The organism is Nodosilinea sp. LEGE 07088, assembly GCF_015207395.1.
In the GTDB taxonomy this organism is placed as follows: Bacteria; Cyanobacteriota; Cyanobacteriia; order Phormidesmidales; family Phormidesmidaceae; genus Nodosilinea.
In genome coordinates, this window is record NZ_JADEWX010000020.1 from 1 (window position 1) to 55,599 (window position 55,599).

40 protein-coding genes, 1 tRNA gene and 2 pseudogenes are annotated in these 55,599 nt (G+C 50.9%); 20 read left to right on the forward strand and 23 right to left on the reverse strand.

Going from position 1 to position 55,599, the window contains the following annotated elements; genetic code table 11:
• Nucleotides 1-256: 256 nt before the first annotated feature.
• Complete coding sequence (locus tag IQ254_RS07340) at nucleotides 257-766, reverse strand: SpvB/TcaC N-terminal domain-containing protein (protein WP_193965521.1); 510 nt, start codon at nucleotides 764-766, stop codon at nucleotides 257-259.
• A 306-nt stretch (nucleotides 767-1,072) separates the two neighbouring features.
• Nucleotides 1,073-1,966, reverse strand: a complete 894-nt coding sequence (locus IQ254_RS07345) for an AraC family transcriptional regulator (RefSeq protein ID WP_193965522.1) — start codon at nucleotides 1,964-1,966, stop codon at nucleotides 1,073-1,075.
• A 565-nt stretch (nucleotides 1,967-2,531) separates the two neighbouring features.
• Here IQ254_RS07345 and IQ254_RS07350 point away from each other — a divergent pair.
• Entirely contained in the window at nucleotides 2,532-3,131 is a 600-nt protein-coding gene (locus tag IQ254_RS07350; protein ID WP_193965523.1) for a hypothetical protein, read from the forward strand.
• On the forward strand, nucleotides 3,132-4,010 hold the full coding sequence (locus tag IQ254_RS07355; RefSeq protein WP_193965524.1) for a hypothetical protein: 879 nt from the start codon (nucleotides 3,132-3,134) through the stop codon (nucleotides 4,008-4,010). It abuts the gene before it with no gap.
• Here IQ254_RS07355 and IQ254_RS33495 read toward each other — a convergent pair.
• The 3 genes and pseudogenes from IQ254_RS33495 to IQ254_RS07365 all read right to left on the reverse strand — a co-directional run bounded on the left by IQ254_RS33495 (nucleotide 4,003) and on the right by IQ254_RS07365 (nucleotide 6,004).
• Nucleotides 4,003-4,608 (reverse strand): GNAT family N-acetyltransferase, encoded by a 606-nt coding sequence (locus IQ254_RS33495; RefSeq protein WP_278000307.1) that lies wholly within the window; start codon nucleotides 4,606-4,608, stop codon nucleotides 4,003-4,005. The two genes, IQ254_RS07355 and IQ254_RS33495, sit on opposite strands and share 8 nt — an antisense overlap.
• Before the next feature lie 117 nt (nucleotides 4,609-4,725).
• Nucleotides 4,726-5,265 (reverse strand): annotated as a pseudogene (locus tag IQ254_RS33500) (GNAT family N-acetyltransferase); the annotation flags it as partial.
• The gene (locus IQ254_RS07365) at nucleotides 5,174-6,004 is read right to left on the reverse strand and encodes a GNAT family N-acetyltransferase (protein ID WP_193965526.1); all 831 of its coding nucleotides are present in this window, start codon (nucleotides 6,002-6,004) and stop codon (nucleotides 5,174-5,176) included. The gene IQ254_RS07365 and the pseudogene IQ254_RS33500, both read right to left, overlap by 92 nt.
• Before the next feature lie 29 nt (nucleotides 6,005-6,033).
• Here IQ254_RS07365 and IQ254_RS07370 point away from each other — a divergent pair, with 29 nt between their 5' ends.
• Both IQ254_RS07370 and IQ254_RS07375 read left to right on the forward strand, forming a co-directional pair.
• Nucleotides 6,034-6,633, forward strand: coding sequence for a GNAT family N-acetyltransferase (locus tag IQ254_RS07370; RefSeq protein ID WP_193965527.1), 600 nt, complete (start codon nucleotides 6,034-6,036; stop codon nucleotides 6,631-6,633).
• Nucleotides 6,623-7,072, forward strand: a complete 450-nt coding sequence (locus IQ254_RS07375; protein WP_193965528.1) for a GNAT family N-acetyltransferase — start codon at nucleotides 6,623-6,625, stop codon at nucleotides 7,070-7,072. The genes IQ254_RS07370 and IQ254_RS07375 overlap by 11 nt, the downstream gene beginning before the upstream one ends.
• A gap of 112 nt (nucleotides 7,073-7,184) precedes the next feature.
• Here the strand turns inward: IQ254_RS07375 and IQ254_RS07380 are convergent, their stop codons facing one another.
• Complete coding sequence (locus IQ254_RS07380; RefSeq protein WP_193965529.1) at nucleotides 7,185-8,204, reverse strand: hypothetical protein; 1,020 nt, start codon at nucleotides 8,202-8,204, stop codon at nucleotides 7,185-7,187.
• A 432-nt stretch (nucleotides 8,205-8,636) separates the two neighbouring features.
• Between IQ254_RS07380 and IQ254_RS07385 the strand changes: the two genes are divergently transcribed.
• From IQ254_RS07385 to IQ254_RS07420, 8 genes are all read left to right on the forward strand, one after another.
• Nucleotides 8,637-9,026, forward strand: coding sequence for a hypothetical protein (locus IQ254_RS07385; RefSeq protein WP_193965530.1), 390 nt, complete (start codon nucleotides 8,637-8,639; stop codon nucleotides 9,024-9,026).
• Nucleotides 9,027-9,579: 553 nt separating this feature from the next.
• The gene (locus tag IQ254_RS07390; RefSeq protein ID WP_313887394.1) at nucleotides 9,580-10,656 is read left to right on the forward strand and encodes a CHAT domain-containing protein; all 1,077 of its coding nucleotides are present in this window, start codon (nucleotides 9,580-9,582) and stop codon (nucleotides 10,654-10,656) included.
• A gap of 10 nt (nucleotides 10,657-10,666) precedes the next feature.
• Nucleotides 10,667-11,893, forward strand: coding sequence for a hypothetical protein (locus IQ254_RS07395; RefSeq protein WP_193965531.1), 1,227 nt, complete (start codon nucleotides 10,667-10,669; stop codon nucleotides 11,891-11,893).
• 47 nt (nucleotides 11,894-11,940) lie between these two features.
• Complete coding sequence (locus IQ254_RS07400; protein ID WP_193965532.1) at nucleotides 11,941-12,738, forward strand: NACHT domain-containing NTPase; 798 nt, start codon at nucleotides 11,941-11,943, stop codon at nucleotides 12,736-12,738.
• 20 nt (nucleotides 12,739-12,758) lie between these two features.
• On the forward strand, nucleotides 12,759-15,269 hold the full coding sequence (locus tag IQ254_RS07405; protein WP_193965533.1) for an NACHT domain-containing NTPase: 2,511 nt from the start codon (nucleotides 12,759-12,761) through the stop codon (nucleotides 15,267-15,269).
• Between the two features lie 10 nt (nucleotides 15,270-15,279).
• Nucleotides 15,280-17,190, forward strand: a complete 1,911-nt coding sequence (locus IQ254_RS07410) for an NACHT domain-containing protein (RefSeq protein ID WP_193965534.1) — start codon at nucleotides 15,280-15,282, stop codon at nucleotides 17,188-17,190.
• Between the two features lie 270 nt (nucleotides 17,191-17,460).
• Nucleotides 17,461-17,817: a hypothetical protein gene (locus tag IQ254_RS07415; RefSeq protein WP_193965535.1), complete on the forward strand. Its 357-nt coding sequence runs from the start codon at nucleotides 17,461-17,463 to the stop codon at nucleotides 17,815-17,817.
• A 94-nt stretch (nucleotides 17,818-17,911) separates the two neighbouring features.
• A complete protein-coding gene (locus IQ254_RS07420; protein WP_193965536.1) occupies nucleotides 17,912-18,286 on the forward strand; it encodes a CU044_2847 family protein in 375 nt (124 codons plus the stop codon).
• A gap of 165 nt (nucleotides 18,287-18,451) precedes the next feature.
• On the opposite strand, the gene IQ254_RS07425 is transcribed toward IQ254_RS07420, so the two are convergent.
• The 3 genes from IQ254_RS07425 to IQ254_RS07435 are packed head-to-tail and all read right to left on the reverse strand — an operon-like array spanning nucleotide 18,452 to nucleotide 19,310.
• Nucleotides 18,452-18,652, reverse strand: a complete 201-nt coding sequence (locus tag IQ254_RS07425) for a hypothetical protein (protein ID WP_193965537.1) — start codon at nucleotides 18,650-18,652, stop codon at nucleotides 18,452-18,454.
• Between the two features lie 12 nt (nucleotides 18,653-18,664).
• The gene (locus IQ254_RS07430) at nucleotides 18,665-19,090 is read right to left on the reverse strand and encodes a hypothetical protein (protein ID WP_193965538.1); all 426 of its coding nucleotides are present in this window, start codon (nucleotides 19,088-19,090) and stop codon (nucleotides 18,665-18,667) included.
• Nucleotides 19,083-19,310: a hypothetical protein gene (locus IQ254_RS07435; protein ID WP_193965539.1), complete on the reverse strand. Its 228-nt coding sequence runs from the start codon at nucleotides 19,308-19,310 to the stop codon at nucleotides 19,083-19,085. The genes IQ254_RS07430 and IQ254_RS07435 overlap by 8 nt, the downstream gene beginning before the upstream one ends.
• A gap of 176 nt (nucleotides 19,311-19,486) precedes the next feature.
• On the opposite strand from IQ254_RS07435, the gene IQ254_RS07440 reads away from it, so the two are divergent.
• Entirely contained in the window at nucleotides 19,487-19,813 is a 327-nt protein-coding gene (locus IQ254_RS07440; protein WP_193965540.1) for a DUF433 domain-containing protein, read from the forward strand.
• A pseudogene (locus tag IQ254_RS33505) lies at nucleotides 19,810-20,169 on the forward strand (DUF5615 family PIN-like protein). The gene IQ254_RS07440 and the pseudogene IQ254_RS33505 overlap by 4 nt, the downstream one beginning before the upstream one ends.
• Nucleotides 20,170-20,182: 13 nt before the next feature.
• On the opposite strand, the gene IQ254_RS07450 reads toward IQ254_RS33505, so the two are convergent.
• The gene (locus tag IQ254_RS07450) at nucleotides 20,183-23,920 is read right to left on the reverse strand and encodes an NB-ARC domain-containing protein (protein ID WP_193965541.1); all 3,738 of its coding nucleotides are present in this window, start codon (nucleotides 23,918-23,920) and stop codon (nucleotides 20,183-20,185) included.
• Between the two features lie 120 nt (nucleotides 23,921-24,040).
• Nucleotides 24,041-27,469 (reverse strand): MobF family relaxase, encoded by a 3,429-nt coding sequence (gene mobF / locus IQ254_RS07455; protein WP_193965542.1) that lies wholly within the window; start codon nucleotides 27,467-27,469, stop codon nucleotides 24,041-24,043.
• A gap of 326 nt (nucleotides 27,470-27,795) precedes the next feature.
• Here mobF and IQ254_RS07460 point away from each other — a divergent pair, with 326 nt between their 5' ends.
• The 3 genes from IQ254_RS07460 to IQ254_RS07470 all read left to right on the forward strand — a co-directional run bounded on the left by IQ254_RS07460 (nucleotide 27,796) and on the right by IQ254_RS07470 (nucleotide 31,492).
• Complete coding sequence (locus tag IQ254_RS07460; RefSeq protein WP_193965543.1) at nucleotides 27,796-28,920, forward strand: hypothetical protein; 1,125 nt, start codon at nucleotides 27,796-27,798, stop codon at nucleotides 28,918-28,920.
• A complete protein-coding gene (locus tag IQ254_RS07465) occupies nucleotides 28,917-29,405 on the forward strand; it encodes a hypothetical protein (protein ID WP_193965544.1) in 489 nt (162 codons plus the stop codon). The genes IQ254_RS07460 and IQ254_RS07465 overlap by 4 nt, the downstream gene beginning before the upstream one ends.
• Before the next feature lie 491 nt (nucleotides 29,406-29,896).
• Entirely contained in the window at nucleotides 29,897-31,492 is a 1,596-nt protein-coding gene (locus IQ254_RS07470) for a ShlB/FhaC/HecB family hemolysin secretion/activation protein (RefSeq protein ID WP_193965545.1), read from the forward strand.
• Nucleotides 31,493-31,531: 39 nt separating this feature from the next.
• On the opposite strand, the gene IQ254_RS07475 is transcribed toward IQ254_RS07470, so the two are convergent.
• From IQ254_RS07475 to IQ254_RS07490, 4 genes are all read right to left on the reverse strand, one after another.
• A complete protein-coding gene (locus IQ254_RS07475; RefSeq protein ID WP_193965546.1) occupies nucleotides 31,532-37,807 on the reverse strand; it encodes a CHAT domain-containing protein in 6,276 nt (2,091 codons plus the stop codon).
• Between the two features lie 108 nt (nucleotides 37,808-37,915).
• Entirely contained in the window at nucleotides 37,916-38,734 is an 819-nt protein-coding gene (locus tag IQ254_RS07480; protein WP_193965547.1) for a DUF928 domain-containing protein, read from the reverse strand.
• Nucleotides 38,731-40,920 carry a CHASE2 domain-containing protein gene (locus IQ254_RS07485; RefSeq protein ID WP_193965548.1) on the reverse strand — a complete coding sequence of 730 codons (2,190 nt, stop codon included), beginning with the start codon at nucleotides 40,918-40,920 and terminating at the stop codon, nucleotides 38,731-38,733. Before IQ254_RS07485 ends, IQ254_RS07480 begins: the two co-directional genes overlap by 4 nt.
• A gap of 17 nt (nucleotides 40,921-40,937) precedes the next feature.
• Nucleotides 40,938-42,338 (reverse strand): AAA family ATPase, encoded by a 1,401-nt coding sequence (locus tag IQ254_RS07490; protein WP_193965549.1) that lies wholly within the window; start codon nucleotides 42,336-42,338, stop codon nucleotides 40,938-40,940.
• Between the two features lie 125 nt (nucleotides 42,339-42,463).
• On the opposite strand from IQ254_RS07490, the gene IQ254_RS07495 reads away from it, so the two are divergent.
• The 3 genes from IQ254_RS07495 (at nucleotide 42,464) to IQ254_RS07505 (ending at nucleotide 47,027) form a co-directional block, all read left to right on the forward strand.
• Nucleotides 42,464-43,072, forward strand: coding sequence for a C2 domain-containing protein (locus IQ254_RS07495; protein WP_193965550.1), 609 nt, complete (start codon nucleotides 42,464-42,466; stop codon nucleotides 43,070-43,072).
• A gap of 136 nt (nucleotides 43,073-43,208) precedes the next feature.
• Entirely contained in the window at nucleotides 43,209-43,784 is a 576-nt protein-coding gene (locus IQ254_RS07500) for a DUF1036 domain-containing protein (protein ID WP_228040324.1), read from the forward strand.
• Nucleotides 43,785-43,952: 168 nt separating this feature from the next.
• Nucleotides 43,953-47,027 carry a M10 family metallopeptidase gene (locus IQ254_RS07505; protein ID WP_193965552.1) on the forward strand — a complete coding sequence of 1,025 codons (3,075 nt, stop codon included), beginning with the start codon at nucleotides 43,953-43,955 and terminating at the stop codon, nucleotides 47,025-47,027.
• A 552-nt stretch (nucleotides 47,028-47,579) separates the two neighbouring features.
• On the opposite strand, the gene IQ254_RS07510 is transcribed toward IQ254_RS07505, so the two are convergent.
• From IQ254_RS07510 to IQ254_RS07545, 8 genes are all read right to left on the reverse strand, one after another.
• Nucleotides 47,580-47,652: transfer RNA gene (locus IQ254_RS07510), tRNA-Val, on the reverse strand.
• A 127-nt stretch (nucleotides 47,653-47,779) separates the two neighbouring features.
• Nucleotides 47,780-48,046 (reverse strand): hypothetical protein, encoded by a 267-nt coding sequence (locus tag IQ254_RS07515; RefSeq protein ID WP_228040325.1) that lies wholly within the window; start codon nucleotides 48,044-48,046, stop codon nucleotides 47,780-47,782.
• A gap of 2 nt (nucleotides 48,047-48,048) precedes the next feature.
• A complete protein-coding gene (locus IQ254_RS07520; protein ID WP_193965553.1) occupies nucleotides 48,049-49,359 on the reverse strand; it encodes an aminopeptidase P N-terminal domain-containing protein in 1,311 nt (436 codons plus the stop codon).
• Nucleotides 49,360-49,468: 109 nt separating this feature from the next.
• Nucleotides 49,469-50,233 carry an MBL fold metallo-hydrolase gene (locus IQ254_RS07525; RefSeq protein WP_193965554.1) on the reverse strand — a complete coding sequence of 255 codons (765 nt, stop codon included), beginning with the start codon at nucleotides 50,231-50,233 and terminating at the stop codon, nucleotides 49,469-49,471.
• A gap of 680 nt (nucleotides 50,234-50,913) precedes the next feature.
• Nucleotides 50,914-51,234: a DUF433 domain-containing protein gene (locus tag IQ254_RS07530; protein ID WP_193965555.1), complete on the reverse strand. Its 321-nt coding sequence runs from the start codon at nucleotides 51,232-51,234 to the stop codon at nucleotides 50,914-50,916.
• A gap of 161 nt (nucleotides 51,235-51,395) precedes the next feature.
• Nucleotides 51,396-51,854 carry a hypothetical protein gene (locus IQ254_RS07535; protein WP_193965556.1) on the reverse strand — a complete coding sequence of 153 codons (459 nt, stop codon included), beginning with the start codon at nucleotides 51,852-51,854 and terminating at the stop codon, nucleotides 51,396-51,398.
• A 172-nt stretch (nucleotides 51,855-52,026) separates the two neighbouring features.
• A complete protein-coding gene (locus IQ254_RS07540) occupies nucleotides 52,027-52,251 on the reverse strand; it encodes a type II toxin-antitoxin system HicB family antitoxin (RefSeq protein WP_193965557.1) in 225 nt (74 codons plus the stop codon).
• A gap of 644 nt (nucleotides 52,252-52,895) precedes the next feature.
• Nucleotides 52,896-55,250, reverse strand: a complete 2,355-nt coding sequence (locus IQ254_RS07545) for a toll/interleukin-1 receptor domain-containing protein (protein ID WP_193965558.1) — start codon at nucleotides 55,248-55,250, stop codon at nucleotides 52,896-52,898.
• Nucleotides 55,251-55,599 lie beyond the last annotated feature (349 nt).

Genomic DNA, 55,599 nt, shown 5'->3' on the forward strand with positions numbered 1-55,599 from the left:
TAGCGATGACCGAATACCACCGTTACCGGATGTGATTCGCGCTCAAGCTTCAGCGCCGCAGGTGGCGGCAGCTACCTGCGGCTAAGCTTATAGATCCTGTCTCTACCAGCACTTTTGGAGTAGTTACCCTTCCACACCCCGGAAAGAGTCTGGGTAGAATGATGAACGCTCAGAATCCACCTCTATTTCACCTGCAAACCCTACCGTCATGTTGGGAAAAGGTGACTCAAAGGATTCAGACATCCATTGGGTTTGGTTATGCTCTTCCGTATGCGATCGCATGAAAACCTCCTGAGGCCAGTGACAATAGGTTAGGCTTTACCCGAAAAAGCAGCCAAACCCCATGACTTAATTTCTGGAATGGCCGCTGCATTTTCCAGGTTTCTGAAACTCGGTAACAGGGGGATGTTTGCGATCGCTCAACTGATACCAGATCTTCCACCCTGGACAACACAAACGTGTCCCAATCTTCTGGGTTCGCAGAGCGATCGCGATATTGCGGCAGTCCTTTCGCAGTCTTGCGCATCACCCCCGGAATGCTCAATCCCCAGCCCAACCCGAAAGGCCCATTGCCATTGCCAGTGCTGTAAACCAGGCTCAGCTGAGGCTGCAAACCGTTGCGACCTGGAGGAAGCGCGATCGGCACTGAGAAATTGCCGGTACCGGATTGCAGGTCAGGGGAAAAGGTCTCACCAATGCCGTGGAGCGCTCCGCCGCCTTGGGGGAGAGAGATGATCTGATTTGAGGTGCCTGATTTATTACTCACCGCAACACCTTAAACAAGAAAAATAAAGTATGAACCAGAAAGACAATAGGGTATTGAGGTCAGCAGATCTGTCAAATTTTGCTGACTGAAATTATTCTCCCTCACAGATCACCTTTTTAGGCAGCCTATTTAAATCGCGCAATCTTTCCTAAAACAAAGTATTTTCCAATCAGAAATTTCGGCTTTAGCCAGCACACTCAAGTCTCTAGAATGAAAATACAATGGTAGTCTCTATTTTTTTAGATAACTTGCGAGATCTTGCGAATTTGCGAGATCTTGCCATAATTGACACACTTCTTGAGATCTCTAAATCTTCAGAAATTGCTTCGGAGTGCAATGGACGATTCGCTTAAAGTGATAATCAAAGTGACTGTGATGGGAAAAACCGCTCTCTATGGCAACTTCACTGATGCTTAGTTTCCCGTGTCGCAGCAAGCTTTTTGCATACTCAACCCTTTGCTGAAGAATATACTGATAGGGACTAATTCCCATTGATTGCTTGAACAATCGGCAAAAATAATATCGACTCATTCCTAATTGGCTTGAGATACTTTCTAATGAGATTGCTTGAGTTAAATGAGTGTTAATATAGTCAGTCGCTGTCTTTATTTTTGAATCAGGCAAGCCATTGGCATAGGCTTTAATAATCTTCTTTTGGGTGGAATAATAGCGTAGCAAATGAACACTTAAAAGGGTTGCGACCGACTCGGCATATAGAGAATCACCATCGGGATTATTTGCTAGCTCGCGGGTCAATGCTAGTCCCATCTGATAAACAAGAGGATCGGATTGACCAAACTGTGCTGTGAGCTCAACTTTTTCAGGATCAATCGTTTCGTGAATAGCTTGATGCACATACTCCGGCTCAAGCGTAATATGAATCGTTTCCATCTCTTGATGCCAACGATACTGGCGAGGCATCCCTTGAGGCTCAAAAGAAATACTGCCGGGATGAAATTCAGCCACTTGTACCTTCTTGCCAGATATTTCCTCTATGCACAGCGCTCCACCCTGAGGAATCGTGATCATATGCTGGAGCACTGTGCATTTTGGAGTTTCAAAGGGGGGGTGCCGATAAACTTCTAGTCCTATTCCCTGCCAACAGGTCTGATAACTTGAAAGTAGACAGGGGCGACCCAGAACCCGAGAAAACTCTTTTTCACGGGAAAAGTCGAATCTTACCAGGTTTTCTTTAGCCATGAGTAAGAGAGCATGATAATGCCTAAAGCAAGTGTAAATTAGTGTTGACAGCGCATAAAGTGAAGGAGTTATCGGATACTTGCATATCACTCTCACAGCGAAGAATATTCAGACCTTCCAGGCGATCGCTTCGATGAAACCTTAGCCGAAACCGAACAGATGCTGTTAATTTCTATATTTTGCCAGATATAATTTTCTTTGCTTAGAGTCATTCAAGAAAGATAAAGCAATGTTACGATCTGGCTAACTGACAGAACATACCTTATGGAAGCCTGGAACTCTTCTCTGACAAGGATTTTAGGCAACACAATGGCAATCTCTTGCCAAAATCACCTAAAATTCTAGCCCGGCAAAATTCTCATACTTATGCGACGTTGTCGGCTGACGTGGGGCTTGCAAGAACCACCGCCGAAACTAGAAATCTAGCCCCCTCGGCGGTGATGCTCAGCAGCCTTCAGGCCGATGAATTCAGCGGGTAAGAATCCAGATGCCAGAACGACTGGCGCAGCCTTGCATATCATCTCCACCACCCTTATGGGGCGAACTTCCCGCTGGCCCCTACCCAGTGGGGTTTCAGTCGTTTATTACCTATGACTACAGCAGGCGCTACGACTTGCCAAGCACCCACCCTGGGGCGGCTACCACCAGGTTCAAAGGTCGTCCCATTGTCGTGCAGGTTTGGTATCCGGCGCAGCCTCCGGTGGATACCGCTGCCATGCCCTACGAGACTTATCTCACCGTGTCATCTACGGACAATTCCCTGCAAGCCTTTGTGGAACAGCTCAATCGCTTTACCTGCGAGGCCGAGCAGTGCTGGTCTGGGCTAGATGCAGCGGATACCGATGCCTTTCAACGCTTTCTGCAAACCCCCACCGCGTGCTACCTGAACGCGCCGCCCCTGGATGGCTCCTACCCGGCAGTAATTTACCATCAGGGATTGGGTGGCAGTATTGTGGACAATCACATGTTGTTGGAGTTTCTTGCCAGCCACGGGTATGTGGTGGCGACCAGCGCCTTTCAACCGGAGCATGGCCTGTGGTTTGGGGTTGATGCTGACTTGAATCGCTCGATTAAGGATATGGCTTGTGTGGTCAATACCCTGGGCGATCGCTACGGGATAGATATGGCCCGCATTGGGTTGATCGGCCACAGCTATGGAGCCTAGGTGGTGTTGGCCTATGCCGCCGAGGCCCAGGCAAACGTGGGGGCAGTGGTCAGCCTCGACTCGACCCGCGAGTGGAACCCAGCCTATGACCACCTCTACAGCGCCATCGCGGAGCGGTTGAACGGGGCAGAACGGTTCTCGGTGCCGCTGATGATTTTCAGCAAGGTGACGCCAACGGTGACCTTTGAGCACTATGAAACGCTGAGCCACGCCGATCGCTACTACGTCACCGTCCAGCACCTGGAGCACAACGATTTTGTCACCCCAGGGCCAACCGCTGCGACCCTGGCAGGAGATGGAAGCGATGAACAGGAGCCGCTGATCCGTTCGACCTCCCAGGTTGTTTGTCAGAGCGTTCTGGCGTTCCTGAATGCCTATCTGAAAGAAGAACCCAATTCTGAGACTTTAATGGCAACCCTGCACGCCCTGGACCGGGATAGTCGAGCCTTAGCTGTTCAAGAGCGTCGTGCTGAGCCAGTGGCGATCGCAGCCACCTCCCTGCTTGAGCTGTTTCTGCACCAGGACGCTGAAGCCGGATGCAAGCGAATCGCTCAGGATGTCTCCCAGGTCACGACAGCGATGCTGATGCAGGTTGGACGTGCCTTGCAGGAACGGGGATTGCACGGGGAGGCGTTGGCCCTTCGGGGCCGGTCTTCGACCATCGCCTTGTACCAGGCCATCAACCACCATTTTCCTGACTTTACCAAAGCCTACGAAGCCCTGGGCGACCTCTACCACTACACCTTGAGCGATAAGCCAAAGGCCAGAGTTGCTTATCAAGCGGCCCTGGAAGCACTACCTCGGGACTCAACCCTTTCAGCTCCAGAGCAAGACTACCTGCGCTATTCCCTGAGCAACGACATCGAAGCACTCAGATGAGGATGAGATCGTAGCGACTGCACTCGTGCACTCGCCGAAAACGTTTCTGAATCTGAGCCGCATTATCCCCTTGATAATGGGCGAACAGGTGACGGGGGCTGAGGCCAGGGATGGCGCTGCTAATGGCGGCGTCCACTTCGCCACCCTCTAGATACACATGCCAGTAGCTCTCGACCTTTTCAAAGCCCTGGGCTTCATACCAGCGCAGGGTGGCGGCATCGTCGCGAGTCCAGGCTTCGAGACGGCGGAGGTGAAGGGGTTGGGCCAGGGCGATCGCGGCTTCCAGCAGGGCTTTCCCTACTCCCTGATGGCGGTAGTCAGGGTGAACAGCCAGGTTCCAGATCATGCCTGCTTTCCCGTCCATCTTAGGAGTGGCTGGGGGCGAGCAAACGCTACCGGGTTCCGCCTCACATTCGATGTCGATCAGGCCGATGATCTGTCCGCCTAACTCGGCCACCAGCTCTATGGAAGGATTGGCGTAATGCTCCTTTTCGCGATAGACGTTATCGAAGTAGGCGGTGTCGAGAAAGGCCAGCACCCGACAGCGCAGCCACTGGGCTTCATCGGCTGGCCGGTAAGGGCGAATTTTCCAGGTCATTGCATGATCGTCGTTCCAAGCCACAGGGGTGACCGTCTCAGTCTCCCAATCCTCCCGCAAAATGGCGTATTGCAAAGCGTCGTAGCGCTTCCCCTCATCCTTGCGAAAGTGGCCTTCTTTGACGTAGCCGCAGGCACGAAACACCCGCTGCATGGCAACGTTGTCTTCCCGCGTGGTTCCGGCAATGCGATCTAGCTGAGACCAGGTGTCGAACAGGTAGCGGGTCAGCCACTGCACGGCCTGCTTGCCAATGCCCTGTCCCCGATAGGCGGTTCGGATGCGCAGGTCGAAAAGGGGGTAGCCATCATCGACATCCTCCAGGTCATACAGGCGAATGAGCCCGACTTGCTCCTGGGTGGCTGACATGATCCAGAAGGTTTGGTGGTTGGTGCCGGTGAAGATGCCCGCCTGAATCCAGCCCAGGACTTGCTCTCGGCTGGGGTGGGGGTTGACGTGATAAGGCCAGCGATCGCTCGTCAACCATTCGACCAACAGGTCTTGCTCGGCAGGCAGTTTAAGGGGGATAAACGACAGCTGCATGGCATTTTTCAGAGATTTGCCTTGATCACCGATCGCTAAAGTAGCCAGTGTAGTGGGAGCCAATGGGCTGAAAACCCAGAGATTTGTAGAGGGCGATCGCGCCCCAATTATCATCATCGACCCAGAGCTTCACCGCTGAAAACTCCTGAAACAGCTCTCGCAGCACAAAGGCGAGTAGCTGCCTGCCGAAGCCTTGGCGGCGGAAGGGGGCAAAAGTAAAGGCTCCAACGATCATGCCGTGGTGGAGCGTTGCCCCCCGTTTCACGACGGAAACCACTTGCCCCTGGTGCTCCAGGACCGCCACGCGCTGTTGCTGAATCAGTGCATCCCAATTGTGGGGCACAATGCGGATGCCTCGCTCGGCCTGGTTGGCTGCAAGATAGGCTTGCAGAGCGGGCTTGTCGTCAGGGATGGCCCAACGTCCGTTGCCTTCTGCCGGTACCTGGGTGCAGACCATGATTAGCGAGGTGTACTCTCGCTGAAGCTGATAATCGTGAAGTAAGCGGGGACGAACCCAATCGCGGCTGGGGAGCGAGGTGGCAATGCGCTGGGGGCAGCCTCGGGACTGCACTAGGGAGAGGAGAGTCTCGGTGGTAGTGCGATCGCACCCGGCCAGCGAGACAGCTTTGTTGTCTGGGCCTGCCATCAAGGCCCCACAGATATGACTGCGATCGAGGGTCTCTGGGGTAGCGGAGATATGGGCAATGGCCAGCAATTCTCCCTGATTCTGCGGCAATCGACCCATCAGGATGAGGCTGAGAACGTATTCCAAGTCCGGGTTGGGGTGAGGCCCGGTGGATAACCATTCAACCGCAGCCTGGATCTGATGCTGGGTAGGAGCCTTGATGATGTCCATCTCAGGTATGGGAAAATGCGATTACTCTATTGCAACACCCTGAAATGGAGCCTTTCCGCACTGTTGACCTCACTCCTCGGGATGCTGAGCTGATTCAGCAGACGGCTAAGGTGGCCTATGAAGCTTCCAAAAGCATTTCGAAGATTTGGCTGCCCACAGTTGAGGCAGCGATCGAGGAAGTCCACGAAAGCCTGGAACGGGAGGGCATCAGTCAGGTACTGCTGGATGGCCATCGGGTTGCGGCCTGGATCGGTGCTTCGCCCCAGTTCAGTGGTCGGGTGGTGGAGATTCATCCTTTAATTGTTGCCAGAGGCTATCACGGGAAGGGGCTGGGGCGATGGATGGTGAATCAGGTTGAAGCCTGGGCCAGGCAGCAGGGAGCGTTAACCCTATGGATTGGCACCAGCGATGAGACCCATGCCACGTCCCTTTCCGGCGTGAATTTGTATGAGAATACTGGGCCTGTCATTGCCAGTTTTCATCAGGTCGCACCCCATCCCTGTGGATTTTGGTTGCGGCTGGGGTTTCACATTGTGGGGGTACTACCGGATGCAGAGGGGATTGGAAAGCCCAGCATCATGATGGCCAAACCCCTGCAGCAAAAGGGAGGAGAGGCGCATGAAGATTGAGATTCTGCCTGCCCAGGTTGAGGATAAGCCCGTGTTGCGGCATCTCCTGCAGCTGTGCCTACACGACTACAGCGAGTTCAACGGCAAAGAGGTCAATGCCCATGGGCTGTTTGACTACCCCTATCTGGACTACTACTGGACGGAGGCTGGGCGGTATCCGTTTCTGGTGCGGGTAGAGGGGACGTTGGCCGGATTCGTGTTGGTCAGACAGTTGGAGCTAGATGCAGATGAACCGCTTTGGCAGATGGCGGAGTTCTTTGTTCTGAGCAAGTACCGACGACAGGGGATTGGGCGAGAGGTGGCACACCGGGTATTTGACCAATTTGAGGGCAGGTGGCAGGTACCCCCCCAGGAGGGCAATCTGCCTGTCCTGGGGTTCTGGCAACGGGTGATAGAGGACTATCAGCACAAAAAGCCTGGAGCTGTCTTTCTCCAATAATTCATAGGGAAGCCCCTCATCTGAGTCGATCAGGGGCTTCTATCTATTCGGAAGTGTCGATGCTACGGGCTGGCGCTGTCACCTGTTAAGGCAACAAGACCCGCTCTATTCCTCAGGCAGGAATTGAGGAAATGCGCAGGTTGCCACTGCCACCGATGCGTCGGGTGCTGTTGACCTGGTTAGCATAGGGAGACCCCATGGCTTCCATAACGGGCTTGGCGAGACCATCCTGAATCCGGAAGGGGTCCGCACCGTTAGCGGCATTGACTGCCTCCTTAAAGCTGCCTCCCATCACCCAGGTGCCGAGGAAAGCGGGGAAGCTCACCACCGAATCGGCATAGACCTGCTCAGAACCTGAGGCAACTTTGAAGCCACACGCCAGCCATTCATCAATGTGTGAGGCCCCAAAGCAGGCGGTGGAGAACACCATGCGGAACTTGCGCCGATAGGCCACCGGGATTGCCTTGATTTTGTCTGCCACTAGGGCCATGGATACGGCGTCATTGGGGTAGAAGTAGAGTTCATCGTCCAATCCATGGGGGGAAATGATCAAATCAACGGCTTTGACCGAGGGCTTCGCGGCCACCTGCTCCAACTTCTGGCAGAGCGCCGATAGGGTCGCCTGCTGTTCCTGCAGATAGTGGGTGTTCCCATAGTGAGGACCGAGCAGGGAGTTGGACGTCAGGGCCGCCCCGGCTTCGACGGCCTCATAGAACTGTTTACTGGCTCCATCCATTTCTTCGCTCAGGGTAATCAGGTGAATGACTTCCCGCTGAGCTTTCAAAACGGGAGGAGTAACGGGCATCACAATGGGCACAGAGGCATTGTTGCCGGTATGGAAATAGGGGCCTTTGTGGACCCGGCCATCGGCATCGACCCGAAACTCCAGAGCCAGAATATCGGGCACCTCCTGGGTGAAGGTGCCAAAGGGGGTACTGAAACGAATGGTATTGCGGTCAACCCATTCCTGGGATAATCCTGAAAATTCGCCGTTGCTGTTGGTTCTTCCTTCGTAGATTTTGTCGTTGCCGTTACCGCCCTGGTCGAGGTCATAAATCTGGACTCGGGCATTGACGACGGGGGTTTGCATGTCGTTGTAGAGGACCTTTCCACCTAACGCTAATCGAGACATTGTTTTCTCCTTAATTGAGGATGCAAATCAGGTTGCGAAGTTGCATTTGAAGAATTTCTCGGGTTATTGGAAGTCGGTTGAAGACTTCTCTAAGGTCTCGAAGAAACTCTCTAATGCTTTAATAGGTCCACTATCGAAGCAGTAGGTTCCCCCAAGCACCCATGCATCAATTCCCTAGAATTCCTCACGATTAAAGGGTTGTCGGACTTAGGGGTAGGAGATTGTCTTGGGGGATGCCCTGAAGTTTATCGGCCAGTTCCCTGCGAAAGGAACTTGGGGGAATCCCCGAAGTAAATGCGATTCCCAGAAGTATTCAAGCCCTTACTATATGAGCTTCTAAGAATTAGTAATGTAGGCAAGCTTGGGGGTAGATCTCCTGGGGATAGTGAATTTGTTCGAATTCATTCCCTTGTCTTAAAGGAGACAAACGATATGGCAATTACCGCAGATTACATAGTTGTTTCTGACGGCGCGATTACCCTTGTCCCCCCAGGGGGAGACAGCGATCGCAAGTACACCTTCACCATCCCGATTGGGGCAAAGATTGCCCCCGGTCAAAACCCCGTCCTGACTTTCATGACCTGGGCCGATGGTGGAATCGTTGATCTGGTGGTTGAGCTGAATGGGCAAAACATTGTTAACCCCACTCGATTCAACAGCGATCGTCGTTCTTACCATGAGGTAGTAAACCTGAACATCCCCAGAATTGGACTGCCCAATGATCTGGTATTTCGAGCTGCCGCTGGCCCAAGTAATGCCCGCATTTGGGTGTCTGATGTGGTCTTCTGGTTCCAGCGTGAGGCGCTGCTGCCTGGTGACTAAATAGCAGCAAACTTGACGGAGGAGAGGGAGCCTGCCCACCTCCGTCGAGCTTCTGGAACTAGCTTGCCTGAAAACTTTTGTCTCAAAATGCAAAGAGCCATTGACAAGATGGCTATGGAAGCAATTTTTGGATAATGCTGGATATTATCCCTGTATTTCAGCTTTTTTCCGTAACTTGCAGAAAACATATCGTAGCTACCGATATCTGGCCTAAAGTCCCCTGTAGGTAGATATAGCCATGAAAATTCTTGAGCAGCTCATGAAGTGGGATTATGGGTAGCTGCCCCAGGTAGAGACGCCTGGATTGCTCGGGATGTGTGGCAATAGAAGGGCCAGCATAACTTTGAGACAAACTTGCCCTTACTAGCTTCAAAAGACGAGCATCTGAAGTTAGCCCAACAAACCTGAATTTCAAACATAGACACTAGTATTAGAAGCTTGCAAGCCAAATTCTTAAAAACTCACTGCTGAGATTTCGGCCTCACCAGCTGCGAAACTTCGTTCCCTGAATCGTCACCCTAGTTTCCTATAGCCCCCCATAGGTAATAGAGTTGTGGAAAAAATCAAAATCCTCATCCTGTCAGCCAATCCGAAGGATACGGATAGGCTTCGACTGGGCCAGGAAAAGCGAGAAATTGAGGAAGCCCTGGAACTGGCCCAAAAGCGCGATCGCTTTGAAATCGTCAGTAAAGATGCGGTGCGGGTAGACGACCTGCGCCGAGCCCTCCTGAAGTACAGTCCTCAGATAGTCCACTTTTCAGGACATGGAGCAGGTACCAACGGTATCGTTCTAGAAAATGATGCTGGCAACATGGATTTTGTCAGTACAGATGCTCTTTCAGGTTTATTCAGACTGTTTCGTGATACTTTGCAGTGCGTTTTCCTAAATGCCTGTTACTCAGAGATACAGGCAGAGGCAATTCACCAACACATCAATTACGTGGTGGGGATGAACAAGACAATTGGAGATCGCGCTGCTATTCAGTTTGCCAAAGGATTTTACGATGCCCTAGGTGCTGGACGCCCCATCGAGTTTGCTTTTGATATGGGATGTGCAGCCATTAACTTGGCGAGTATCCCGGAATCCTTAACCCCAGTCATGAAGAAGAGACCAGATATAAGCGATTCTTTTCTCTTAGACCCCTTGTATGACGAAGATTTAGGTGATGACGGTACAAACACTTCTTCTAAGGAGAGTAATTCAATGGAAACCGAAAGAGCTTCACAGTCCATCATTTTCAGTGGTGGGACTAATACTGGTCAGATAGCTCAAGCTGGAGGTGATGTAAACCAGACTCAATATCAAACACAAACTGAGCCAGAAAAACAATTAACATCTGCCCAAGTTTTGGCACTGCTTACAGAGCTTGAAAATCTAGTCGGTACATCTCCCCTTTCTGTCGATGAAAAAGAAGAAGCGATGACCCATTTAAAGGTTGCTAAGTCAACGGCTTCAAAGGAAAAACCGGACAAGAATTATGTTGCTACAAGTTTGAAGCATGCAACCGAGGTACTAAAGCAAGCAGACGAAGTGGTTGGCACTAGCCAAGGACTTTGGAGCAAAGCAAAGCCAATAATTTCGTCTCTTTTGCCTTGGTTAGGTGCTGTTTCCCACATCGTTGGTTTATAAGGGAAAAGCCATGAATCAAAATTCAAAGCTTCCGAATCAAAAAATCAATGTAACTGACTCCTCAGTTGAGGGGCAAGTTGGACAAGCTGGAAGAGATTTATACCAAACTCAAAATAGAGCAACGATTAAGGGGAATGTTATTCAGTTCATTAATCCCGATGCCTCTTTTCTTCAAAATTTTCAGGAGATTTCCTCAATCTCGACAGAAATTAAGCTAAGTTCTTCTAGGGAAACCTCTCAATTATCCCAAGAATCGCTTGAAAGTATGAGGCAAAGACTGGATGAGATCCTGGATTTGGTCAAGGATTCAAACAGACATGGAGATGACATTCAACATGTCAAAGTAGGCAATGTTGAAATTTCTCGTGTTGAAGCTTTACTAAAGAAAGCTATTCTGTTGAAAGCAGAAGCAGACCAAATGTACTTTGACTCAATAGAACGAAATAAAGCAAGATTAGAAGAAGCAAAGAATAAGTCATTTGGTAACACTTTTCAAGTAGACCTGGCTGACCTTCTTGTTGGATTTGATGAATCAGCTCATAGTGCCAAACTCCAAGAGGCTCTTAATGTCTTGGGAGAAGCCAATAAGATTGAGCCTACCAACACAGAAGTGCTAATACATTCCGCACAACTTCTAAATGAGCTAATGCCAGACAATCACTATGAAGTCCAGAAAATCCTGAACAAGGTACTCAGCCTTTTAGACCATCCACAAAATGATGCTGAACGTTTCCAAAAGGGAGAAGCGATGTTCTTGCTTGCAACATCGAATGATGAAAACGTTCATACGAGGCTTTTGCAAGAAGCAAGGGCTATTTTTCAGAATTTAGGGGAAATTGGATGGGTTGAAAGTTGTGATAACTTCTTGCAACCGCAGAGCAATGTGGGTTTTCAGGAATCCATAGCCTACGAGAACCCGTCTTTCCAGCAACCCAACCAACAACTTGGATTTGATTTCACTGGTCAGTGGCAAGTGCAGATAACAAGTGGAAGCAGTATCTTTGCACAGTTGTATCCAAATGGTGCCTGTCAAGGAGTTCAAACACTTAGTTTTGGTATACAGGCCCAATTTTCTGGGCAGTGGATGTTCATACCCCAAACGCAAACCCTGCAAGTGCAAGGTTTCGTAAATGGGTTTCAACCATTTATGTTATCCCTAGCTATCCAGAACTTTGCAAGGGATGGATTTTATGCAGTAGGGACAGATGGATTTGGTTATACATTCTTAAGAGCGTGAACCTGTCAGAATTATTTTGACATTTTTGTCGTTTATTAGTAGGTGCAGTGATTTCAGATTCTTTTGGTAAAAATCAAAAAATTGATATCGAAGGTTCCAGTATTGAAGGGCAAGTTGGCCAAGCGGGTCGGGATCTTCGCCAATTTCAGTTTGTCTTCGCAAAGCGGAAGCAAAAGGATCTTGATCAACGAGATCGACAGGCCTTGTTGAATAAGGTCAAAAATTTTTGGATCAAGGGCGTTTTAGCTCAAATCTCTGATAGGCCATTGGTTGAAAACAGATTGGAAGAACGCCTAGATGTATTAGAGCAGGCTTGGGGCATGGTCTATGAGACGCCCCAACAATTGAGGCAGGTTTTGCCAGCAGGCATACAGATTACTGAATTGTTTTGCCAACTAGGTCAAGGAGGAACGCTCTTAATTCTAGGTGAACCAGGCTGTGGCAAAACACGGCTTTTACTTGAGTTAGCTCGTGATTTAATCAATTTTGCTGAGTCAGATAGTGAAGCTCCGATCCCAGTAGTTTTATGCCTGGATTCCTGGAAGGGTGGAAGGCAATCAGTCGCTAATTGGCTCATCCAGGAGTTACAAAAGCGATATCGAATTTCTAAGAAACTGAGTAAGAAGCTGGTTGAAGAGGAATATCTGCTTCTATTACTAGATGGCTTTAGTGAGGTTCACCCTAATCAGCAAGAAACCTGCGTACAAGCTCTCAACCAGTTTATTAAGCGGTATGGAAAAACCGAGACCATTGTTTGCAGTCGTATTCAGGAATACCTGAACCTTTCGAATCGATTACAGTTTCAACGCGCAGTTTGTATTTTAGCTAGATCTGCACAAATCTGATTAACGCTGAGGAAAGTTGTATGAGCCAACCTCCTTCCCCCCGTCGTCGTCAAAGACTAAGTGTTTCTGCCTCCTCTGTTAGTGGGCAGATTGGTCAGGCAATGCGTGACCTGTGGCAATTTCAATTTATTTTTGGCAGTGAAGAGGAGCAGGCTAGGGAAGCACAGCAAAATCGTCAGGCGCTTATCGATAAAGTCAGAAATTACTGGATTAAAGGCGTTCTAGAGAAATCGCTGCATCATCAGGTCATGATTGACTTGAATCTGGAAAATCGGCTTGATGCGGTGGAACAGCCATTTAATATGGATTGGGTATCACCAGAGCGTAAACGCCAAAGTTTACCACCAGGAACAAAAGCTATTGATGTCTTTGATCAGCTAGGCGAAGGCGCAACGCTGCTTATTCTAGGGGAACCTGGTGCTGGAAAGACCATTACTCTTTTGGAACTTGCACGAGATTTTCTCAAGCGAGCTGAAGAAAACGAGAGCCAACCAATTCCTGTGGTTTTCAACCTTTCGTCATGGAAGAATCAACCAATTGAAGATTGGTTGGCTCATGAGCTTTGGGAGAAATACCAAGTGAGTAAAGAACTTGGAAAAAACTGGGTAGTAACTGAGAATTTATTATTACTATTGGACGGTCTTGACGAAGTTGTCAGTAATCTAAGAAGTAGTTGTGTTAATGAAATTAATGAGTTCGTCAGGAAATTTTATAGGACGAAAGTTATAATTTGTAGCCGAATCAAGGACTATGAATCAATTAATCAAAACTTCCATTTTCAAGGCTCTGTACTACTAAAGCTTTTGACAGAAAGACAAATCTTTTCCTACCTAGGTCGTAGCAAAGTAAATCTGCCACAATTACAACAAGTAATCGAAAATAATTCTTGCTTGCGGAAGCTTGTGAAAACACCTCTGCTACTTAACTTAGCAGTCTTAACTTTTCAAGATACGCCATCTCACAATATAAGCGATATCTTCTCTTCGCAAGGAAGTACTAAGCTTTTCTTTGATGCTTATACTAAGCGAATGCTGTTTAGAAGGCAGAAAGAATTTAACTATAAAGCAAGTGTTACGAAAGAATGGCTAACAATTTTAGCCAAATATATGCAAAAAAATGATCACTCTATATTTTTGATAGACAACCTACAGTACAATTTTTTGCCAAAGAAAGAAAAGTTGTATTGCCAGTTTTTAGGGTCTTTTTTAACTTTTCTGACTGTATCCTGTATTACCTTAGTAGTGCTTTTTTCTTTATTTTTTATTTATTTGCTTGAGTACAAGAGGATAGCCTCCTTAGAGTTAGAAATGGTGGGTAGAATGACTTTCGAAAACTATTTTGTTTCTTTTTTCCGTTTAGCTATATTTCTTTGGTTGGTGGTATCCATAGTAGGTAGTATCTCTGTTGGCTTTTGGGGTTATATGATCAAACCTATAGGTATATTAGGTTGGTCATGGTCGAAAGCAAAAATGGGTTTTAGTAAAGGGTCGCTTATAGGAATATTAGTCGGATTATTGGTAGCTTTAGGACTGATAGCAGGTGGCCAACCTTCTTCAATTAGGAATATCAGAGCCCAATTATTTTCCAACTCAAACTATATTACGTATCAATCAAATAACTTTATTGAAAGCGAGTATGTTTTTTCTCGGATCAGCAGTGAAATTCATAAGATAGATAGAAATGATTTAGGATTGGAAGCTGCCAGTTTTTTGCTTTCTTTTGGAGATAATTTTTTACGCGAACTGGAGTGGAAACTATTACTACTATGGGATAATATTCATTTTTTTTATTTGAGCTTTGAAGGAATTATTACTGTTTTTTTTGCTTGCATTTTCCTGGGAATATTCCTCCTTGGAACTTACACAGGTCTTATTAGTGGTTTGACGGGTGTAAACATTCGAAGAAGGACTCAAAAGCCAAATGAAAACATTTTGAATTCGGCACGAAATTCCTTAACTATAAGTCTTACACTAGGAACTTTAACAGGCTTCCTTGTCAGTGGCTTCGTCCACTTTGGAGGATGGAACTTGGTGTTTTATAATTTCCCTACAGCATCTCATTATATTATGAATACTTTTAACCCTCATGCAATGATTAGTGTATCGGTTTCTCAGGAAGACTGTTTAAGAATGTACCAAGAGGAAAAAAATAGACATGAAAAAATATGGGATGAATATGGATGGGCTCCAAATGAAGAAGAGATAGAAGATGCAGTCAGAAGTTTTCTTCCGATTCAATGCTTTCCTGACTTAGTTTATCAACCACGTTTAATGATAAGCACAATAATCTGGACAAGCCTAGGGATTGCTTCATTTGGCATGCTTGCTGGGCTTTTTTCTGGGGGAAAGGCATGTATCAGGCATTTTTCTCTAAGGCTTTTATTGTGGAAAAATAAAGTGGCTCCGTGGAATTATGCTCGTTTTCTTGACTATGCTTGTGAGCGAATTTTTCTGCAAAAGGTTGGAGGTAGCTATATCTTTATTCACCGCTTGCTACTTGAACATTTTGCCCAAATGGAATTAAAGGAATAGTTAGACAGCTATGTCCCAATCATCTTCCCCTCCTCCTCACCAAACAGCGAATGTAACGGATTCTTCTGTCAAAGGCCAGATAGGGCAAGCTGGGCGTGATCTCTGGCAACTTCAGGTGTTATTTGGTGGAGAACAAGAACGACTTCAGCAAGCCCAGCAAAATCGTCAGGCTTTAATTGATAAAGTCAGAAATTTTTGGGTTAAGGGTGTTTTAGAAAAATCTCTGCATCAGCAGGTCCTAATTCAACTGGATCTGGAAAACCGTACAAATTTTGTAGATCAACCATTCAATATTGAGTTGGTAAAATCAGCCCAAGCTCAAAAGAAACTGCCGGCTGGTACGAAAATAGTCGATCTCTTTAATGATCTGGGGCAGGGATGTACACTTCTTATTTTGGGAGAGCCAGGAGCAGGCAAAACAATCAGTCTTTTAGAGCTTGCCAGGGATTTACTCAATCAAGCTGAGCAGGATGTTAACCGGCCTATCTCTGTTGTCTTTAATCTTGCCTCCTGGAGAGGCCAACCTCTTAGTGATTGGTTAGTGCAAGAACTCCAGGAAAAATATCAAGTTAGTAAAAACCTCGGAAAAGATTGGGTTAAGCAAGAAAAACTAACTCTATTGTTAGATGGTTTAGACGAGGTTCGCAACGACTTGCGAAATAACTGCACCTTAGCAATCAATGAGTTTATACAAAAAAATGGAAGTACTAATGCCGTTGTTTGTAGCCGAGTTGGCGACTACGAGGTGCTTGCTCAAAAGCTTAAGTTTCAAGATTCGATTCTTATAGCATCTTTAACGCAGGAACAAATAAGATTCTATCTATCTCATTTAGATTTAAATCAAACAGAACTCGAACAAGCTATTCAGCATAACCCAATTTTGCAGAATTTAGCCAGGGTTCCTTTAACTCTAAATTTTTTGGTTCTTGCTTTTCAGGGAGAGGCAAATTTAAATTATTTACAGCGAAATTCTGAGGAAGAATATCTTAATTATCTTTTTGATGCTTATATCAAGCGGATGCTGTTTCGCCGACAAACACGTTCAAAAATCTATAGTGATCAAAAAACTAAGCTTTGGTTAAGCTTTTTAGCCCAAAAAATGATGAAGGAATCTCAATCTATATTCCTGATTGAGAAGATTCAGCCTAATTGGCTAGTCAGCAAAAAGCTTAGAATTACTTATCGACTCATTAATATTTTAATTGGAATTATCTTTGGCTGGAAAATTATTGGCCCTAAAATCGGAACCTTTGCAGGGGGAGCTGTCGGGGCATTTAGTTCTCCAATAACACCTAAGGCGACATTGAAGTGGTCTTGGTTAAGATTTATAAGAGGATTTTTAATTGGCTTTTTGGCTATTTTAGCTATTTCACTGATTTTGGGATTTGTCCAAGGAATTCTTATTGGGGTTAGAGAAGAAAGGTTGTTTCTCGGTTTGGCCGCCGGTTTAATAGGAGCGCCTCTTAGAAATTTTGATCTTGGAGTTATTGTTGGTTTTGTAGTAGCTTTTTTTCTTGGTTTTAGAGGGCAAGAAGTAGAAAAGACATCTTATCCCAATCAAGGTATAAGGAAATCTCTTCTTAACAGCATTATTTTTGGCTTTGCTTTTGGCATTATGGGTGGCATTTTAGTTGGCTTTGCTGTTCCATTCGCTACTAATTCTGCCCTTTTATTACGGTCTGTCATTATAAGTGCTTTCGCTATTGGAGCAATTGGTAGCTTAGTGATTGGCGGAGGCAAGGCTTGCATTCAGCACTTAATTTTGCGTTGCCTTTTATCACTGGGTGGTAATACTCCATGGAATTATGCACAATTTCTAGACTACGCAACTGAACGTATTTTTCTCCAAAAAGTTGGGGGAGGCTATATTTTTGTCCATCGCTTACTCCTTGAGCACTTTGCCACCATGCAAACCAAATAGCCCTACTTTGATCAGTTGGTTGCACTCTACAAGCAACTTCAGGGATCCCCGAAGCTGGAGTGGTACAGAGGGCCTCAAAGCTAAGTTTGTAGCGAGTTTGCAGCATTCCCTTTAAACGTGCTTCGGGGCAGGAACCAAAAGGATAGTGAGGTTATCAACAATCAGCGTTGTCTCTACCTTGCAGAAAACATTGGGTTGTCGCTGAAGCATTCTTACACCACAGCACACCCAAACCTCAAAATCACTTACCCCCTACCCAAGGACAAACCCATGAAAAAGACACTGATTACCCTTGCCCTCTCCCTCACTTCCCTCGTTGGCCCCCTCGCCTGGAATGCTAATGCCCAGGTCGTCGTCAACGGCTACCTGATGCAGGGAGAAGACCTGATGCTGTTGCAGTATCTGGTAGGTTCCCCCATCCCAGCCGGTTACTACTGGCTCGATGAAAACGGCAACTGGGGTTACGAAGGTAGCTCTGTTGTTCAGGGCAATATCCTCTACGGTACCCAGTCAACGAATAGCGGCGGTTCAGGAAACATCTACGACGGTGAAGCCTCTTATATTGAGAGCGATAACGGCTGCGCCTACTTCAGCAGCGATGCTGGTTCAATTTCTTCCTGTAACTGAGACTGCACTTCCACTGCTGCTCCCAAGTCAGGCTTTGACTGGGAGCAGCACATCCACTGACCAAGCCAAATAAGCAACCATCAGAGCAAACCCCATGAGCAAACTCACCCCCATTCAGCTTGACGACGGCAGCCTAATTTACATCGAAGCTTCCACCGATGCCGAGATAGAAGCCGCCGCACCCAAAGAACCTGAAGAACCCACACGGGGCATTCCCGGCATGCCGCCCCCGGCTCCTCCGGCAGCAAAACTACCCCAGAGCGTTCAATCCATTCAAAACACCATTCGCGCCCATACCCTCTACACCCTCAACGCCTTCAAAAATTTGGGTCTGGCCGAAGTCAGCGAAATTACCCTGAGCTTTGGCCTCAGCATCGACGTGCAGACCGGCATGCCCTACATCGCTAACGGCAGAGCCAGTTGCAGTACCGAAATTACCGTGCGGTGCGAGTTTCCTAAAAAAGAATAGCCCCCAAGCCTTCCCCTCCTGGGAGGGGCGCAGGGGTGGGTAATCTTAATTCGCTACCACCTTTCTGATTCAGTCAACCTTTACAGTGTCTGGGTTTGGCCCACCCCGCCCTTCGGGTACCCCTCCCTGGGAGGGGATTGTTGAAGTGTTTTTCGGATCAGACGGCTACTCTTCTTCCGGCACAATTAATTTCCTGACGGGTTCAGAGGTTTCTGCATCGAGGTTCTCTCCCTGCGGCACCATTACATCCCGTTCCGTCTTCGTTGGTGTGCGAGGATCATCCGGGTCGGGCTCTTCACTGGAAGGAGTAGGAACCACCAACTTCCTGACCGCTTCATCCTCTGATGGACCTTGAGGTTGATTCATCACGCTCACCTGTTAAACTTCAGCGGGTTGCTTTTGGTCGCGCCAGTGCTCATAAGCTACATTGTTGCCTCCAAAGGAATCGACAGACACCTGCCTTTCCGGCATCGGCTTAAGTGGGGCATTAATAGGGTTATACGTGCAGTAGCACACCACCACTGACTCAAACTCACCCATCGGTATTTCTGGGGTGTAGGTTTCTACTCGGGTTACCTCCCAATCTCCCTGACGGTAATGGGTCTTTTCCTTAGAAAAGTCGGGATCAGCCAATTTCTCCACCCTTACAAATTCAGGGGGACGATAACCAACCTCAGGGATGGGACCATCCGTAGCGTCAAAATGTTCCGCCAGAATCTTAGTGAGGGCTTGGGTATGTTCGAGCTTCCGCTGCTCCCAGCCCGGTTGCCGCTTCTCGGCTTTGAAGATAATCCACCTAGTCATCCTCATCCTCCTTGCCTTCACGTTCTTTATACCAGTCGGGAAACTCGGTTTTTCCATCAAATACACAATCGACTGGCAAAATCTCTGAGCCGTTCAACTCAACACTGACCAGCCGCCAATGGTATTTTTCAGCCATTTCTTCACAACAATCGGCATCTGCCGCAGCATGGCGAGACTTATCGTCATTGGGGTCATACCGTAACCAGCGGCGATTCGGCATGAATCCTATGCTCCTTGTTAGGTTATACAACAGGCAACGAAGCTTCCAGCTAAGTCCTCAACCAAACTATGCTAAGAAACTTCCATAGGACAAATATACTGCTAATAGCGATCGTGGTTATAGGATTTAGCTTCAGGATTTTGACTTACTCTATAGGTTAGGTGCTGGAGGTCATCATGCAGTTGGAAGACTACTTCGATTTTCAATCCGAAGATGACATTCGCATCAAGGGGCATCGGCTTGGTATCGATACCGTCCTGGAACCCTTTCTGAATGGCTTTGCCCCCGAAACCATCGCTCAAGACTATCCCGAACTCGGACTTGAAAAAATTTACGCAACCATCACCTACTACTTTCATAACCAGTCAGAGGTAGAAGCCTATCTGCAACGGCTGCGTCAGTGGCAGCAGCAGCACTATGAACAATCCTTGCAACACCCCTCACCCATGGCTGAGCGCATGAGAAAACTCAAAGCTCAGCAGGGTCTACCATCGGCTTCATGAAAGTTCGGTTCCTGCTAGACGAAAACCTGTCTCCTCGCCTGAAGATGGCCGTTCTACGGCTACAGTCCGACATTGACATTCTGCGTATTGGAGAACCCAATACCCTTCCCTTTGGCAGTCTAGATCCCGAAGTTCTGGTTTACCTGGAGCGCTCTCAGCGGTTGATGATCACGGATAATCGAGCCAGTATGCCAGGACATCTACAAGCTCATTGGGATGCGGGTCATCATACATGGGGGCTTTTGTGGGTACGGCCAAGGACACCTATGTGAGTTTTGGCTCAAGAACTGGTTTTGATTTGGGAAACTACCGAAGCTGCCGAGTGGAAAGATTCTCTCGACTGGATCCCTTTCTGAAGCTTTTGGCAGTTTAATCTAGCTCGACTGCCCCCAGTGCCTTTAGCGTTGTCCGTTGCGCTGCCGTTAGTCCAGTCGCGCCTCGAATGTTCATGCCCTCATAGGGTCGAGCCGCCCGCAGAGTCTGAAGACAGGTTCCTGTCTCAACATGCCAGAGCTTAATGGTCTCATCCTCACTACCACTGATAACCACTGGTTCCGTAGGGCTAAAGGCCACGGACCAGATGGTTTTGGCATGTCCATGCAGAACGGAAATCTCCCTGCCCGTCTTCCCATGCCAAACCCTGATGGTCTGGTCATCACTGCCACTAACCAGATATTGACCGTCTGGGCTAAAGGTCAGCGATCGCACCCGATGCCCATGCCCTTTTAACGTCTGCAAACACTCCCCCGTCCGTACCTCCCAGAACTTAACGGTATAGTCTCCACTGCCGCTGGCAACCCACCGACCATCTGGACTAAAGGCCACTGCTGTAACAAAACCCTCATGCCCCTCAAATACCTGAATTTGCTGCCCCGTTTCAACATCCCACAACACAATTGTCTGATCATCTCCCGCACTGGCCAGAGTACGACCATCCGGACTGAACGCCACCGTTTTGACCCTATGAGCATGGCCTTCTAACGTCTGCAAACATTCCCCCGTTCGGCTATCCCAGAGCTTCACCGTCTGGTCATGGCTGCCGCTGGCCAGCAGTGCTCCATCGGGGCTAAATGCCACCGCCGTCACCCAGCTGCGATGCCCCTGCAGCGTCAGCAGGCAGTCTCCTGACTGGCAGTCCCACAGTTTGAGGGTCTGGTCATCACTGGCGCTGGCGAGCTTGGGAAGATCAGGGGCAAATGCGATCGCAGATACCAGATTCTGATGCCCCGCCAGCTCTCGCAGAGCGTTCCCCATTGCCCGATCCCACAACCGAACCAGCCCATCCTCTCCACTGCTGGCTAGCATTTGCCCGTCCGGACTCGCCGCCACCGCCAGCACCGAATTGCTGTAGCCCGTCAGGGTCCGCAGGCATTTCCCCGTCCCGGTGTCCCAAAACTTGAGAGTCTGGTCATCGCTGATGCTCACCAGGGTGTGGCTGTTGGGGCTGAAGGTTGCCAGCCATACCCGCTGGTCATGGCCCTGCAAAGTTTTAAGGCAATCTCCGGTTTCTGCATCCCAGAGACGAATGGTTTTGTCTTCGCTGGCGGTTGCGACTCTATCGCCGTTAGGACTATAGGCTACCGTCCAGACTTCGCTGGTGTAGTTAAGGGCAGGTTGAATGGGTTCTCCCGTCGCCAGGTTCCAGAATTTGACAGAGTTGCGATCGCTGCCAGTAGCGAGGGTCTGGCCATTGGGATGGAGTGCGATCGCCAGTGCCCAATTCACCGGAATCTCGAACACCTCCCGGCACTTTCCTGCTGAAACATCCCATAGGCGTACAGTGCCATCGTCGCTGCTAGTGACCAACGCTTCTCCATTTGGGGTGAAATCTACAGAAAACACTCGTCCCTGATGTCCCTCCAGGATGTGCAGACACTCCCAGCTTTCTGTATCCCACACCCGAACCGTCTGGTCATGGCTACCGCTGGCTAAGCAGCTTCCGTCTGGGCTGAAGGCCAGCGCCTGTATTGGGCCACTATACCCCCGCAAGGTTTTCACGCATTGCCCCGTTGAACTATTCCACAGCCGAATCGTCTGATCATGGCTACCACTGGCCAGCCACTGCCCATCGGGACTAAACGCCAGAGACTGCACCCACCCCTTATGGCCCTTGCAGGTCAGCAAAGGACGAATATCATCCGCATCCCACAGACAAACCTCATCCTCAAGCCCTGTCGCCAGCAGCCTTCCATCCAGGCTAAACACGGCTGAGAAGAGGCTTCCCAGGGTTTGAGTAAAGACCGATTGCGACAAATCCGCCCCTGTGAAATTCACCCCCCGCAACTTCAACCCACCCAGATAAGCCTGACGCACCGCCACATCCGAAAAGTCAAAAGGCTGAATCTCAAGGTTGAGCTGCCCCAGCAGGTTGATCAAATTACCGGCCCCATAGCCCGATTGACCGACCAGGCTTTGTCTCAATTCCGACAGGGTTTGTTGCAAACAAGCCCGAACAGCTTCCCCACTACCCAGTTGCGCCCACAACTTCTCCGCCAGCGGTTGCAGAATGAGCCGCACCTGGGACTGCCTCAAATAATCTTTGGTCTGCGCCTTAATTAGCGCATGGGTGTCGAAGAGATCCGGCTTCCCCTGGCTCAGTTCCGCAAAGACCTGCTCAATCAAGTTTTCCGTCACATACCCCATCACCACCGACTGTTGGGTAAAGCTGAGGGGGTAGGGTTTCCCCGGCGATCGCCTTTCAATTAACGAGCGGAACTGCAGTGATTCGAGAGCTTCTAGCAGGGACCGGGATGCGATTAAATTCCCAAAATCCGTCTGCAACTCCGCCAGCGTCATCCACTCCCGCTGAATCGCTAACCAGTACATCACCTGCTTTTCCAGTGCAGAAAGACGGCTGAACTGCTGCTCAAGCAAGTCAGCGATATCCCCAAAAATCACCGTTCCCTGCTGCAAAAACAGATCCGCGTCACCGCCAAACAGTTCCTGGATAGTGGTCGCCACAATCTTCAACGCCAAGGGATTGCCCCCATAGTGAGCTACCAGAGCCTGACTGGCTTCAGCAGAAACGGCGAAGCCCTTCTCCCCCAGCACCGCCTGCCCTGCCGCTTGGGGCAACCCCGCCAGTCGCAGCGATCGAATCGGCAAATCCGGGCCTTCCTGCGTGCTTAGGCTCTTGAACTTCTCTCGACTGGTCACCACCAGACAACTCTGATGCCGGGTTTCCCCGATGCTTCTCAAGAGCTGACCATACCCCTCATACCCAGGGCGAAACTGTCCCGTCCGCTGCTCCCCACTCAGCAAGGATTCTGCATTGTCCAGAATCAGTAAACAGCGAGCCTCGCGCAGATAATCAATCAGACAGGAGATTTGGGCATCCAGCGATTCGGGCATCTCTCCCGCCTGCTGGTCAGACAAAACCCCAATCACATCCCGTAATAACTCCTCTAACGGCGGGGCATTGCGCAGCGATCGCCAGACCAAAACCTCGAACTCGTTCTGAACCTGCTCCCCCAGCTTCACAGACAACGCCGTTTTCCCAATTCCTCCCATACCCACCAGGGTAATCAGTCGGCACCGGTCCTGGACCACCCACTCCCTCAGCAGGGCTAGCTCATCTTCCCGACCGTGGAAAGTGGACACATCCAGAGCCTCGCCCCAATCCTGTCGAGACTTCTGAAGCGGCTCTCCCTGGAAAAGCGTTCCTGCATTACCCTCATCTGCCTGCGGCTCATCCTTGGTCGCCAGCTTCGATTTCAGAGGACGGCGTTCTTCCCACTCCACCTCAAACTGTCGCAGGTTCGCCTCCATTTCCTGCCTGCGATACCAGAGGTTGAGAGAAAAATGCCAGTCCTCAGCTCCTTGGGTGGCGGCACGGTTATCCTCCAGCACCTCCATAAAGTCCTCTAAGCGTTTCAGGGCTTCCTTAATTTGCTCTCCCGTCAGCGCCCCTTCGTAACGGTCTTTGGACGTTAGCTCTTGCAAAAACCGCACCTTCGTCTGCACAACTAGGCGCTTGTCAGTTTGCCAGTTCACTCGAATAGGGATAGTGTCAGCATCGTCCAAATCAAAGTTGGCAAAGGCGATCAATGCCTCAAACAACCGCTTCGCCCGCTTCTTCGCCTGTGGTCCGTAGTTCGGTCGCGCCATCGATGCCCCTCAATTTCAGAGGAACTTCGGGGAATCCCCTAAGCCGAGCATTAACCCCCGAGGTCTTGTGTCTTTGATTTTAGAGGACTTTCGGTAAGCGGGAGGAAAGCGGATTATCTACTAATCTCCAATCTCCAGTTGGTGCTGGCGAAACACCTTTGGCTGTATGTGTTGTTGCCTACCCTGGCAGCTCAGTTGAGCTACCCGATTCACATACTTCATAGCCTGCAACTTTCTCTGCTCCTGCATCATATGCTTTACAGTTGGACTCCCCGCCACCAGCATTAGAGCAATCTCTTTTTGGCTCACTCCAGCTTCAAACGCTTGATGCCCGACTTTGAAATCCAACTCAGCCGCGTTAGAGTAGCTAACTTTTTGAGAATATTGTTGCCACATTTGGTAATACTGCTCCCTGTTTGAATTTTCTTGGGGTGGAGGTGGACTGTGAATTTCTCCCTCACTGCCAGTATTGACTTCTATAAATCTGGATGATCCTTCGACATCAAGGACTCCAGAATATTTTGTCTCTCGCTGCCGTCGATTCTGTCTTTCAGCCGCTCTAGCGAGTCGATCAACTGCTGCTGCAACCTCAGCTCGGTCTTGAGCTGCCCGTTCCAACTGCTCAAGGCCGCGATTAACTGCCGCAACTGCTCCTGCAAGGTCGCCTGCGCATCGGAAGAGGTCTCGTCGCTGACGATACGCTGCAATTGCGCGACCAAGCACCCCAAGCTCTGATTCCAGTGCTGGGGTAGCGTTGCCAAATCCTCTCCCAAGGTCTGGACGTGATCTTCGAGGTGCAACACCCGCTGCGTGTTGACGCAAATCTCGGCTCGCAGCGGCTCTAAACTGCTCTGCAACACGCTGGCCAATACGCTCTCCCACTGCTCTGGGGTCAAAGCCGGGGATGGGTTCTGGTTGCCGTTGTTCCTGTTGTTCATGCTGTCCATAGGTCATCACCTGTTGAGTTAATGGCATGTAGTCACTCACGTTCTCCTTCGCCCGCGACACCTGGGCCAGTTGCACCAAGTCGGCCTGGCTGGTGGTATATAAGGTCACCGCTCGCTTGGCTCTGGAAATCGCGACATAAAAGGCTTCTCGATTCGTCGTTTCGCCCAGCAGTGCCAGTACCCGCTCCGCCGTTTTGCCCTGGCTGCTGTAGGTGGTGCTTACCCAGGCGTAATCGATGTACTGATTCCCGCTAAGGTTGATGGTTGCGATCTGTCCTGAACCATCTCGAATAGTCGCTGTCCCATCCGATTCCAGCCCCGTCACCACAAACCCTTGGCCATTGCGGATTCCGGCTTTGGGGTTATTGCGTGTCCATCTGAGGCGATCGCCCACTGCGATCGGAATCGATTGCGTCGCATACACCGTCTTCCGAGGGCAAGCCGCCGGACTGATCGATAACACCGATCCATTCGGCGTCTCCAACACTACCTGCTGAGCTTCAGAGTTCACCGCAATCACTCGGTACTGCTCCCCCCTCAGCAACCCCTGCTTCCGATAATCCTGAATCGGCACCAGGACATCCCCCGGTGCGTAAGCCTTGAGGTAACTGGCCTGAGCCGTGGTCAAATCCTTACGACGCAAGCTCTGCATTACAAAGCCATCCGCACCCAAAGCCCTCTCATCCTGTAACCCGGATCGCATCACCTGAGTCAGGGCCAACCGCTCCGCATTCGTCCCCGCCAGCACCAGCGTGGACTCCCGATCCTCTGCCGCCAGCGCCAAATAATCTGCCGCCACCTGCTGAATTCGATCCTGAGCTTGAGCCCCTTCCTTCACAAATCCGGCTTGGGCCAGGATCTCAATGCCTTCACTGATCTGCCCCTGGGACACAAACTCCACGACTGATCGCAGCACCCCGGTTTGCTGCCGCCGATGGGTCCTCAGATAAGCGGTCGTCATTCCCCCCGCCTGCAAGCTCTTGAAGGGATTGCCCGCTTCCACGGCTGAAAGCTGTCGGGTATCGCCGACCAGCAGTACCCTGGCCTGCTCTAGTGCTGCCCGCCGCAACAGGGCATGAGCATCCTTCATACTCAATAGCCCCGCCTCATCGACAATCCAGAGTGTTGGTTGAGGTGCTTGATCAGGGGTATCAGAAACCAATCGGCCCGCTACGGTCGTGGTCTCGATCCCCAGCGACTCTCCCAAAACGTGGGCAGCTTCAGCACTGGGGGCCAACCCCCGAATGTCGTATCCCTGGCCCTGGGCAAGCTCTTTCAATACACTCAGAGCATAGGTCTTGCCCGCTCCCGCCACTCCCTGCCACGCCATCACCGCATCGGGTGTGGTCGCCGCCATCTCCACCGCATTTTTCTGCTCCGGGTTCAGGGAATGGTTCACCAGACTGTCCAACTGGGTGCCATTGGGGACAATCGCCGCCACCTGCCCCCGGCCCTGCTGCATCAGGCGGATGGTATTGAGTTCCAGGTTGAGCGCCGTTTGGGTAGTGAACTTGCCGTCGGCGACTTTGATCAGTTCGGGGCTGTCGGCGATCGCTCCCTCAATCGCCTCAAACTCTTGCGCCCCCAGCTCATGCTCAAAGACAAACCGCTCCAGCGTCGTCCTACGAAATACCGACTCCCGCTCCCCACAGTGCTGGATTGCCGCGTCAATTGTTGAGTAGACCGATGGCTGATCGCCAACTGTCTGGGTAGCACCCTCCGGTAACTCCGGTAGTTCCAGCCCCTTCAACTGAATCAGGGCATTCCACCCTCGTTGCAACAGCCCCTCGTCCACCTCCTTGGGTTTCCGCTTACGCGATACTAAAGTCGCCGTTTCCCGCATTGTCCGGTTGTTCTCAGATCCCGTCGCCTCCCATTCCTCGATCAGCTTCAGAATCTGCTGCCTGCGGGTCGAGAATGCCTTGAGCAGATCTGGAGAATACCCAGCCAGTTCAAACTGCCCATGGGGCTTAGGTTCAATTCCATAACCCTGCTGCTTCAGCGCGACGGCCAACTCGTTCTGGTAGATCTGGCCCAGGAGTTTTTGATTGGCGATCGCCCCCTCATTGCTCAAGCTAAACCACCGCCCATCGTCCAACTGGGTCGCGTTCATCACCACACAATGGCTGTGCAGTTGTGGTTCCGCCTCCCGACTGGTGGAATGGGTAAACACCGCTGCGGCAATGTTCCCTGTCGTCACTTTCGTCCGTCCCGCTTCCGTTGAAATCCGGGTCTGGGCATAGCGTTCTTCCAGTACCGATAAGGCTTTGGCCACCGCTTGATGATGAGCCTCTAACACCCGTGCGTCTTGCTGCACCAACGCCGCGATGCTGACACTCTTCGGCGCACTAAAGGTAAAGTCTGTTGCCGCCCGCCGCTTTTCAGGGGCAACCACTTTTCCCTTCAGCGATCGCCCATCGGGAGCCTGCCCCGAGAGCATTTGGCTGAATTCCTGCTGATTGACGATTCCTGCTAACCCCAACGACGCAGCCCCTTTGCCCACCCACTTCGTCGGGTGAGCCGTTTCTTCAGCCGAGTAATAATCCTCGCGGGTGTAGTAGGTCTCCGCTTGAGCGGCAGAGAGGTTGCTCGTGGAAAGCATGGAGAACACAGGTTAAAAATACGACGCCACCCTGGAGCGAAAGCGATAGCGTCTTCAAAAGCGGTAGAAATCTTGGGGGGAGGGCCGTTGCCCGGTTTTTGCCAAAACCTTGGCGTACTGTGTGGCCTCTCCGCGAAGTCCCCGATAGGGGCGCAGCATCCTGATACCCACAATTCTATCTCATGAAATCAGCATTAAAAGCGATTGGCTCAAATAGTCACGTTCAAGACTGCGCTTATTCAGCGTATTGAGTTAAGTTTCACGAAAAAGAACGTTTTATGCTGTCTACGTGCTGATAATGAGTGGAGTTATTTGGAGATACCACTATGTTTTCTCAACCTCCAACCCTTTTACTCGCCTGTGACCTGGGTAAATCCGGCGGCAAGTTCTTCTATAAGCTGCTCAATGGTCAGACTCACGCCCTCTGGATGGATGCTGAGGTGGCGCAGCGATCTACAGCGGGTGTCGCTCAGGTCAGCCAGAGTGGTCGGCCTCAAGATAATGCCTGGTTTCGTCTGGAGGATGACTTGGTGTTTGTCGGCAAAGCGGCTCAAGCGTTTCTCGACTACAACAGCTTTAAGGAGGATAAGTCTCTGAAGGCAGCGGAGCGGATTGCGGGTGTATTGGGTGCGATCGCAAAAATCGAGAATTTGCCCCCTAAATTCGAAGCCATCGTCTGGGTCCTCCTCCCCATCAACGAACTCGCTACCCGGCAGAAAATTTCCTCTCGCTTGTCAGACATCTGCCAAGGCTTCTGCTTTCAGGACGAAACCGAATACCGGATTGACCTCAAACTCAGCTTTCGTCCCGAAGGCTACGGCATCTACGTTCAGCGCAAATGCCAACTTCAGCAAACGGGGGTCGCGATTACTCAGCGCACCACCTGGATCGAAATGCTGGGCCACCGTAACGGCACCCAGCTAGCCTTCGAGACCGGCACCCTGAACGCAGCCAAATCCACGTCTAAGTTTCCTGGATTCTGGGAGCCCTTTGAGAAAGCCGCTAATGCTGCCGGGGTTTCAGTGACGGAGTATGACGTGCTGCTTAAAGCTCTGGAAACGGGTCAGTCGCAGCAGTATTCTGTGGCCAAGGGGGAGACCATTGATTTCTCAGACGCCATGGCCCAGGTCGAAGCGGGTTATCTGGATGCTCTTGATTCTCACTTCAATGACCATCTGATTCCCAGTCTGGCTAAGGGCAAGGGAGATGTCATTCTGGCGGGCGGTGCCGCTTACCTGATGCGCCAGGCTCTACAGCTCTATTTTGAGGACCGAGGATTTTTCCCTCGCCTGTCCCTGGCTTGGGAACATCAAGACGCCTTAACGCGGTTGGTCGAAGCTCAGCTGCCGGAATCCTACGAAATGCCGTCGATGGCAATGCGCATGACGGATTGCTTTGGCCTGTTCCAGGCGCTGCTGGGTGACATGAATCGGATGAAGGTGGCGTCATGACCCAGAATCCTGAAAGCCGCCCTGAGCGGATCAAGCTGGTCTACAATGCTCAATTTCCGGCATCAACGGCTGTGGTGCTGGAATATCTCCTGCGGAATTCCGACTTCAGCAGTCGCACCGGGCGTCAAGAAGCGATGGATGCCATCATGGCGTTCTTCCATCCCCTGGCGGAAACGGCCCGAGGAGAACGGTCGGTTTCTGAGGTGCAGGACATCGCGCGTCACTGTGTGGATCGGTTGCTGAAGCAGGTTGATATGTTGTGTACGACCTATCAAATCTCCAACCCCATGGTGAACGTGTCATCAGCACTGTCCAAAGATTTCCGGCAGCTGGAAGCTGTTCTCGACCAGGGATTTCTGAGGCTTGCTGGGGTGCTGCAGTCCGGAGCAGCTCTGCCTCAGGCGACGGTTGTGCCCAGCATTGAGCAGGGAGTGGAAATGGATGGCAGTGAGTTGGGTGATCTGGGACAGATTCTCGAAGGTTAGATTGCTGAACAGGTAATTGGGGTGTCATCTACCAATCTTTTTCAAGATAATGCAAATGAATACTATCTAGACTCAAAGGACTGAGCATTAAGTTGAAGAGTGCATCCCACTTTTGCAAATGGGTATAAACGCCCAGATGTCAACCCCTGCCAAATAAGTGCTTTTGAAAGCTTGTCCCAAATTGAGTCTTACAAGACTGGAATGCACTCAAGTTGAAGACTTGCTTTATGATCCCATTCTTAGAATTCGAAGTAAGCTTTCACTATTGTGAAACATAGCTTAGGGACGGGGATTGTATAATATCCAATCTTTGTACGGCAGGCATTTTGGCTCCCTTTGGACAGTCGAGACGGCTATCCCACATTAATAAATTCTCATTCCTTACTGACATCTGGATGGGGGAGCATGGAGCAATTGGTGTGAGGCAGACTCAAAAGACGAAGCTAGTAACAACTCTATTAAGCATAGCTTTAGCCTATCCTTTAATGGCTATGGCTAGACTAGAAGCATCGATTCTTTCACCAGAGAGCATTCAAGCTAACACTCCAGAAGCAAATACTTTCCCTCTCCGCTTGGTAGCAGAAGACATTCCGTCTGTTCAAGGAAATCTGGAACGCTTTCAAGTAAGCGAAATCGAAGTTTTGGGTAGCACCGTTTTTACATCAGAGGAGCTTGATGCCGTTGTTGCGCCTTTCGAAAACCGGCTTCTGACCGAGGAAGAATTGTCCGACATTACAGGAGCTGTAACAGAGCTTTACGTGGAAGGGGGCTACATTAACTCACAGGCTGTTATCCCCGAACAAGCTGTTGATCCAGACAATGGTGTAATCCGAATTCAGGTTATCGAAGGCGGAATAGAAGATATCCAGGTAGAAGGTAGTTCTCGTCTGGCTGAATACCTTAAGAGCAGGCTTGCACCCGTTGCTACACGGCCTTTGAACCTGATTGTTCTAGAAGATAAACTCCGAGTCTTGCAGCTAGATCCATTATTTGACAAGGTGCAGGCCAATCTGAAAGAGGGAAGCAGTGTAGGAAATAGCATTTTAGTCGTCACCGTAGAAGAAGCCAATCCAATTTCATTTCGGCTCGCGTTAGATACCCTATCACCCCCAAGTGTTGGGCAGTTCAGAACTGGGGCAACCTTCCAATATTTGAACTTTGCAGGCATTGGCGATCAATTTCAAGCGTCTGCCTATCGCTCTACCACAGGGGGATCCCATATTTACGATCTCAGCTACCAGGTTCCACTCAATCCACAGGATGGAACATTATTGCTACGGTTTGCCCCATCTAGTTTCCGCATTACGGATCCTACAGAACCTTTATTCCAGTTGGGGCTTCAGGGGTCAACTAATATCTATGAAGTGGCGTTTAGACAGCCCCTTATTCGCACGACCCGTGAGGAGTTGGCGTTTTCGTTAGGGTTCCGCCACCGTAACGGGTCTACTTTAATCGGGGGCCTAATTACTCCTCCTACCGTGACCAGTGTTATCAGCTTTGGGCAAGACTATCTCAGTCGAGACCCCAATGGAGCATGGTCTTTGCGGTCTGAGTTTAGAGTGGGTACCGGGTTATTCGATGCTACCAGTAATCCAGCTCCCTTACCTGACGGTCAGTTTTTCAGCTGGAATGGCCAGGCACAACGAGTCCAGGTGCTGAACTCCAATAACTTTTTAGTTATTCAAGGGAATATTCAACTCACTCCGGATAGCCTACTGGGCTCGGAACAATTTTTCATTGGTGGTGCCCAGTCTGTTCGAGGATATTACCAAAATGGACGATTTGGGGATAATGGCTTTCGGTTTTCCATGGAGAACCGTATATCTCTACAGCGGGATGAAGGCGGCAACACCATTTTTCAAGCGAGTCCTTTTATTGACCTGGGATATGTTTGGGCTTCTAACCCTAATTTTCAGGTGGCTGATCAAAACTTTTTGCTGGGTACAGGTTTGGGACTAACCTTAGTGCCAACTCCTAACTTAGATGCTCGCATTGATTTCGGCGTGCCACTGATAACCCTTGATGAGTTCCCCAGTGATCGCCCATCAGGTCTGAGGATTTATTTTGATGTGAACTACAAGTTTTAATTGGGTACAGTGCAAGAATGATAATTCTGCAGCCTGATTTTACCAGGGATTACCAACAATAGTAAAGCCTGACCAATAGTACGGATGGGCAAACCGAAAAGAGCTACGTTGGAGAGCTCCTAAAAGTTCTTCCGGAAGTATTTTCTCAAAATTCTCCGAAAGTAATCGCCCTTCTTCAACTTGAACATCGCCATCAAGCAGCGCTAACTGAGCTCGTCTAAGAGACTCTGCCTTGATGGGTAACGTTCGCAAGCCTTGATAAAATTCAGCCATCAGCGCAGCTGTTCCCAGGTCTTCCACAGTCCATAGACTGGCCACGGTTGACTTTACCCCCGCCTGACTAGCGAATCCAGCAAAACCCAGCTCGACGTCACGGCTATCGCTGGCCGTCTCGCAGGCGCTTAATACCAGCATTTCGATAACCGGATTATCCCAACCCATCTGAGGCACTTCATTGAGTCTGAGCTTTTCCCCCCAGAGTTGGATATAGGACTGACTAGCATCTCCTGGTTCAAATTTGGCATGGGTCGCTAAATGAACAATACGTCTTGCCCTTCTTTCATTGACCAAATTAGCCTGGGTCACTTCGTCTTCAACAAGAGATGTACCGGCCCATTGAGATGAAATCGTATCAATTTCTAAAGGAACAGCGTCAAGGTTCTCTAAGTCTGTGAATTCAAAATTAGAGATGCCTGAAATCAGAATCTGGCTCTGTCGAACATCTTGGTAGTTGGTATCGGTCAAGGCCAAACTGGGCATCATACCGACGCTGTAGTTTTCAATCAGATACTGCTCTCCATCGTGTAGTGCGGCTAGGGGAACCGCCCGTAGCCCCTGGTCAGCAATAAATACAAGGTTGTTAATGCTATGGGTATCAAGGGACTGCTCTATTGGGGCAATCAGCCAATTAAACAAAGCTTGAGCAGGCTCTAGATAATCGTCGTCTCTCTCAAGTATTTCAGTACGCATGTAGCGTGCTACATCAATGACTCCAGTACAGGTTGTATTGGGGAGGGCCTGCCAGGTGGCCTCACCTGCAGGTGTTACCAGAATGACGCTTAGCCAATAATCCTCTCGTCCGTTACAGCTTTCGGCACTTAGAGATTGAGCTATCAAATTTGATAGCTCTACAGATTTAGCCTGAGCTTCAAGCGCTGCTATGCCATCTTCACTCAATGGAATAGGGCCATTACCAAGAGCCTCCAGTGAATCTATAGTGTTGGGTGGAATAAAAAAGGCGTAGATAATAGCGGGTTGAATATTAGCTGCATTCTGGACATCCCTCAGGGCTTGCTGAGCAATCTTTAAAGTACTATCGGAGGGGCTTGCTTCTTCACCAGGTTGGTTGGGTTGACTGGTCCCAGATCCGGCTTCCCCTTGGGGGCTATCGTCGGGCGAAGCAGGCATAGAGCCCAAAGGCTCAATTGCTGGCAATACAGGAGTATCTGAGGACCCAGGTATTGCAGGCTCTCCATCGTCTGGTTCGGATTGAGAAGGCTCTACTAAATCGTCAGAGGCAGGATCTGTAGAAGGAGAACTCTCGTCATTGGCAGAGGGTTCAAATGTTTCGGAAATTGATGGGGGTTCTTCCTCAGATGAATTGTCAGCATCTTGAGATGCTCCTCCAGGGTTTTCTTGAGGTACTGGCTCAGACTCTTCATCTATTGCTGGGGATGTTGACTCTGCTTCAGGCGGTTGTTCAGCAACGTCTTCGCTATCTGGAGAACTTGCTGGTTCCATAACACCATGTGGCGGCTGTTCTACGTTTGCCGGTGTAGTGGCAGGCTGGCCTCCAGGCAAATCTTCTCCTGAAGGGCTTGAATCAGATTGTTGATTTCCAGGTGAAGTTAGTTCTATATCCGACTCAGGTGTTGGTTCAAGAACTATTCCCGGTGCGGCAGGGCTACTTGGCTGTGCAGGGCTACTCGGTGCTGTAGGACTACCAAAATCCGAATCCGCTGGAGGCGCTGGTTCTACATCTACCGATGGGGATGGCATTTGCCCCTGTTCAGATTGTGACGGTAGTGTAGTCTCCGCTCCAGTTTCAGAGGGTGAAGTCTGGGCACTAGATTGATTGGTTTCGGGAGTAAGGTCTCTATCGTAATGTTCTTCATACTGTCTGGTGAATTCCTCATCAATGGCCTCAACCACCGCTTCTACAACCTCTTCACTGGGGGGAATTAGAGTAATGAGAGAAACTGTTTCGGCCTCATTTTCTGATGATGGTTCTGTCTCGTTATCTGACGTAGCATTATCTTCAAGAATCTCTTCGTCTATGACTTGAGGAACTTCTGAAGAGGCCGATGTAAGAATTGCGATTTGCTCGGGTAGTATGCCTTGAATTAAAGGGAAAGTAATAGCTTGGAAAGGTATTAAGCTATTGCTAAAGCCAGTGGAGATTGCTCCAGCAGTACCGTTGATGGTTGCATCTCCAATAACAAATGGGGTTGCTCGACCACCTCCGCCATGGCGAATGGTTATCGCCCCTCCCCCCTGTCCTCCTGCGGTGGAAAGACTCGCTTCGATACCGTTTTGGTCAGTAAAGGTTTCCAGTGCTCGAAAAAACTGGCCCGCAGTAATATCTACCACACCGCCAACTCCGTCTAGACCTCCTTGAGCATTGATGAAAGACACTTGAACATCTGCAATGGGGTCGATAATGACGTCACCACCTCTGCCAGTAGCACCACTTGTGTTAATCGAGCCTGTTATCACCTGAGTCAGGGCGTTAATGGTGATGGAGTTACCCGCAGTGCCGGAGCTATCCAGGTTATCTGTAATGACAGATCCATTGGTGCTCGTTATACTGATCTCACCAGCTGACGTTATATCGTTCGTCCTAACATTACCACTGGCCGCTACACTGACACGACCGGAAGAGGTTACGGCATTCTCGAAGTCGACAGTTCCCGAAGCAGCAATAGCTAAACCTTCTATCCCAACATTAACGATGGACTGGGCTACAACGTTAACCGCATTAATGCTCAACCCAGCCAATAGGCTGGCCGTACCAGAGGCGTCTTCTCCTACAGCGGCACTAAACAATACATTGCCGTTGCTAGCCGCAACCCTGAGCCCCTGAGCCCCCTCAATCGGTGCTGCAAACGTGACACTACCGCTCTGGCTGATGATGTTGCCTCCACCTGCACCCAGAATGACTGGAGATGCGAAGGTAATATTGCCTGCCTCTGAAGTAACTTCGCTGTTAAGCAAAAGGGTAGGTCGACCCTGACCATTCTGCCGATTACCGAGGGTAATATCTCCTGAGCCCCTAGCTTGAACTGGCTCAGCAATATTGATATTTCCATCGACTCCATTTAGATAGCCCAGGAAGATGCTGCCGTTGGGGGCCGTGGTCAGTCCGCTGAGAGTTGTAATTGGAGGTTCTGCAAATGGACGCTCATAGGTAACCGTACTGATCGTTGGTGTGATGGCAGGAGCCAGATCCGCTGAACGCAAAGTTAAGGCAATATCCCCTGAATTGCGAGTGCGGGCGGCAATGTTGGCAACACTAATATCTAAACCGCCCGTTCCACCTCGAATGCCAGTAGCCGCATCGAGCAGTAGATTACCGCTGGCACCATCAATTTGAATATCGATACCGCTGCCTTCTGTGATGGTTCCAGCAGAAATCAGGGCTAAGGTTTCATTCTCTGCAAGGCGAATAGTTGGAGCATTCGACTGACTGCCTCCCGCAAAGGAGAAATCGCCGCCTCTAATGGTTAGGCTATAGGTTTCGTTAACCAGGTTTTCAAGATTGCTCAGCTGAACTGGGCCAAAGTTGCTATTCGGCGGAGCGTTGAGAACATCTTCTCCAATCGTTACTGTGCCATTGACGTTTAGATTGTCGGTTAATTCTGTCGTACTGAGGTTAAAGTCCCCGATGGCGTTATCCCCCAGGCCGATAGAGGTCTCTAGGTTGGGGGGACTAAGCTCTACATTTTCGGCAGTAACCACTGCTCCGAGGTCAATATCAGCCGCTTCGATGACCAGGGTATTACTGGCATTAATCGGGCGCTGGATATTGACTCTGCCGGTATTGGTTTGAAACTGGATGACAGAGACAGTCTGATTAAACGCGAGTGGGGTAGTGTTTATGCCATCCCCAACAATAATGTTGCCAACCTGAAAGTCAGGACGATTATCTAATCTACCGACTGTAATCCTCCCGCTGCTGGGTTGCAGCGTTGCCAATTCTTGTTCTGTTAAATCCAATGCATTGGGGGTATCAATATTGGGATCTCCAGCCACAACAATATCTCTGCCATCCCCAGAAAGTAGTTGAATATTGGCAAAGCTACCTCCCCCTGTTGCCTGAATAGAGTCTGGAGTTCCAAGCAGATTAATTTCACCCCCTTGCAGGGAAATGGGACCCTCTACATCTAAAGGACGCTCAATGGTGAGGGTATCCTCTGCCCTTAAGGTTAGATTGCGATTGAAGTCCAGACTTTGATCATTTAGCGCAGCCGGAATCGTCAGGTTGCGGTTGCTTAAAATCGCATAAACGGCAGGAACAATAGAGCTATTAGGATCGGTAGAAAATGCTCCCAGATCGGATTCGGTAATATCTAGAACATTGTCTCCTGTGTCGGTGCCTCCCCCAACGACCACATCAATTAAACTTCCTCCAGGAGGCGAGAGGGTAACTAAACAACAGGAAGAATCTGGATCGTCTCTGGTCTGAATCGAGCCATTCCCCCCATTCAGATTAATCTCATTGCTCCGCAGGGTAAGATCGCCCCCTGAAGCCATGTCGATCCGGCCTAAGGTGATGTTGGTTCCAGCAATAACTGTCAGATTGCCGCCTTGGGTGCTGATGGTATCATCAGAATTCATGGAGAACGTTTCCCCTGCCTCAAACCTGATGGTTGCCCCAGGCGTAGTCGGGAAGCTTAAGTTACCATCACTTAAACCTACAATAGTGATGCTGTTCGATGCCTCCAAGGTGAGATTGGTGCCAGCGCTTAATCGTTCAAGCGCATTTTCGGAAATCGTAAACGTGTTGCCAGGGCTCTCCTCATCTAATATTTGGCCATCGCTAAGCTCAGGATCATTGCTGCCACTCTCTCCAGCTACAATCTCAATGTTTTCGGGGTCCAGCAACAACGTCCCAACTTCTCCATTTGCTGCGCTGGTATCTACATTGCCCCGAAAGGCTAGAGTTTCCTGCCCGGAGACCTCCACGAAGCCTCCATTACCCGCTTCGGGGCCGCCTCTGGCACTAATCGTTCCGTCAAATTGGGTCGCTTCATCGGCCCAGATAATGACCTGTCCTCCATCCCCGCTATTGAGGGCATCTGCGGCAATGGTTGTGGCTTCGTCTACAAACGTTCTAGAGGCATTGGGAACCGTGCCCTGTCCCTGGTAATCGCCGCCAATTCTGACGGTGCCACCACCATTGCTTCCAGATGCATTGACTGTGGCACTGGCTAACCCGACCCGATCCCCCACAATGGCGATTTCTCCCCCTGATTCCCCAGAGGTATCAATTTCACCGGCAGCAATCACGGTTCCTGTCTGGGGTTGGTAAACAAAGTTCGAGCCTGTTAGCCCAACTGTGCCATCTGCGTTGGCGACTAATCCGGTGGCACTGGTGACATCGCCACCGGTTAATAGATTGGGCAAATCCGTTGGCACCAGCGACCAGCCCAGACCGGTACCCTGCGAGGTTTCGACCGGCGATATCTCCAAACTCACCAGGCTGTCGGCATGGCTAATGCGAACGATGCTTTCTCCCGGCACGGCTGTCAGCGTAATGTTGCCATCGGATGCGGTCAGGGTGCCGGTATTCACAACTTCACCGGCTACCAGGGTAATATCCTGACCGGTAGCAACGGCTAACTCTCCGGCATTCAAAATCATGCCGGGTTGGCTCAGGTCGAAGGCAAAGGCATCGGGAGAACCGGTCAGGCTGGCGTAGTCATGGGAGCCACATGCTTCCAACCAATTGTCCCCAAACCCCAGTCGGTTAGCGGTAGACACCGTAAAGCTGGCGGGCAGGTTCAAACTGCTGTTGGGGCCAAAGATCACCCCTGCCGGGTTGAGAATAAACAGGTTGGCATTGCCGCCAGAGACCTGCAAGAGGCCATCAATTACCGAAACATTGCCTCCAACTACTCGGGTGATGATATTTTGCACCTGGGGTTGAGACAGAAAATTGGCAATTTCCCCCTGACTGAGTCCAAGTTGCTGGAGGCTATGGAACAGGTTGGCGCTATCTCCAGATAGGGTGCCCCCTGTGATGACGTACTCATTGCCTTCGACATTCACCACCGTCCCAGTACCATCATTTGCTGGCACGATGGGGTTCGCCATGGTGATACCCGTTAACGCTAACCATCCGAGGCTAGATAGGGAAACTAGACGGCGAAGAATTTGCAGCCTTTGCAAAACCATGGTCTTCTCCCGGCAATGTGACTGCCATTATGGGGTAGGGATGTGCAAAATTCCAGAAATTGGAGCATTGATAATTTCGTCTGCAAACCCACCATCCATAAGGAGCGCAGACCAGGCCGTTTGGGTAGCAGAGGTTGATATATCGGTTAAAATTTCATTGCCTAAAATGCTTAAGGCGTCGTACCAGATAGCGCTATCGCGATAAAGGGTACTGACTTCTACCGGGTCAGGAGTTCCAGCAACCTGGTTTTCTAGAGCCAAATTTTCGGTGCGTATAATCCACCCTTCTGTCATGGCAGGGGAACTCTGGCCCACTGCGGCTTCTCCACCACAATAGATCAGAACTTTCCAGGTATAAGCTTGTCCTACTTCTAAATTCGGAAGCTGATTTGTACCGAGAGGAATACCGATTACCCCCTCAGCCATTGTTGGTGGTGGGAAGCTGTGCTCAAAGTCTACATCTATCGCTCCATCTACACTCTCCAGCTCAAATTTGAACCACATATCAGCGGTCAGTGGAAAGGGGCTATGGAACCACAGGGTGGGTGAAGCCGAGAGGGTTAGACCACCTGCATCGTAGATATAGGGGGTAAGGGCAAACGGTTTTTCTGAACAATCCCCGCGACTGCCACCACCACTATTTGTTTCTGGGCTAGAGGTTCCTGGTGGTAGTTCTGGCAATCCTTTGCTCAGAGTTTCTCCAATTTGATAGTGAATGCTATGGGGTTGACTGGCCCACGCTTTAGGGCTACCGGCATGAACTCGCCATGGAATGTGCAAGCTAGAAGGAACCGATACCAAACCCGCTAAAACAGGTAATACCAAAAGGTGAGAAGGTTGTGTCATAGCGATAACCTTGAAATTCGTTTATAAAAGCCTGGCCAGAATCGATTCACCAGCCACACAGTATTCGCTGGCAAGCAAACTGCCAGCAGAGGCGGCACCAGGGGAATCCACATCCCCTGTAGAAAAGCCCCGTAGCATCCTGCAATTAAGCAAGTCACTGCCAAGACTTGAAACCCTAAAACAGTTTTCAAGTTCGGCTTGACCCAAAAAACTAACACACTCCCCCCGAATGACCAGACCCAAATCCACGTCCACTCCTTCCACCGGGGCCAGGTTTGAATGAGCGGACGACCATCAAGTACAGCACTGAGCAGCTGACTAACCATGTGGGCATGAACTATCACTCCAGACACTGCTGTGCGATAGGGGGTTTGCCATATATCTGGATCAGGGACATTTGAACGGGCAGGACCAATTAGGATAATTCGATTATTTACGAGTTCTGGAGTAAGGCCATTATTTAAAGCCTCTGTTAAGGAAAGCGTTGTTGCAATGGCTTCTGGCTTTGGGGTATTGCGGTAATTCAATAGGATCTGCCCTCCCCTGGCGTCAGCGCCCTGATAGCCCCCCCAATGGGAAAGAAGTGGCACAAGGGGAAGCTGACCTAATTGCAACTGCTCAGCTTCATTGAATGTTGCTGAGATGTCCTCTCCCTCTAAGTAATGATTTGCTATCTGTAGACTCAAGGAATAGTCGGCTGGACAGACATTTGCAGGATCACTTTCTCTGTATAAGAGATGCCTCCTTACAAGTCGATCACCATCATCTACAAAGTCGCTAAATCCAACTTGGGCAAGGCTAGCGTCTGAGGCGGGTGAAAGACCATCATTCGCATACAAACACACACTATATAAATTGGGCTGCTGACTTAAGGCTTTGCCCAGTTCAGTACCTGACTCCAGCCTATCGAGATAAATATCCAGACCAATGGCCCTGGGCTGCAGAGCATTTAAGCTCTCGACTAAATCCAGCATTAAAGGATAGGCTAGCGACTGCCATTCACCCTGCCGCTCGAACCCCTGTTCATCCTGATAGTCCACATCCTGATCATCCACTGTAATGAGCAGCAGACGATTATCTGGTGGTTCTACTGGGAGCAAACGCAGCAGCAGGTCATAGGCCGGTAGCTCTAGAAACTGTAAGCCGCCTAAATGTCGCACCCCAAGTAGTAACCCAGACGTTACCAGACTGCCCATTAACGCTAAACCTGTTTTTTTTAGACGGCGTCTGTATTTTTCTTGTCTGGTGCGGTTGGGTTCCAGCTTGGCCGATAAAACCGGGTCTTGTTGGGCAATCGCTTCAAAACCAGGCAGCATTCGTAGTCTCGTCAAAATTTCCTCAGCCCTCTGGGGGCGCTGCTGAGGAAATCGCTCCATCATCTCATCCAGAAGCTGTGCCAGTTCTTCTGAGACATGTGGAGCATCTTGACGCCACATCAATTGGCCCTGATCAGAAAGTAACTTGGCAGGGTGCTTGATTGTCATCAAATGAACCAGAGTTCGTCCCAGGGCAAAAAAGTCAGACTGTAGTCCAGCCATCCCTTCCATTTGTTCCAAGGGCGTGTAGCCAGGGCTTTGTAAGCGTGTCCCGTCAGGGTCTCCTTGGGTATTAACTAAGTAGGTTTTCTCGATCTCTCGCACACCGCCAAAATCAATCAACACCAGTTGCCCATCGGGCCTGAGCATAATGTTCGAGGGCTTAATGTCTCGATGGAAGAAGGCGTGCTCATGGAGATAGCTGAGAATATCCGCCAATTGATATAGCCAGGAAATCGCCTGCTCTTCCGAGAGAAGTTGATTTGGATGTTGTTCCATCCACTGCTGCAGGTTGATACCGGGCACCTTTTCCATGACGGAGCAGTGGTAAGGTTCAGGACGCCCCTCTGCCCGAAAGCTAAAGTAGCTATCTTGCTCCATACTGGGTATGCCGGAATGGTTCAAGCTGCTGAGAACCACAGGCTCTTGTTTAAACAGCTCCACTGCCTTGGGGAAAGTGTGCAGCAGCAGCTTTAGGACTTTTGGTGTACCCCCATCATCCACCTCCCAGGTTTGGCTAAAGCCACCCTGACCAAGCGGGTGTTTAACCCGGTAGCGATTTTGTAGAACAATACCTGGGCGAAGGATATCCATTGCGCCAGAGAAATGACTTGCCTTGAAATTACCAGTAACTCTCCCATAAGCCATCATCTCTCAATGTTTCCTTATTACTTTTGGTGAAAGGTGACATATTTCATCACCGTTGGCTGGAGACTAAAGTGGGTTGCTTTGCCATCTCTGGAGGTTTCCACCAATGCTCTACGACTTAAGGACTGCAGGATGGTCATCAGTTCAGACCGACGCATGGGTCCTGGGATGATCTCGGCCAGAGCGGCAATGGTCATGGGGACATCTTCCTTTGCCAAGTAAGTCAGCACCTGCTTCTCGGGGGGAGAAAGCCGCGCAAACTGCTGATGCAGCAGATAGGCAAAATCTCCTAAGAACAGGGTGTTCTGATCTAAAAATTCAGCCACGCTACCGGCAAAGGTCTTATCGATATAGTCGGCGATCACCTTAAGCGCCCAGGGATTACCCCCGTAAGGACGGATCAGGTTATCCCAGAGAGCCCGGTCTTCAAGTTTTTTCTCAGCCAGGATTTGTTCCGCAGCGGTGCCCAACCCTCTGAGCTTAAAGGAACGTACGGACTGCCCTTCGCCAGTAAATCGTCCCTCTTCGCGTAACTGCTCCCAACTGGTAACGATGATACAACTGCTTTTGGCTTCTTCTTGGAGGTTTTGGTCTCTAAGCGGTTCTTCTTCGAGGCGTCTAAACAGTTCACCATAGGCTTCGTAGCCTTCCCGATATTGCCCGGCAGCGGTTTTGCTGGCCAGCACGGTTTGAATATCGTCTAGCACGACCAGATAGGGGTGCTGGCGGAAATGATCTAACAGCACAGAAATTTGGTCGGTAGTCGCAGTGGGGCAGTCGTTAATGGAGCCCCCATGGATGAAGCTGAGCAGGTCATAGGCAAAGGTCTGGAAGGAGGGGGCATTGCGCAGGGAGCGCCAGATGATGAAGTTGAATTGCGCTTCCACGGCTTCGACAAGCTTTGCGACCAGGGTGGTTTTGCCCATACCGCCCTGCCCCCAAATCGACACAAATTTGGTTTTGTCTTTGGTAATCCATTGGGTAAGGGTGGCCAGCTCGGTTTCGCGACCGTAGAAGGCGACAAGACCTGGTTTGCCGATCAGGCTTTCCCGAGATCCTGGTTGAACCGGTTGGTTACCCTTTTCCGCTGCAAAATGAGTGCGTTTATAACCGACCTGGCTTAGCAGTTTAGGAATGTCAGACCAGCTATTGACAGCGACTGCTTGCTGAAATTTAGTCTGCAGCAATTGCTCAACATAGCGATAAAGACCCGTAGATAGCCGTTTAGCGACCGTATTGGGAACTACATTACAGGCTTCTGCGATAGTTTGGGGTGAACAATAGCACAGCAAGCCCCTCAAGTAGACAAGTTCAACAGGGGGCAGACTGCGTTCTCGGATCTCTGCCAGGTCATAGGCTAATGCCTCTAAATCCCATTGTTCATGAGCTTCTAGAAATAAGTCTGCGAATGGGTCTTGCATAAATTCATCCCCCTTCATGTCTGCTTAATTCATAGTAGCAAAGATAGCTTTAAATCAACCAAAAGAGAACCGGAATTCCATGTCCAATAAAACTACCCATCAAATTACCAATACCGATGGGTAGCATGAAGAATTCTCCTCAAGCTATTGTGATGACATGCAATTTCAAGCAAGTTATTGACTATATGAAAATAAACTTTGGAGGAGTCATGAAAGATTTTTCAAAATACGTAGGATTGCTCTCAAGCGCGACTTTTGTTGCCCTGATCGGAGTAAGTAAGCCTGCACTTTCTCAAAATACTGACTATCTGAGAGTGACGATTAACTCAGTTGATGTCCATAGGCTTTTAGATCGAAATCTTCCAAATAAACGATCGGCTGAGCTATATGCAAAGGTTAAATTTCCTTACCACCAATGGCTTCACTCCAATATTGTAGGGGGTAATTCGATCAACCCACGCTGGACATTTAGTCGAAATGTGAGAAGTGCTAATAGCCATTCAATAGATATAGAAATATGGGATCACGATAGAAGAGGAGGCGATGATAGAGGACTCAATGCTTCAATTGACATAGTTAATATTTCCAACTGTACCTACGGCGTTGCTGTAGATAACTGGTCTGACAAAGTTATCTATCAGGGCCAATCTATAGAAGGTGGATGTCGGATTCGTGAACGGCTGCGAGGAAGTCATGTAATAGCTGACTTTACTGTCGAAGCTTTTCATAACTAGTTTTCTTATTGGGCTACATCTGTCTCCCAATTTGATGAGATCTTACTTGGATAAGCTCATCTGAAATGATCGCTTGAAAAATTTTCACAAAGCCAAAATTATCGGGAATTTGAAAACATTAGTTTGAGGGAAAACCATGAAGCTCAGAAATATCTTTGGACTCACTTTGCTAACCATGGCTTTGTCTTGTCCATCTGCTATGGCCAAATTCTATCTGGAAAATAGAACTGATACGTCTATTCAAATCGGTTATGTAACTCTTAGAGGCGATCAAATTCGTGGTCGTGGATGGCATACGCTTCAACCAGGTGAAGATACAACGATTGAGGGCAATGACTACCGCATTAATAAACGTTATTTCTTAGTGGCTAAAGACTTGTCAACTGGTGAATATCTGCGGATTGGCAACGGCACTTTGTGTGGTGACTACTGCTATGCAGAATACTCAGATTCGGATGTCTATATTCCCCACAGGGCTTTCAATGTTGGCTTTGATAATTCCTATGTTGCAGACCGGCTTAGAAGTGGTTCTTGGCCTGCCTTTCAGGAGTACATTTCCGATGCTGTAAGGCATTCCGGCTTCTACATTCAACCTAGAACAAATTGTTATGACAGTAGTGAGCTTTATATCAATAGCATCAATGGAAATACTGCAAGCATTGGTATGCGAGTTTGGGACCCTGCCAGTAATTTTTGGGGCTGTGGAAATTAGTAGGGCTAGGCAGATTTAATTCCTAGAAAAGTAAGGTCTTAGACGAAATAAGCCTCGTCTACATAATCCAGGTTCAATGTTTGTTAGGACAGGAAAGACTGTTTATAAGTCGGGCGGCGTATAGGTGGCTGTTTCCTGGCAATCAAGTAATTATTGGAGGAATTCAAGATGGGTAATGTACAACTTTCTGGAATGCATCATATCGACTCTCTTCTGTGGCTAAACAAAAAGTGGGGAGGTGATACAGGGGAAGGTGCAAAAATTACCTACAGCTTTGGTAATACCTCTGGAAGTGGAAATGATGTAAGCGAGATCCAAAAGGAAAAAATTAAGGCTGGTTTAGCCGCATGGAGTAGTATTGCAAACATTACATTTGAGGAAGCAAGTAACGGGAACGGACAGCTACGGTTCGCTTGGGTAGAGAATGGAGCGCAAGCAAGACCCTGGTGGAAGAGTGATGGTGAGTTGGACTTTATTGAAATAGATTTTGGCTTGAGAAGCGGCCCTGATTCCCAGAATCCTTACCCTGTAGGGGAATTATGGGAAACGGGTTACGCAAATGTTCTTCTTCATGAAATCGGTCATGCGCTTGGACTCAACCATCCCCACGAGGCAGGATTTGGTACCGTTGCTGACTTGGCTATTGACTCAATTCAATACTCTGTAATGAGTTATAGATCTTATGTCAATCAACCAGGGCCAGGGCCATATATCAATGATTTTGCATCCACTACACCTATGCTGCATGATATCGCAGCTATTCAGTACCTCTATGGGGCCAATATGAGTACCAGGAAAGGAAATACCACATATAAATGGAACCCTGGACAACATATTTTTGAAACGATTTGGGATGCAGGTGGAATCGATACTATTGATTGGTCTAACCAATCATCTGATGCTCAGATCAATCTGAATACTGGTCACTGGAGCGAGTTAGGTCCTGCTTACTGGAATGGTGTTGCACCTGAGACCAAAACATTAGCAATTGCCTATGGTGTGGTTATTGAAAATGTAATCGGTGGCACTGGCCATGACGCAATTATTGGTAATAGTGCTTCCAATCAGCTCTATGGTGGTTTAGGCAACGACTTTTTTGATGGAGGTTTGGGTAATGACCTAATTGATGGCCAAATAGGTAATGACATTATTTTGGCTGGTGGAGGCAATGATTTCTTACGGGGAGGTAGCGGTGATGACCAACTCTTTGGCGAATACGATTACCGTTTCACTGGCGTTCCAGATCCTAATTTTGGCCACGACACTATTTATGGAGGTGCTGGCAATGACTATATTGATGGCGGTCGTGGCAATGATGCCCTTTACGGAGGAGATGGAGACGACTTCATCAATGGTCGGGCCGAAAACGATACTCTCTATGGTAATGCTGGCAATGATACTCTCTACAGCGAAGACGGCAATGACATCATCGAAGCTGGAGAAGGCGATGATTTTGTAGACAGTGGCAACCATGAAGACTCTGTTAATGGAGGTGAAGGGCACGATTCTCTCTATGGAGCCGCAGGCAACGATACCCTTCAAGGCTGGACTGGGAACGACCTGCTCCGAGGGGGAGACGGCCACGATTGGCTTGACGGTTGGGATGGTGACGACAACCTCGATGGTGAAACCGGAAACGATGAGCTGCACGGTGGTGCCGGGAATGACACCATTCAAGGAGGGCTAGGTAATGACTCCCTATATGGCTGGGATGGTAACGACGCTCTCCATGGAGGCCAGGACATCGACCATTTAGACGGTGGCACAGGGAGTGACAGACTTTATGGTGACGCGGGCAGTGACACACTCGTGGGTGGACTGGGTGACGACAAACTCTTTGGCAGCGATGGCAACGATATCTTACGAGGCGACCTCAATCACGACATTTTATTAGCCAATCAAACCGGAGGCAACGATGTCCTAGATGGCGGGGCAGGCCATGACATGATTTATGGCAGTAGTGGCCGTGACAAACTCTATGGTGGTTCTGGCAACGATCAACTCTGGGGTGAAGCAGGCGAAGACCGTCTAAATGGCGGTGAAGACGACGATTATCTCTGGGGCGGTATTGGGAATGACGTTCTACAGGGAGATGCGGGTTCAGATGTCTTGAATGGAGGAGAGGGCATCGACCGAGTGGTTTTTGGAACGACTAGTGCAGGGGTAAAGGCGGATCTGACCCAAGGAACTGCCACCATCACCCTTCAGGACGGCACCGCTGAAACCGATAACCTGATCAGTATTGAAGATCTTTCTGGCAGTCAACTTTCCGATCAACTCATCGGTGATGCTCAGGAGAACTTTCTGGTTGGTGATGCTGGCAATGACACTTTATCCGGCGGTGAGGGAAACGACATCTTGCGTGGGGATACTGGGTCAGATGTCATTGATGGTGGCGATGGGAACGACCGTGCCGGTTTTGCAACCTCCAGGGCAGGCATTGTTGCCGATTTAACGCTCGGGACGGCTATCACAAAAAATGCTGAGGGGGAAACTGAAACGGATACGCTGATCAGCATTGAGCAGATTATGGGCAGCGATTTTGATGATCGGTTGATTGGCGACGATCAGAGCAACCTCCTGATGGGGCGAGCCGGGAATGACGAACTAATAGGGGGAGCTGGAGATGACTTTTTGCGTGGAGATTTTGGTAACGACACGCTAGATGGAGGCGACGGGCTTGATCGCGCTTCATATGTGACAGCCACAGCAGGGGTCACAGCAGACCTAAGTATGGGCATAGCCACGATTGTTAACGAAGCGGGAATTGCTGAAGAAGATACTTTGATCAGTATCGAATGGCTGACTGGCAGCGAATTTGATGACCAGCTTATAGGAGACAATCAGAGTAATACTCTAGTTGGTCGAGCAGGTGATGACCTACTGCTGGGTGGCGGCGGTAATGACCTTCTGATTGGGCAGGAAGGTGCTGATACCTTTGCATTTAATTCTCCCAGTCAAGGTCTTGCAGCAGCTCGCATCAGCGACTTTAACAGGCTGGAAGGAGATAAGCTGCAGGTCTTGGCAAGTGGTTTTGGCGGTGGCCTGAATCCTGGACTGTTGGATGCCAGCCAGTTCGTGCTGGGCTCCGCTGCCGCAAACGGCAATCACCGGTTCATTTTTAACCAAACCAATGGTTCCCTGGCTTTCGATGCCGATGGCTCTGGCAGTCAAGCTGCTGTACAGTTTGTCACTCTATCCGCAGGGCTGAACCTCTCCAGCCAGGACTTCATCTTGGTTTAGCAGCATTCACAACCGCATAGGTTTTAATCCAGGACTGTGCGAAGAGCATAGTTCTGGGTTCTTGTCTAGGTGTTAGGATCTAACTCTGTCAACGGAGAAGCTGGTTTGGCTTTTGAAATGTAGCTCAAGGTAACCTGGCAAGTCCAAGTTGCCCCTTAAAGCTTCTCTCTTTGAGCCTATATCATGCGAGTGGATTCCATCGAAATAATCTAGCCCCACTGAAAGAAGAGCTTCTTATAAGTAATGTTTAGCTCAGATACTGCATAACCAAAAGAAAACCCAAACCGAAAAGCAATTACTACTACTGGCCTTGACAACTTATTGATAGGCTTTCTAGATCAAAATTAGATCAATGAGATATTAACAGTTTGAAACAGCCTAATTGCAACACTTCCAGAGTTCGAGCGCCTGCCTTACAAGCATGAGCTCGAACTCAGTATGACCTTCCTAGCCAATCCAAGCTGGGTAAACAGCCATCTTCCAATACAGGATAGTCGGCCACAAAAACTAGTTCATATTTAGTTCACGCTTTTTGCCGATGGCTGAAACCTATGGGCGATACTGGACTCGAACCAGTGACATCCTGCTTGTAAGGCAGGCGCTCTACCAACTGAGCTAATCGCCCGTGCTGCATTTGCAGTTTTATATCTTAGCAGAGGATAGGGGCTGTTTGGAGCGATCGCACGACCAACTTACCCCCTTAGCTCCAGCCCAATCTTCTAAGCAACAGCCCAATCTTCTAGGAGCCTTGCCTACCGCTGTTTGCCTTCAAAGTGTTGGTACCAAACCCAGTTGCCCGCTACCGTTAGGGCTAGGGCTATCCCCCCACCCATCCAGCCCAGGGAAGGGGTGTAGCCACTGCGAGCAAGGTTAATCATCCACAGGTGAGTGAGATCGTTGCCCACCAGCCCGTCGGCGATCGCAGGGAAGAGATACATGATCGCCGCTCCCACGATCAGCCAGCCCACCATGGAGCCCAGCAGGAACAGAGTTTTTGCGGTCGATTGACTGCCGATCATAGCTAACGCTCCATCTCCTCTAGGGCTTTGGGCACCGCCGCCGTCAGCACCTCGCAGCCCGCGTCTGTGACCAGCACATCGTCTTCGGTGCGAATGCCAATGCCTCGCCAGCGATCGTCGATCTGGGGCTGGCCCTCCACCGGTTCGTAGGTGGGCGAGATATAAATCCCTGGCTCCACCGTCACCACATTGCCGACCTCGAAAGGTTGCCAGGTTTTGTCGGGGTTGCGCAAAATACCGGCATCGTGCACATCCAGGCCCAAGAAGTGGCCGGTGCCGTGCATGAAAAAGGCTTTGTGTTTTTTCTCTTCGATCAGGGTGTCGATGTCACCGGCCAGCAGGCCCAGTTCCACCAGCCCCTCGGTGATGGTGCGGGTGGCGGCATCGTGGAACTCGTTGAAGGGGGCACCGGGCTTGACGGCTGCGATCGCCCGCAGTTGCGCTTCCAGCACCAGCTCATACAAAATCCGCTGCTCGTCGCTAAAGCGCCCCCCCACCGGGAAGGTGCGGGTGATGTCGGCGTTGTAATAGTCGTAGGCGCAGCCCGCGTCAATCAGCAGCAGGTCGCCCTCCTGCATCTGGCAGTTGTTTTCGACGTAGTGCAAAATGCAGGCGTTGACCCCCGCTGCCACAATCGAGGTGTAGGCTGGCCCCATCGCCCCTTCCAGGCGAAAGATATGCTCCATCTCGGCCTGAATTTCGTACTCGTAGCGACCGGGGCGGGTGATGTCGCGGGCGTGGTTGTGGGCCTTGGCTGAAATAGCGATCGCCCGCCGCAGCTTCTCTAGTTCCTCTGGCCCCTTCACCCGGCGCAGGGTCTGCATCATCAGGGTGGCATCGGCGATCGCCACCGGGCCGGTGCCGCGCTTGGCGTAGGTGGCCAGCAGCCGCTGCCAGTGGCGCATCACTCGGTCGTTGAGTGCCGAGTCGTGGCCAAAGTGATAGTAGAGCCGATCGGCCTTTTCCAGGTATTTGGGCAGGTGCTCATCCAGTTCGGCGATCGAGTAGACTTCGTCGGCCCCGAACTGCTCCTTCGCTGTGTCCACGCCGACTCGGTAGCCCGACCAGGTCTCTTGCTCGGGGTCTTTGGGCCGCACAAACAGCACAAACCGATGCTCATCGTGGTGAGGAGCCAGCACCGCCACCGCCCCCGGCTCGTTAAACCCGGTCAGGTAGTAAAAGTTGCTGTCTTGACGAAAGGGGTAGTCAACATCGTTGTGCATCACCGCCGGCGGCGCGCTGGCAAAAATGGCCGTGCCACCGCCGACTAGATCCATTACACGCTGGCGGCGGTGGGCGTAGGGTATGGTCATGGTCGGTAAACAGTAGGGAGGGGGCAGTGAAGCGAGAAACCGGATTGCATTTATCAATGCTAAAGGATATCGGCTGTGGCCGCAGCAACCCGATTTCTAAACCGAAGTTTTAGGCAGTGGGGTACTGATACACCTGAATCCGCATGCCCTGGCTGGGGAGATCGTTGGGGCGAACGGTGAGGGCACCGCTGGTGGCGCGGGTCACCGGAGTCCCCTGCATCAGCGCCAAGAAGTCATCTACCGGGTTGAGCTCACAGCCTTCATCGGCGGCGGTAGTCAGGTAGTGGGTCGGAATCACAATTTTGGGTTTGAGCACCTGCACCGCCTGCACCGCCTCGGCTGGATTGTAGGCTTTGGGGCCATTGCCCACGGGCACCAGCATAATGTCGGGGCGACCCAGCAAAATCTGTTCTTCTACACCGAGGGGGGCAGCGGCACCACCCATGTGAACAATGGTGACGCCGCCCTGGGTCCACTTCCACACGGTGTTGGTGCCAAAACGCCGCCCGCCCTCGCGATCGTGGGGGGTGAGAATGCCCTGCACTTGCAGATTTTCAAATTCATAGACGCCGGGGTCGGTCAAAATACGGGGTTCACCGGGCAGGTCGTTGAGATAGCCCTCATCAAACAGGAGGCTGCTGATCATCACAATATCAGCGGCCACGGCAGGAGAGGGAAAGCCTGCTGTGCAGCCAATCTGGCGAAAGGGGTTGCTCAAAATCCGGCGTCCACCGCCGGTAAAGAGAAAGGCTGTATGGCCCAGGCTCTTGATCGTGACCCCTGACGTTTGAGCCTGGGCCTGGTTTAGCCAGCCTGTCGCCAGGATGGCCCCTGCCCCTGCCCCCGCATAGCCCAGTAGTTGTCGCCGTTTCATCACTCTCTCACTCCCGCACAGTATGTATAGCGTCGGCTAGCCTAGTGTAGACCGTCAACTGCGGGTTTTTTTCTCAATTTAAACCAGCCGGGGAACTGGACAGAGCTGTTTGGGATTTTGGATTGGCGATTTTGGATTTTGGAATGTGGGTTTGCGTTCAGTGGGCTATTGTCTGGTTGGGCGACTCTGCTGCTATTTGCTGGAGGCAGAGCCTCGGTAGGGCATTCCCCGGCAGGGTCTGGGAACGAGGGAAAAGGTACACCAGGTGGCCAGGTTTCGACTTCGCTCAACCTTCAGGGATCGCTCAACCTTCAGGGATCGAGAACTGAGCGAAGTCGAAGTTCGATCAGCCCGTAGGTTAGGCTATACCCCTCGGTATGGGTAGGCGGTGCGGTATGGCCTGGCGGGGGTTGGGGAGTTGTGGCCTGAGAGGGTGAGGCCGCGACGGCACCCTACCGAGGTCGGGGATGCTTGCGGGTGGAGAAACCGGGTTTCTGGTCGGTACGCGGGGGTATAGGCCGTCGGCACAGAAACCCGGTTTCTGGCATCAGGAGGTCATCGCATTTCTGACATTTACCAGGCTTTGTTGCATAGATTGCGTGTGGGGATGCTCTGGCCCCAGCTGTACCCGATACAGTCCTGGCAAATTCTCATCGAGCAAAAACTTCACCATGGAAGCATCACGCCGCCTGCCGAGAGGCTTTTAGCTGAATCAGGTGTTGAATTAGGGAGGAAGGATTTTGGTCTTGGCGCTGTTCAGCCTGGAGCGAGTGATCTAGCCAGTGTTGCAGGTAGTTGCGCACGGTGTCGGGTTGATGCAGGTAATAGAGCACCGTAGCGTAAACCTGCTCTAGGGTTAACCCAGGATAGGTCTGGGCAATTTCTTCTGGGCTTTGGCAACCGTGAATATAGTCATAGAGGACGGTCTCAATGCCGATGCGGGTGTCTTTAAGACGAATATCGTCTGCGGCCAGGAAGTCAAAATAATCTTCGAGCTGCATCGGGGTCACCTCAGATCGCACGTTCAACAATCATAGGCCCAGGATGGTTGAAGCTGTTGCACCAGGGCTTCAACCTGATGCCCTGGCTCTGCCTGGGCAGTTTTATTTGGCGGCTCTGCCGCTATTTGCTGGAGGCAGAGCCTCGGTGGAGCATTCCCAACTCAGTTGAGGGTGTCGCGGTATTCGCCGAGCAGCGCCAGAACCTGTGTCAGCTGCCGCTGATTTTGATCAGAGGGGTCAGCCAGAAAACTCAGGAGTGCAAGATCTCGTTCAACTTCGATTCGAGTTCGGCGAGTCGCTTGTTCTGTTGCCTCAGCTCGTTCATTTTCTGCTCGTGCTTTATCCTCGCCTCTTCGTTGCTCTTCCTCAGCGCTTCGTTGTGCTTCTTGAGCCAGGCGATCTGTTTCTCGGTTTCGACGGTCCCACTCAATGCCGAAATTAACCAGCGCCACCAGGATGGCTGCCACAGTGAGTCGGTTACTCCAGAGTCTGGGGCTGGTGACTTGTCCGAGGAGGGTGAAGTCGTTTTCATCGTAGAATCTCAAAAACGCGACGCCGATAATCAGAAGGGTGAGGGTCGTGCTGGGAATCAGGGCCAGAAAGTTGATCCATCGGTTCATGGGGGTAGGCGAACGTCCCGCTGTGGCCCAATTTTAATCTAATACCGAATCCTATGTGCATACCCCCGATTGGTGGGGGCATTGCACTGCAATGCCCCTACGGGATTCCTGTTTTGGTTTGGCGGCTCTGCCGCTAGCGGCTGGAGGCAGAGCCTCGGTAGGGCAGGGGAGACTAGGCCGATGTCAGTTGGTAAATAATGGGGCGATAGGTCGGTGGCGGGATGGGTTTGCCCTCAGCCTGGGCAGCCTCTAGCCAGACCTGCTTAGCCAGGGTCAGTTCCTGTAGGGCAGCCATGGGGGTTTCGCCAAAGGCCGAGCAATAGCTTAAATCAGGAATATCGGCAATGTAGCCCTTGTCTTCGTCGCTGTAAAAAATATTGATGTGGTAGTCTTTCACGGCTAGTCCTCTAACTTTAGATTGTGGGTTTCTACCAGATCTAAAATAGACCTCGGCTGGTTGAAGCTGTTGCAGCAGGGCTTCTCTATGGTGCCCTGGCTCTGCCTGGGCAGCCTGGTTGGGCGGCTCTGCCGCTAGTTGCTGGGGCAGAGCCTCTAGCCCCTACGGGTGTTGAAGCTGTGCTCTGACTCTGCCGCCCGTTGTAAGAGGCAGAGCCTCAGGGGTGTATTCCCACGCAGAGCATGGGAACGAGTGAACAGGAGAAACCCGGTTTCTAGCCTGGAGACGGGATGCACCGCTCGCGTTACGGAGAAACTCGATACAGATAGGCGGTGCGGTGCGGCTAGCTAGAAGTGGGCTAGGGGCGGCAGGGGGATAGCGGGGCCGCGATCGCACCCTACGCGGGAAGAGAATGCTCGCCGCCAGATCCCAGGGTTCTATCTTGGGCGGTACCAAAGGCGGTGGCCATTCCCCAAGAACCCTGGGATCTTTGTACCCTGGTGCCCACGCAGAGTTGTGGCCTGAGAGAGTGAGGTCGCGATCGCACCCTACCGAGGTCGGGGATGCTTGCGGGTGGAGAAACCGGGTTTCTGGGCGGGTACGCGGGGGTAAAGGCCGTCGGCCCAGAAACCCGGTTTCTGGCCTCAGGAGGTCATCCAGCCGCGCAAAATCTCCAGGCTTTGCTGCGTCGATTGCGTGTGGGGATGCTCTGGCCCTAATAGCTGCTGCCTCATGGCCAAGGCCTGCACCAATAGCGGTTCTGCCTGCGGGTATAACCCTTGATTTGCGTACAACACTGCGAGATTGTTGAGGCTGGTGGCGACAGCGGGATGGGCCTTGCCCAACAGCGCTTTGCGCATCGTCAGCGCCTCCAGGTACAGCGGTTCGGCGGCCTCGTAGCGCCCCTGCGAGTCATATAGACCCGCGAGATTGTTGAGGCTGGTGGCGACAGCGGGATGGGCCTCGCCCAACAGCGCTTTGCGCATCGCCAGCGCCTCCAGGTACAGCGGTTCGGCGGCCTCGTAGCGCCCCTGCGACCGATAGAGTTCCGCGAGATTGTTGAGGCTGGAGGCGACATCGGGATGGGCCTCGCCCAACAGCGCTTTGCGCATCGTCAGCGCCTCCAGGTACAGCGGTTCGGCGGCCTCGTAGCGCCCCTGCGACCGATAGAGTTCCGCGAGATTGTTGAGGCTGGAGGCGACATCGGGATGGGCCTCGCCGAGGCGATCGCGCGTTGCCGTCACACAATCTTGCCACCAGGGTTCGGCCTGCCCGTAGGCCCCCTGTCCGTCGTAGAATCGCCCCAGTCCGATAAAGGGCCATATCAGAGCATCATCCTCGATCCATAGCTGCCAGGTAGTGGCGGCCTCGGCCAGGTGGGGTATCGCTGGCGTCACCGCCAGAATCTGCTCGCGGGTGGGGGTCTGGGGTATGCCCTGGGCGATTTGCACCATGGCCCTGCAATAGGTCTGTTTCAGCCCTTCAGCCTCACTCCACTGTTCTAGCTTGGTGCGAAAAAACTCACGAATGATCTGGTGCAGTTGCACGGTGTTGGTGACGGCCTCTACCTCCAGCAGGCTGCGGCTAGCCAGCCCTTCATCGCGCCAGTCTTCGACCTCGTCCGGGTCGGTGCCCTCGTACCATTCCTCTATCCACTCCCACGGAATCGGGGCCAGGGCATACAGGCTGAGGCGGTAGGCCAACTCCTGTGCTTCGGGCTCCAGGTCTTGCCAGCTCAGCTCAAAGGCAGCGGCGATGCTTTCGTGGGCGGCGGTCATATCGGCCTGGGCCTGGCACAGGGCGCGGGCTTCCAGGCGCTTGTCGTTCAGCCGCTGCTGCATTTTGGCCAGGGGCCAGGTGGGCTTGCGGGCCAAAAAGCGCCCCACCAGCTCTAGCCCCAGGGGCAGGTAGCCCAGCCAGTGGCAGAGGGCCTGGGCGGTGTCGAGATCCTGGTCTATCCGATTGGCTCCTACCAGCGACCTCAGCAGGTCTAAGGCGGCGGCTTCGCTCAGCACATCGATGGGGTAGGTGCGAATCGACTCGCCCATCTGTAGCCGGGTGGTGAGCAGCACCCAAAAGCGCGACTCGGTGGGCGGCAGGTAGGGGGCGATGGCGCTGTAGGCGGCATTCTCGTTGAGGCCGCTGACGTCATCAATGACAACCAGCACATCGCCTGTCTGGCTTGGCCAATGTCGCCAAATAAAGTCAACCTGGTCGGGCAGATCTAACCCATCGGGCGGGGTCAGGTTCAGATGAACCAGGGCAAAGTTGACGATCTCGGTGCCGATGTCTTGCTCTTTGGCCTGGAGCCAGCAGATGCCGCTGGGGTAGGTGCCCTGGGCGAGGTGATAGCGGGCATATTGCAACGCCAGCTCGGTTTTGCCAATGCCCCCCATGCCGCGAATGGCGGTGATCGCAATGCGATCGGTCTGGTGCAGTTGGGTATGCAGCTCGGCCAGCTCGGTCTCACGCCCCACAAAGGCTTTCGCACCGCTGCGGGGCAAGTTGTGGGGAATCGGATCGGGGGGCCGCGCCCCGGCCAGCACGGCCCCCAAACTCTCAATCAGGCGGGCCATATCGGGGTCAAAGTCGGGGTCTTTTCTGGCGGTGGTGCTGCTGCGGTAGGCCAGTGCCTGAATGCTGTCGGGCAGCTCTGCGGCATTGAGCTGTTGGGCCTGGTTCACCAGCACCGGAATCAAAGGAATCCCTCGCTGGAGCGCCGTCTCAATTTCTCGCCGCACCCAGTCGTCGGGTTGATCAAGGCGGCGGTTGCCCTCAGCATCAGTAGCATTCAACCATTGCGGCCCAACCACCGCCACCATCACCTGACAATTGCGGAGTTCGTTGTCGATGTAATCTCGGTAGTCTATCCCCTTTGGAATAGACTGCACATCGCGGAAAATTTGTTCGGCCCCGAAGTGCCTGGCCAGTCGCTCGCGGATGCGATCGGTGATATTAGCGCTGTCGCTAATGCGGTAGGAGATAAAAATGCTGGGCATTGGGGCGGGGCTGTCGGCAGCGGCAGTAACGGGGAGGTTTCGTCAATCCTAACCTCAGCCTTCAAGTCTAGAAGGGCAAATTCCGTGCAGTTTGCTCCAATAGCCTTCTCTACAGGTAGGGGGATTATACGAAATCCGCTTCGGAAAACCCCGATTCACAATTAGGAACCTCGTAGGGGCATAGCATGCTATGCCCCTACGAACCGGGGGCATGTAACCAGGCTTAACGGGTGACAACGTACCTAAAGAGCTTGCTGCATCAGGGATAGAGCATAGAGACCACGCTGAAAATAGCGATGTTTATGGGGTTTGAGCGCTATCAGTTGGAGTGCCCAGTCGGTCCATAACT

Coding starts and splice junctions, on each gene's coding strand:
- IQ254_RS07345 (WP_193965522.1), bottom strand. CDS start 1,966: ATGGCTAAAGAAAACCTGGTAAGATTCGACTTTTCCCGTGAAAAAGAG.
- IQ254_RS33495 (WP_278000307.1), bottom strand. CDS start 4,608: ATGACCTGGAAAATTCGCCCTTACCGGCCAGCCGATGAAGCCCAGTGG.
- IQ254_RS07365 (WP_193965526.1), bottom strand. CDS start 6,004: ATGGACATCATCAAGGCTCCTACCCAGCATCAGATCCAGGCTGCGGTT.
- IQ254_RS07375 (WP_193965528.1), top strand. CDS start 6,623: ATGAAGATTGAGATTCTGCCTGCCCAGGTTGAGGATAAGCCCGTGTTG.
- IQ254_RS07380 (WP_193965529.1), bottom strand. CDS start 8,204: ATGTCTCGATTAGCGTTAGGTGGAAAGGTCCTCTACAACGACATGCAA.
- IQ254_RS07385 (WP_193965530.1), top strand. CDS start 8,637: ATGGCAATTACCGCAGATTACATAGTTGTTTCTGACGGCGCGATTACC.
- IQ254_RS07395 (WP_193965531.1), top strand. CDS start 10,667: ATGAATCAAAATTCAAAGCTTCCGAATCAAAAAATCAATGTAACTGAC.
- IQ254_RS07405 (WP_193965533.1), top strand. CDS start 12,759: ATGAGCCAACCTCCTTCCCCCCGTCGTCGTCAAAGACTAAGTGTTTCT.
- IQ254_RS07410 (WP_193965534.1), top strand. CDS start 15,280: ATGTCCCAATCATCTTCCCCTCCTCCTCACCAAACAGCGAATGTAACG.
- IQ254_RS07415 (WP_193965535.1), top strand. CDS start 17,461: ATGAAAAAGACACTGATTACCCTTGCCCTCTCCCTCACTTCCCTCGTT.
- IQ254_RS07420 (WP_193965536.1), top strand. CDS start 17,912: ATGAGCAAACTCACCCCCATTCAGCTTGACGACGGCAGCCTAATTTAC.
- IQ254_RS07425 (WP_193965537.1), bottom strand. CDS start 18,652: ATGAATCAACCTCAAGGTCCATCAGAGGATGAAGCGGTCAGGAAGTTG.
- IQ254_RS07430 (WP_193965538.1), bottom strand. CDS start 19,090: ATGACTAGGTGGATTATCTTCAAAGCCGAGAAGCGGCAACCGGGCTGG.
- IQ254_RS07435 (WP_193965539.1), bottom strand. CDS start 19,310: ATGCCGAATCGCCGCTGGTTACGGTATGACCCCAATGACGATAAGTCT.
- IQ254_RS07440 (WP_193965540.1), top strand. CDS start 19,487: ATGCAGTTGGAAGACTACTTCGATTTTCAATCCGAAGATGACATTCGC.
- IQ254_RS07450 (WP_193965541.1), bottom strand. CDS start 23,920: ATGGCGCGACCGAACTACGGACCACAGGCGAAGAAGCGGGCGAAGCGG.
- mobF (WP_193965542.1), bottom strand. CDS start 27,469: ATGCTTTCCACGAGCAACCTCTCTGCCGCTCAAGCGGAGACCTACTAC.
- IQ254_RS07460 (WP_193965543.1), top strand. CDS start 27,796: ATGTTTTCTCAACCTCCAACCCTTTTACTCGCCTGTGACCTGGGTAAA.
- IQ254_RS07465 (WP_193965544.1), top strand. CDS start 28,917: ATGACCCAGAATCCTGAAAGCCGCCCTGAGCGGATCAAGCTGGTCTAC.
- IQ254_RS07470 (WP_193965545.1), top strand. CDS start 29,897: ATGGCTAGACTAGAAGCATCGATTCTTTCACCAGAGAGCATTCAAGCT.
- IQ254_RS07475 (WP_193965546.1), bottom strand. CDS start 37,807: ATGGCGAACCCCATCGTGCCAGCAAATGATGGTACTGGGACGGTGGTG.
- IQ254_RS07480 (WP_193965547.1), bottom strand. CDS start 38,734: ATGACACAACCTTCTCACCTTTTGGTATTACCTGTTTTAGCGGGTTTG.
- IQ254_RS07485 (WP_193965548.1), bottom strand. CDS start 40,920: ATGATGGCTTATGGGAGAGTTACTGGTAATTTCAAGGCAAGTCATTTC.
- IQ254_RS07490 (WP_193965549.1), bottom strand. CDS start 42,338: ATGCAAGACCCATTCGCAGACTTATTTCTAGAAGCTCATGAACAATGG.
- IQ254_RS07495 (WP_193965550.1), top strand. CDS start 42,464: ATGAAGAATTCTCCTCAAGCTATTGTGATGACATGCAATTTCAAGCAA.
- IQ254_RS07500 (WP_228040324.1), top strand. CDS start 43,209: ATGAAGCTCAGAAATATCTTTGGACTCACTTTGCTAACCATGGCTTTG.
- IQ254_RS07505 (WP_193965552.1), top strand. CDS start 43,953: ATGGGTAATGTACAACTTTCTGGAATGCATCATATCGACTCTCTTCTG.
- IQ254_RS07515 (WP_228040325.1), bottom strand. CDS start 48,046: ATGATCGGCAGTCAATCGACCGCAAAAACTCTGTTCCTGCTGGGCTCC.
- IQ254_RS07520 (WP_193965553.1), bottom strand. CDS start 49,359: ATGACCATACCCTACGCCCACCGCCGCCAGCGTGTAATGGATCTAGTC.
- IQ254_RS07525 (WP_193965554.1), bottom strand. CDS start 50,233: ATGAAACGGCGACAACTACTGGGCTATGCGGGGGCAGGGGCAGGGGCC.
- IQ254_RS07530 (WP_193965555.1), bottom strand. CDS start 51,234: ATGCAGCTCGAAGATTATTTTGACTTCCTGGCCGCAGACGATATTCGT.
- IQ254_RS07535 (WP_193965556.1), bottom strand. CDS start 51,854: ATGAACCGATGGATCAACTTTCTGGCCCTGATTCCCAGCACGACCCTC.
- IQ254_RS07545 (WP_193965558.1), bottom strand. CDS start 55,250: ATGCCCAGCATTTTTATCTCCTACCGCATTAGCGACAGCGCTAATATC.